General features: G+C 72.1%; 56 protein-coding genes (1 of these 56 only partly in view). 32 read left to right on the forward strand and 24 right to left on the reverse strand.

The features are described from left to right. The first annotated feature begins 402 nt into the window (after positions 1–402). The gene (locus tag AB8735_RS22680; protein WP_344027377.1) at positions 403–1,446 is read left to right on the forward strand and encodes a helix-turn-helix domain-containing protein; all 1,044 of its coding nucleotides are present in this window, start codon (positions 403–405) and stop codon (positions 1,444–1,446) included. 143 nt (positions 1,447–1,589) lie between these two features. Continuing rightward, positions 1,590–2,579 carry a malate dehydrogenase gene (locus AB8735_RS22685; RefSeq protein WP_344027379.1) on the forward strand — a complete coding sequence of 330 codons (990 nt, stop codon included), beginning with the start codon at positions 1,590–1,592 and terminating at the stop codon, positions 2,577–2,579. A 77-nt stretch (positions 2,580–2,656) separates the two neighbouring features. On the opposite strand, the gene AB8735_RS22690 is transcribed toward AB8735_RS22685, so the two are convergent. Continuing rightward, positions 2,657–3,232: a TetR/AcrR family transcriptional regulator gene (locus tag AB8735_RS22690; RefSeq protein ID WP_372408997.1), complete on the reverse strand. Its 576-nt coding sequence runs from the start codon at positions 3,230–3,232 to the stop codon at positions 2,657–2,659. A gap of 102 nt (positions 3,233–3,334) precedes the next feature. Here AB8735_RS22690 and AB8735_RS22695 point away from each other — a divergent pair, with 102 nt between their 5' ends. Further along, entirely contained in the window at positions 3,335–3,748 is a 414-nt protein-coding gene (locus AB8735_RS22695; protein WP_372408999.1) for a DUF6463 family protein, read from the forward strand. Between the two features lie 36 nt (positions 3,749–3,784). On the opposite strand, the gene AB8735_RS22700 is transcribed toward AB8735_RS22695, so the two are convergent. Then, a complete protein-coding gene (locus tag AB8735_RS22700; protein WP_372409001.1) occupies positions 3,785–4,582 on the reverse strand; it encodes an alpha/beta fold hydrolase in 798 nt (265 codons plus the stop codon). Positions 4,583–4,673: 91 nt separating this feature from the next. On the opposite strand from AB8735_RS22700, the gene AB8735_RS22705 reads away from it, so the two are divergent. After that, complete coding sequence (locus AB8735_RS22705) at positions 4,674–5,468, forward strand: helix-turn-helix domain-containing protein (RefSeq protein ID WP_372409003.1); 795 nt, start codon at positions 4,674–4,676, stop codon at positions 5,466–5,468. Here AB8735_RS22705 and AB8735_RS22710 read toward each other — a convergent pair. Together AB8735_RS22710 and AB8735_RS22715 are read right to left on the reverse strand one after the other, a co-directional pair. Continuing rightward, complete coding sequence (locus tag AB8735_RS22710) at positions 5,455–5,730, reverse strand: hypothetical protein (protein WP_344027389.1); 276 nt, start codon at positions 5,728–5,730, stop codon at positions 5,455–5,457. The two genes, AB8735_RS22705 and AB8735_RS22710, sit on opposite strands and share 14 nt — an antisense overlap. A gap of 112 nt (positions 5,731–5,842) precedes the next feature. Beyond that, on the reverse strand, positions 5,843–6,709 hold the full coding sequence (locus AB8735_RS22715) for an NmrA family NAD(P)-binding protein (RefSeq protein WP_372409004.1): 867 nt from the start codon (positions 6,707–6,709) through the stop codon (positions 5,843–5,845). A gap of 287 nt (positions 6,710–6,996) precedes the next feature. Here AB8735_RS22715 and AB8735_RS22720 point away from each other — a divergent pair, with 287 nt between their 5' ends. The 5 genes from AB8735_RS22720 to AB8735_RS22740 all read left to right on the forward strand — a co-directional run bounded on the left by AB8735_RS22720 (position 6,997) and on the right by AB8735_RS22740 (position 14,204). Further along, positions 6,997–8,499: an aldehyde dehydrogenase family protein gene (locus AB8735_RS22720; protein WP_344027393.1), complete on the forward strand. Its 1,503-nt coding sequence runs from the start codon at positions 6,997–6,999 to the stop codon at positions 8,497–8,499. 93 nt (positions 8,500–8,592) lie between these two features. After that, a complete protein-coding gene (locus AB8735_RS22725; RefSeq protein WP_344027395.1) occupies positions 8,593–10,155 on the forward strand; it encodes a GMC oxidoreductase in 1,563 nt (520 codons plus the stop codon). Beyond that, positions 10,152–11,267: a glycine betaine/L-proline ABC transporter ATP-binding protein gene (locus tag AB8735_RS22730; protein ID WP_372409007.1), complete on the forward strand. Its 1,116-nt coding sequence runs from the start codon at positions 10,152–10,154 to the stop codon at positions 11,265–11,267. Before AB8735_RS22725 ends, AB8735_RS22730 begins: the two co-directional genes overlap by 4 nt. After that, positions 11,264–13,246: an ABC transporter permease gene (locus AB8735_RS22735; protein ID WP_372409008.1), complete on the forward strand. Its 1,983-nt coding sequence runs from the start codon at positions 11,264–11,266 to the stop codon at positions 13,244–13,246. The genes AB8735_RS22730 and AB8735_RS22735 overlap by 4 nt, the downstream gene beginning before the upstream one ends. Beyond that, entirely contained in the window at positions 13,236–14,204 is a 969-nt protein-coding gene (locus AB8735_RS22740; protein WP_344027399.1) for an ABC transporter substrate-binding protein, read from the forward strand. Before AB8735_RS22735 ends, AB8735_RS22740 begins: the two co-directional genes overlap by 11 nt. Positions 14,205–14,390: 186 nt before the next feature. On the opposite strand, the gene AB8735_RS22745 is transcribed toward AB8735_RS22740, so the two are convergent. Continuing rightward, positions 14,391–15,116, reverse strand: a complete 726-nt coding sequence (locus AB8735_RS22745; protein ID WP_372409010.1) for an isocitrate lyase/phosphoenolpyruvate mutase family protein — start codon at positions 15,114–15,116, stop codon at positions 14,391–14,393. 47 nt (positions 15,117–15,163) lie between these two features. Between AB8735_RS22745 and AB8735_RS22750 the strand changes: the two genes are divergently transcribed. From AB8735_RS22750 to AB8735_RS22760, 3 genes are all read left to right on the forward strand, one after another. Then, a complete protein-coding gene (locus tag AB8735_RS22750) occupies positions 15,164–16,600 on the forward strand; it encodes a PLP-dependent aminotransferase family protein (protein ID WP_344027403.1) in 1,437 nt (478 codons plus the stop codon). Positions 16,601–16,663: 63 nt separating this feature from the next. Continuing rightward, positions 16,664–16,981, forward strand: a complete 318-nt coding sequence (locus tag AB8735_RS22755; RefSeq protein ID WP_372409012.1) for a hypothetical protein — start codon at positions 16,664–16,666, stop codon at positions 16,979–16,981. 5 nt (positions 16,982–16,986) lie between these two features. Continuing rightward, positions 16,987–18,180 carry a glutathionylspermidine synthase family protein gene (locus tag AB8735_RS22760; protein ID WP_372409015.1) on the forward strand — a complete coding sequence of 398 codons (1,194 nt, stop codon included), beginning with the start codon at positions 16,987–16,989 and terminating at the stop codon, positions 18,178–18,180. A gap of 177 nt (positions 18,181–18,357) precedes the next feature. On the opposite strand, the gene rocD is transcribed toward AB8735_RS22760, so the two are convergent. Then, positions 18,358–19,575 (reverse strand): ornithine--oxo-acid transaminase, encoded by a 1,218-nt coding sequence (rocD, locus tag AB8735_RS22765; protein ID WP_372409017.1) that lies wholly within the window; start codon positions 19,573–19,575, stop codon positions 18,358–18,360. A 129-nt stretch (positions 19,576–19,704) separates the two neighbouring features. On the opposite strand from rocD, the gene trpS reads away from it, so the two are divergent. The 3 genes from trpS to AB8735_RS22780 all read left to right on the forward strand — a co-directional run bounded on the left by trpS (position 19,705) and on the right by AB8735_RS22780 (position 22,608). Continuing rightward, complete coding sequence (gene trpS, locus AB8735_RS22770) at positions 19,705–20,718, forward strand: tryptophan--tRNA ligase (RefSeq protein ID WP_344027411.1); 1,014 nt, start codon at positions 19,705–19,707, stop codon at positions 20,716–20,718. A 165-nt stretch (positions 20,719–20,883) separates the two neighbouring features. Next, on the forward strand, positions 20,884–21,516 hold the full coding sequence (locus AB8735_RS22775; protein ID WP_372409018.1) for a 2'-5' RNA ligase family protein: 633 nt from the start codon (positions 20,884–20,886) through the stop codon (positions 21,514–21,516). A gap of 201 nt (positions 21,517–21,717) precedes the next feature. After that, the gene (locus AB8735_RS22780) at positions 21,718–22,608 is read left to right on the forward strand and encodes a YihY/virulence factor BrkB family protein (RefSeq protein ID WP_372409020.1); all 891 of its coding nucleotides are present in this window, start codon (positions 21,718–21,720) and stop codon (positions 22,606–22,608) included. 22 nt (positions 22,609–22,630) lie between these two features. Here the strand turns inward: AB8735_RS22780 and AB8735_RS22785 are convergent, their stop codons facing one another. Continuing rightward, positions 22,631–23,938 carry a D-alanyl-D-alanine carboxypeptidase gene (locus tag AB8735_RS22785; RefSeq protein WP_344027417.1) on the reverse strand — a complete coding sequence of 436 codons (1,308 nt, stop codon included), beginning with the start codon at positions 23,936–23,938 and terminating at the stop codon, positions 22,631–22,633. Positions 23,939–24,053: 115 nt separating this feature from the next. Between AB8735_RS22785 and AB8735_RS22790 the strand changes: the two genes are divergently transcribed. Together AB8735_RS22790 and AB8735_RS22795 are read left to right on the forward strand one after the other, a co-directional pair. After that, entirely contained in the window at positions 24,054–24,335 is a 282-nt protein-coding gene (locus tag AB8735_RS22790; RefSeq protein WP_344027419.1) for an SCO4848 family membrane protein, read from the forward strand. Positions 24,336–24,462: 127 nt separating this feature from the next. Beyond that, the gene (locus tag AB8735_RS22795; protein WP_372409021.1) at positions 24,463–26,040 is read left to right on the forward strand and encodes an ABC transporter substrate-binding protein; all 1,578 of its coding nucleotides are present in this window, start codon (positions 24,463–24,465) and stop codon (positions 26,038–26,040) included. A gap of 10 nt (positions 26,041–26,050) precedes the next feature. Here the strand turns inward: AB8735_RS22795 and AB8735_RS22800 are convergent, their stop codons facing one another. From AB8735_RS22800 to AB8735_RS22810, 3 genes are all read right to left on the reverse strand, one after another. After that, positions 26,051–26,539 carry a hypothetical protein gene (locus AB8735_RS22800; protein ID WP_372409022.1) on the reverse strand — a complete coding sequence of 163 codons (489 nt, stop codon included), beginning with the start codon at positions 26,537–26,539 and terminating at the stop codon, positions 26,051–26,053. Between the two features lie 149 nt (positions 26,540–26,688). Next, positions 26,689–27,396 (reverse strand): trypsin-like serine protease, encoded by a 708-nt coding sequence (locus tag AB8735_RS22805; protein ID WP_372409024.1) that lies wholly within the window; start codon positions 27,394–27,396, stop codon positions 26,689–26,691. A 46-nt stretch (positions 27,397–27,442) separates the two neighbouring features. Beyond that, entirely contained in the window at positions 27,443–27,991 is a 549-nt protein-coding gene (locus tag AB8735_RS22810; RefSeq protein ID WP_372409026.1) for an RICIN domain-containing protein, read from the reverse strand. A gap of 651 nt (positions 27,992–28,642) precedes the next feature. Here AB8735_RS22810 and AB8735_RS22815 point away from each other — a divergent pair. Continuing rightward, positions 28,643–29,212, forward strand: a complete 570-nt coding sequence (locus tag AB8735_RS22815) for an isochorismatase family protein (protein ID WP_372411893.1) — start codon at positions 28,643–28,645, stop codon at positions 29,210–29,212. A 92-nt stretch (positions 29,213–29,304) separates the two neighbouring features. Then, positions 29,305–30,213: a TNT domain-containing protein gene (locus AB8735_RS22820; RefSeq protein ID WP_344027427.1), complete on the forward strand. Its 909-nt coding sequence runs from the start codon at positions 29,305–29,307 to the stop codon at positions 30,211–30,213. 17 nt (positions 30,214–30,230) lie between these two features. Here AB8735_RS22820 and AB8735_RS22825 read toward each other — a convergent pair whose 3' ends face one another. The 5 genes from AB8735_RS22825 to AB8735_RS22845 form a co-directional block, all read right to left on the reverse strand. Continuing rightward, the gene (locus AB8735_RS22825) at positions 30,231–30,851 is read right to left on the reverse strand and encodes a hypothetical protein (RefSeq protein ID WP_372409028.1); all 621 of its coding nucleotides are present in this window, start codon (positions 30,849–30,851) and stop codon (positions 30,231–30,233) included. Between the two features lie 36 nt (positions 30,852–30,887). Beyond that, positions 30,888–31,550, reverse strand: coding sequence for a hypothetical protein (locus AB8735_RS22830; protein WP_372409029.1), 663 nt, complete (start codon positions 31,548–31,550; stop codon positions 30,888–30,890). Positions 31,551–31,888: 338 nt separating this feature from the next. Then, positions 31,889–32,872 (reverse strand): amidohydrolase family protein, encoded by a 984-nt coding sequence (locus AB8735_RS22835; protein WP_372409030.1) that lies wholly within the window; start codon positions 32,870–32,872, stop codon positions 31,889–31,891. Positions 32,873–32,932: 60 nt separating this feature from the next. Then, entirely contained in the window at positions 32,933–33,124 is a 192-nt protein-coding gene (locus AB8735_RS22840; RefSeq protein ID WP_372409032.1) for a DUF397 domain-containing protein, read from the reverse strand. Next, complete coding sequence (locus tag AB8735_RS22845) at positions 33,121–33,888, reverse strand: helix-turn-helix transcriptional regulator (protein ID WP_372409033.1); 768 nt, start codon at positions 33,886–33,888, stop codon at positions 33,121–33,123. The genes AB8735_RS22840 and AB8735_RS22845 overlap by 4 nt, the downstream gene beginning before the upstream one ends. A 159-nt stretch (positions 33,889–34,047) precedes the next feature. On the opposite strand from AB8735_RS22845, the gene AB8735_RS22850 reads away from it, so the two are divergent. Further along, a complete protein-coding gene (locus AB8735_RS22850) occupies positions 34,048–34,335 on the forward strand; it encodes a hypothetical protein (RefSeq protein ID WP_344027439.1) in 288 nt (95 codons plus the stop codon). Further along, positions 34,332–34,490, forward strand: a complete 159-nt coding sequence (locus AB8735_RS22855) for a hypothetical protein (protein WP_344027441.1) — start codon at positions 34,332–34,334, stop codon at positions 34,488–34,490. The genes AB8735_RS22850 and AB8735_RS22855 overlap by 4 nt, the downstream gene beginning before the upstream one ends. A gap of 38 nt (positions 34,491–34,528) precedes the next feature. Here the strand turns inward: AB8735_RS22855 and AB8735_RS22860 are convergent, their stop codons facing one another. Further along, the gene (locus AB8735_RS22860) at positions 34,529–35,320 is read right to left on the reverse strand and encodes an aminotransferase class IV (RefSeq protein ID WP_372409035.1); all 792 of its coding nucleotides are present in this window, start codon (positions 35,318–35,320) and stop codon (positions 34,529–34,531) included. A gap of 136 nt (positions 35,321–35,456) precedes the next feature. On the opposite strand from AB8735_RS22860, the gene AB8735_RS22865 reads away from it, so the two are divergent. Continuing rightward, entirely contained in the window at positions 35,457–36,449 is a 993-nt protein-coding gene (locus AB8735_RS22865) for an aldo/keto reductase (protein ID WP_372409036.1), read from the forward strand. Here the strand turns inward: AB8735_RS22865 and AB8735_RS22870 are convergent. Together AB8735_RS22870 and AB8735_RS22875 are read right to left on the reverse strand one after the other, a co-directional pair. Next, positions 36,439–36,978, reverse strand: coding sequence for a hypothetical protein (locus tag AB8735_RS22870; RefSeq protein ID WP_372409038.1), 540 nt, complete (start codon positions 36,976–36,978; stop codon positions 36,439–36,441). The two genes, AB8735_RS22865 and AB8735_RS22870, sit on opposite strands and share 11 nt — an antisense overlap. Before the next feature lie 24 nt (positions 36,979–37,002). Next, on the reverse strand, positions 37,003–38,184 hold the full coding sequence (locus tag AB8735_RS22875) for an MFS transporter (RefSeq protein WP_372409040.1): 1,182 nt from the start codon (positions 38,182–38,184) through the stop codon (positions 37,003–37,005). 140 nt (positions 38,185–38,324) lie between these two features. Between AB8735_RS22875 and AB8735_RS22880 the strand changes: the two genes are divergently transcribed. Continuing rightward, a complete protein-coding gene (locus AB8735_RS22880) occupies positions 38,325–38,855 on the forward strand; it encodes a PadR family transcriptional regulator (protein WP_372409042.1) in 531 nt (176 codons plus the stop codon). 63 nt (positions 38,856–38,918) lie between these two features. On the opposite strand, the gene AB8735_RS22885 is transcribed toward AB8735_RS22880, so the two are convergent. From AB8735_RS22885 to sdhC, 4 genes are read right to left on the reverse strand one after another with little or no spacing between them, the layout of a single operon-like run. Then, complete coding sequence (locus AB8735_RS22885) at positions 38,919–39,677, reverse strand: succinate dehydrogenase iron-sulfur subunit (protein ID WP_344027453.1); 759 nt, start codon at positions 39,675–39,677, stop codon at positions 38,919–38,921. Then, a complete protein-coding gene (gene sdhA, locus AB8735_RS22890; protein ID WP_372409043.1) occupies positions 39,677–41,431 on the reverse strand; it encodes a succinate dehydrogenase flavoprotein subunit in 1,755 nt (584 codons plus the stop codon). The genes AB8735_RS22885 and sdhA overlap by 1 nt, the downstream gene beginning before the upstream one ends. 23 nt (positions 41,432–41,454) lie before the next feature. After that, positions 41,455–41,931 (reverse strand): succinate dehydrogenase hydrophobic membrane anchor subunit, encoded by a 477-nt coding sequence (locus AB8735_RS22895; RefSeq protein ID WP_344027457.1) that lies wholly within the window; start codon positions 41,929–41,931, stop codon positions 41,455–41,457. A gap of 8 nt (positions 41,932–41,939) precedes the next feature. Continuing rightward, entirely contained in the window at positions 41,940–42,320 is a 381-nt protein-coding gene (gene sdhC / locus AB8735_RS22900) for a succinate dehydrogenase, cytochrome b556 subunit (protein WP_344027459.1), read from the reverse strand. A gap of 313 nt (positions 42,321–42,633) precedes the next feature. On the opposite strand from sdhC, the gene AB8735_RS22905 reads away from it, so the two are divergent. From AB8735_RS22905 to AB8735_RS22940, 8 genes are all read left to right on the forward strand, one after another. After that, on the forward strand, positions 42,634–44,244 hold the full coding sequence (locus AB8735_RS22905; RefSeq protein WP_372409045.1) for a glycoside hydrolase family 20 protein: 1,611 nt from the start codon (positions 42,634–42,636) through the stop codon (positions 44,242–44,244). Between the two features lie 247 nt (positions 44,245–44,491). Beyond that, a complete protein-coding gene (locus AB8735_RS22910; protein ID WP_372409046.1) occupies positions 44,492–46,558 on the forward strand; it encodes a glycosyltransferase in 2,067 nt (688 codons plus the stop codon). A gap of 586 nt (positions 46,559–47,144) precedes the next feature. Next, positions 47,145–47,729 carry a hypothetical protein gene (locus AB8735_RS22915; RefSeq protein WP_344023779.1) on the forward strand — a complete coding sequence of 195 codons (585 nt, stop codon included), beginning with the start codon at positions 47,145–47,147 and terminating at the stop codon, positions 47,727–47,729. A gap of 111 nt (positions 47,730–47,840) precedes the next feature. Further along, complete coding sequence (locus AB8735_RS22920) at positions 47,841–48,680, forward strand: DUF4328 domain-containing protein (protein ID WP_372409048.1); 840 nt, start codon at positions 47,841–47,843, stop codon at positions 48,678–48,680. A 35-nt stretch (positions 48,681–48,715) separates the two neighbouring features. Continuing rightward, positions 48,716–49,348 carry an RNA polymerase sigma factor gene (locus AB8735_RS22925; protein ID WP_372409050.1) on the forward strand — a complete coding sequence of 211 codons (633 nt, stop codon included), beginning with the start codon at positions 48,716–48,718 and terminating at the stop codon, positions 49,346–49,348. Further along, positions 49,348–50,286, forward strand: coding sequence for a hypothetical protein (locus AB8735_RS22930; protein WP_372409052.1), 939 nt, complete (start codon positions 49,348–49,350; stop codon positions 50,284–50,286). The genes AB8735_RS22925 and AB8735_RS22930 overlap by 1 nt, the downstream gene beginning before the upstream one ends. 207 nt (positions 50,287–50,493) lie before the next feature. After that, positions 50,494–52,110 (forward strand): methylmalonyl-CoA mutase, encoded by a 1,617-nt coding sequence (locus tag AB8735_RS22935; RefSeq protein ID WP_372409054.1) that lies wholly within the window; start codon positions 50,494–50,496, stop codon positions 52,108–52,110. A gap of 20 nt (positions 52,111–52,130) precedes the next feature. Then, complete coding sequence (locus AB8735_RS22940; protein ID WP_344023769.1) at positions 52,131–52,343, forward strand: hypothetical protein; 213 nt, start codon at positions 52,131–52,133, stop codon at positions 52,341–52,343. Between the two features lie 35 nt (positions 52,344–52,378). Here the strand turns inward: AB8735_RS22940 and AB8735_RS22945 are convergent, their stop codons facing one another. Then, positions 52,379–53,893: an alpha/beta hydrolase gene (locus AB8735_RS22945; RefSeq protein WP_344023767.1), complete on the reverse strand. Its 1,515-nt coding sequence runs from the start codon at positions 53,891–53,893 to the stop codon at positions 52,379–52,381. A gap of 65 nt (positions 53,894–53,958) precedes the next feature. Beyond that, positions 53,959–54,759 carry a DUF4239 domain-containing protein gene (locus tag AB8735_RS22950; protein ID WP_372409055.1) on the reverse strand — a complete coding sequence of 267 codons (801 nt, stop codon included), beginning with the start codon at positions 54,757–54,759 and terminating at the stop codon, positions 53,959–53,961. 157 nt (positions 54,760–54,916) lie between these two features. Here AB8735_RS22950 and AB8735_RS22955 point away from each other — a divergent pair, with 157 nt between their 5' ends. Then, positions 54,917–55,009 carry the 5' portion of an amidase gene (locus AB8735_RS22955; protein ID WP_372409056.1) on the forward strand. The gene runs 1,272 nt beyond the window's last position, so the window shows 93 of its 1,365 coding nt (coding positions 1–93); it begins with the start codon at positions 54,917–54,919; the stop codon falls past the right edge of the window.

Here is a 55,009-nt window from a genome sequence, read left to right on the forward strand (position 1 = left end):
ACGGTAAGGGGTGGGAAGGAGCGGGTGGCCTGTCCTCCACCCCCGTGGGGGGACAGGCCGCCCGCTCCCCGAAGAGGATCGTGACCGGCCGCCTCGTGATCAAGGTCGGGGCGGGAGTTGTGACGCGGAACTGACAGTTCCGATACGAGATCACCCGTGGCGTCACGGTCCTGTGCCAGGAGACGGCCGCTGTCAAAGGACGGCGACTGTCGCGATCGGGATCCGCCCCGGCCGGCGGTCGCCACCGGCGCGGACGGGTGACCGAGCGCCGCAGGGGCGTGCGCCCGGCGGCCTTGATCAACCCTGAACGCCCCGATGCGCCCACCGATCGGGAACCGGCGCGCAGATTCGGGGCATCCCCTGGGTAACACCGGTACGCAGGGGGACGATGGGGGAGGGGCCATGCCTCGTTGGAGAGCGTTGCCGGAGGAACTCGATCCGCAGGTGCGGGAGTTCGCCGAACAGTTGCGCAGGATCGTGGAGCGCAGCGGGCTGGGGATCGGCGCGGTCGCGGACCGCACCGGCTACAGCAAGACGTCGTGGGAGCGCTATCTCAACGGCCGGCTGCTGCCGCCGCGCGGCGCCGCCGAGGCGCTCGCCGAGGCGACGGGCACGGACGTGGGGCACCTGGGCACGCTCTGGGAGCTGGCCGAGCGCGCCTGGAGCCGGTCGGAGCTGCGGCACGACGTGACGATGGAGGCCGTCCGGGTCGCCGAGGCGAAGGCCGCGCTGGGCGTCACGGCCGCGCCGGAACCCACCCGGTTGGAGGGGCGGGCCGCGGTCGCGCTCGGGGCGGAGGGGGTCGCCGCACCCCCGTCCCCCTCCCCGTCCCCGCCTCCGCCCGCTCCCGCCCCCGCGCGTACGGACGGCGACGTCGACGTCCGGGCGAAGGCCATCCCGATGGAACGCCCTGCCGCCCGCCGGCCGGCCCGGCGCCGCCACACCGTCCTGCTGTTCACCGCCGGCGTCCTCGGCACCCTGCTCGTCACCGTCTCCGCCGTGCTGCTGCTCGGCAGCGGGCCGACCGGCGCGAGGACGCCCGCGCCGCTGGCCGCCGTGCCCCCGGCGGGCAGCCCGGCGGCGGCCCTGCCGGTGGGGGTCGGCTGCACCGGCGGCGACTGCACCGGCAAGGACCCGGAGATCATGGGGTGCGGCGGACAGCACGCGACGACGGCCGGGTCGGCCACCGTCGGCACCTCCTATCTGGAGGTCCGCTACAGCGACACCTGCAAGGCGGCCTGGGCGCGGATGACCCAGGGCACCCCGGGCGGCATCCTGCGCGTCAGCACCGACCGGCACAGCGGGGCCGGCCGCGTGGAGCGCGGCACGGACGGCCACAGCACCATGGTCGCCGTCTCCGCCCCCGGCGAGGCCACCGCGTGTGCCGTGCTGAGTTCCGGGGAGCAGGGCTGCACCGTCCCGCGGACCTCCGTGGAGGCGCCATAGCCCCAGGTGAGGCGTCCCACATGGGTTCGGTGCCGCGCGACGGGCGCCGTCGGATAGCCTGACGCCCGGATCTCTCGATACCAAGAGAGGTCCGGACAACAGGGGCAGGGACACCCACCGCCAGTTCGCAGCAGGAGATCGCCATGACCCGCACTCCCGTCAATGTCACCGTTACCGGCGCGGCCGGTCAGATCGGCTACGCGCTGCTCTTCCGCATCGCCTCCGGTCACCTCCTCGGCGCCGACGTGCCGGTCAAGCTGCGCCTCCTGGAGATCCCGCAGGGTCTCAAGGCCGCCGAGGGCACGGCGATGGAGCTCGACGACTGCGCGTTCCCGCTGCTGCGCGGCATCGAGATCACCGACGACCCGAACGTGGCCTTCGACGGCGCCAACGTCGCGCTGCTCGTCGGCGCCCGCCCCCGCACCAAGGGCATGGAGCGCGGCGACCTCCTGGAGGCCAACGGCGGCATCTTCAAGCCGCAGGGCAAGGCCATCAACGACCACGCCGCGGACGACATCAAGGTCCTGGTCGTCGGCAACCCGGCCAACACCAACGCCCTGATCGCCCAGGCCGCCGCTCCCGACGTCCCGGCCGAGCGCTTCACCGCGATGACCCGCCTCGACCACAACCGCGCGATCTCGCAGCTCGCGAAGAAGACGGGCGTCGCGGTCTCCGACATCAAGCGTCTGACGATCTGGGGCAACCACTCCGCCACCCAGTACCCGGACATCTTCCACGCCGAGGTCGCCGGCAAGAACGCCGCCGAGGCCGTGAACGACCAGGCCTGGCTGGCCGACGAGTTCATCCCGACCGTCGCCAAGCGCGGTGCCGCCATCATCGAGGCCCGTGGCGCCTCCTCGGCCGCCTCCGCCGCCAACGCCGCCATCGACCACGTCCACACCTGGGTCAACGGCACCGCCGACGGCGACTGGACCTCCATGGGCATCCCCTCGGACGGCTCCTACGGCGTCCCGGCCGGTCTCATCTCGTCCTTCCCCGTCACCGTCAAGGACGGCAAGTACGAGATCGTCCAGGGCCTGGAGATCAACGAGTTCTCCCGCGCCCGCATCGACGCCTCCGTCCAGGAGCTGTCGGAGGAGCGCGACGCGGTCCGCGCCCTCGGCCTTCTCTGAGCCTTCCGCTCACGGGCAGCGGCCCCGCCCCGGCGCGACAAGCGCCGGGGCGGGGCCGTTTTTCATGCCTTGGCCTTTCATGCCTTGACGGGGCCGCCGTGGTGCCGGGCGGCCAGGGCGGTGATTCCTGCTGCCGCTGCGGCGGCGAGGTCGGTGACCATCGCGTCGTCCACGGGCAGGTCGAGGATGTACAGGGCGGACGCCAGGGAGCCGAGCAGCAGCAGGTGGGCCATGGCGGGATCGACCGGCCCGTCCAACTCTCCGCGAACCACTGCCCGTTCGATGATTTCGGCGAAGGCGGCCTGCTCGGTGGCCAGGAAGGTGTCCTGGAAGCGGGTCTTCAGTTCGGGGTTGACGGAGAGTTCGCCGATCAGGGCCGGTGCCAGCTGGCGGGCCGCCGGGGCGGCCATGCGGACGTGGAACGCGCGGACCAGTGCCAGCAGGTCCCCGGGCAGGGAGCCGGTGTCGACCATCGGGGCCAGCTGCTGCTCGTGCACGGTGGCGACGAACGCCATCTCGGCCTTGGAGGCGTAGCGGCGGTAGATCGCCGCCTTGCCGACCCCGGCGCGCGCGGCGACCCGGTCGACGGTCAGTGCCGGGTAGCCGACTTCGTCGATCAACTCACGCGTGCTCCGCAGGATGTTGTGATCCACGCGACTGTCCCGGGGGCGTCCGCCCCGTTGCCTTCCCGCTGTCATGCCCTCAGTATACGGAACTGGAGTATCGAAACGACGGTATCGGAACGGAGAGCTCGGATGCTCAAGTGGGCCGGCTGGATCATCACCTTGTGCGGAACCGCGCACACGATCGGCGCCCTGACGGTGCAGAAGGCCGCGCGCCACGCCGGGACATGGTTCAGCGGCGGACTGTGGAGCGAGGACCTCGCCGACATGAGCGCGGCGGGCAGCGCGTACTGGCTGAGCCTGGCCAGCTTCGGCATTCCGCTCATCCTGGTCGGCCTGACGGTGCTGTGGCTGGACCGCCGCGGCATCACCCCTCCGGCATTCATCGCCTGGACACTGACGGGCTGGACCGTCGTCGACGCCGTGGTTCTCCCGTTCACGCCCTGGCCGCTCTTCGCGCTCGCGTGCGCCCTGTTGCTGATCGGAATCCGTCGCGCCCGCCGCGGCGACCCCGTTCCCAGGGGGGCCGGGCTTCCGCAGGCGTGAACACGGGGCTTCGGTGGTGAAAGGGCGCGCGCGGCCTCACGTCCCCCCGCCGAGCCCGGCGACGAAGCCCTCCACGGCCTCCGCGACCGCCCCCGGCGCCTCCAGCGGCAGCAAGTGCCCGCTGCCGGGAACGACATCGAGCCGCGCATGCGGGATGTACGGCAGCAGGCACTGCCGCAGCACCGACTCCGGCTCCACCGCGTCGTGTTCGCCCGCCAGGACCAGGACCGGTACGTCGATCCGGCCGGCCACGGTCGTGATGTCCGCCGCGATGCCGCGCAGCGGCCACTCCCGGCGGGCCGCCTCGTCGGCGGCCAGGCTGTCGCGTACCGCCGTCTCCCTGACGGCCCCCTCCAACGGGGCGGCGGTCAGCGCCCGGTCGAGCGCCTGCTCCACGGACTGCCGTGAGTCGTAGGCGTGCGAGAGGAAGCGCTGGTACTCGGCGGTCACGGCCGGAGCGGGGCGCGGCGGTGCGGGGGCGAGCAGCAGCAGGCCCGCCAGGCCCTCGGGGCGGCGGGCGGCGGCGAGTTGGCTCACCTTTCCGCCCATGGAGTGTCCTACGAGGACGAAGCTGTCGAGGCCGAGCCCCCGGACGACGCCGAGGAGGTCGTCCGCGAGCCGGTCGAGGCCGTAGGGCCCCGGCAGCGTCCGCGAGGCGCCCCAGCCGCGCTGGTCGAAGCGGACCGTGTCGCGCCCGTCCGGCAGCCGGCCGACGACCGCGTCCCAGGTGTGCGCCGACCCTCCCCAGTAGTGCGCGAACACCAGGGCCGGGCCGCGTCGCCCCCGGCCCCGATGGACAGTCGGCCTTGTGCATTCCTTCGTCGTCCTCGTCATGGCGCAGACGCTACGGTCGTGGACCGGGGGAAACCCGGTCGAAAGGTGGGGAGTTCTTGTGGAAAACGGACAGCTTCCGGGAGTCCGGCAGGTGCGCTACGCGCCGGCCCCCGGGGCGGGGGCCGGTATCGAGGTGCTCTCCTTCGAGGAGCTGCGGCGGATGGACCGCGCCCGCCGCCGGACGAGGCCGCAGCGTCCCGACTTCCACGTCCTGGCCCTGGTGCGGTCGGGCACCGGGCGGCACACGGCCGACTTCGTCGATCACGAGCTGGGGGAGCGGAGCGTCGTCTGGATCCGCCCCGGTGTCGTCCACCGGTGGACGGACGTCGACCGGCTCGACGGGCCGCTGGTGCTGTTCGAGGACGAGTTCCTCCCCGCGGCCGACTCCTTCGCCCCCGTCTGCCGGCAACTCGACGAAAAGTCATGGTCGTTGGCCGTTCGTACGGCGGACCTGCTGGCCGATTCCCGTTCCGCGCCCGCTCCCGTCCGCGCCCACCTGCTCTCGGCGCTCGTGCTGTGCGTGCTCCCGGGCGAGCCGGCTCCGCCCGGCGGCGCCGGGGAGCACGCGGTCTTCCGCCGCTACCGGGAAGCGGTGGAGGCCCGGTTCGCCCAGCGGCACCATGTCACCGACTACGCCGGCGAACTCGGCTACGACGTCCGCACCTTGACCCGGGCGACGCGCGCCGCCACCGGCCTCGGCGCCAAGCAGTTCCTCGACGGGCGGATAGCCCTGGAGGCCAAGCGGCTGCTCGCGCACACCGAACTGCCCGTAGCCCGCTGCGCGGAGCGCGTCGGTTTCGATGACGCCGCGAACTTCACCACGTTCTTCCGGCGGCAGACGGGGCTGACCCCCAGCCGCTGGCGGGCGACGCTCAGCGGTCGTTGAGAATCGTCGTGCTGGTGAAGCAGACGTCCATCGTCCGCACCCCGCCCTCCCGGCGCATCCTGACGCCCACGCCGGTGTCCCCGTCGTGGAAGGTGGCGACGAAGGACTTGTCGGGGCCGCGCCACACGCTGATCGTCGTGGTGGGCGCACAGGGCGCCGAGGAATCCTCGTCCGGCGCCGCCGCGGCCGCCCCGGCCACCGTGCCCGCGGTGAGCAGTGCGAGGGCGGTCAGGGCTGCGATACGGCTGCGGCGGCGCTTCATCCGGTCTCCCTTGCGGTAAGCCCCCCTGATCCAGGCTGGCAGGGCCGACCGCGTCGCGCACAGGCCCAATCGGCTGAATCGCGCACCGCGCAGCGCGCGTCGGGGGCCGGGGTCAGACCGCCCACACGCCCGTCGCCGCCTCCTCCCGTGCGAAGTCCGCGAAGTCGCGCGGGGCGCGGCCCAGGACCTCCCGCACGCCGTCGACGAGGTGGGCGTTGCGGCCGTCGGCGACCAGGGCCAGCAGGTCGGCGAGTTCGGCGGGCTGGTCGTGCTCCGCGAGATACGCGCGGTACTCCTCGTCCGTCACCGGGGTGAAGCGGATCTCCCGGCCGGTCGCCCGCGACAGCTCGGCGGCCACGTCGTGGAAGCTCAGCAGGCGCGGGCCGCCGAGTTCGTGGACGCGTCCCGCGTGCCGGGCGTCCGTGAGGGCGGCGACCGCGACCTCGGCGATGTCGCGGGTGTCGACGAACGGCTCGGTCGCGTCGCCGGTGGGCAGCACCAGCTCGCCCGAGAGCACCGGGTCCAGGAAGAACGCCTCGCTGAAGTTCTGGAAGAACCAACTCGCGCGCAGGATCGTCCAGTCCGCGCCGGAGTCCTGGAGCGCGCGCTCCGTGATCCGGGCGCCCTCCTCGCCCCGTGAGGACAGCAGCACCAGCCGGCGCGCCCCCTTCCCGACCGCGAAGTGGGCGAACTCGCCGACCGCCTCGGCGGCGCCGGGCATTCCGAGGTCCGGGTAGTACGCGACGTAGACGGCCCCGACGCCGTCCAGTGCGGCGTCCCACGTCGCCGGGTCGTCCCAGACGAACGGTGGCGTCGCGGAGCGCGAGCCGACGCGGACCGGCAGGCCCCGCGCGGTGAGGAGTTCGGCAACTCTGCGGCCGGTCTTGCCGGTTCCGCCGATGACGAGGACGGGCTTCGCGGATTCGACGGTTCCGGCGGTTTCGGCAGCTCCGACAGCTTTGGCGGCTTCGACAGTCATGATCGGTGAATGCCGTGAGGTGCCCGGGCATTCCCGGCCGTGCGTGACGCGTCCGCTGTCCCCGCCGTCCGTTCGGTACGGGGCGCGGGATTGTCAACGGCCCGGACGGGTCATCGTGCGCCGGTCCCTGTCCGGCCCGTCCCGGCATGTCACAGAAGAGGAGGACGTGATTCAGGTCACTTTCCGCAACCAATGAGGCATACGTCGTTCGAATGCGGTTAGGCGCGGCCCGTTGACGGCCGAGCGCTGGGCGCCCGGCCATTCGCGCATGGCAGGAAAGGCAGACGATGTCGGCAGTCGAGACGATCCACGTGGACGGGGTGTGGCGGGCCGCCGCCTCCGGTGACCGGCGGGAGGTGCTCGACCCCGCCGATGCCAAGGTCCTCGCCGTGGTCGCCGAGGGCGGCGCCGCGGACGCCGACGCGGCGGTGGAGGCCGCGCGCAGGGCGTTCCGCGAGGGCCCCTGGCCGCACACCCCCGTCGCCGAGCGGGCCGCGCTGCTGCGCCGCGTCGCGGACCTGCTCCAGCGCGACCGCGAGGAGATCGCGCTCGTCGAGAGCCGCGACACCGGCAAGACGCTGGAGGAGGGGCGGGTCGACGTCGACGACGTCACCAACGCCTTCCGGTACTTCGCCGATCTCGTCGTCAACGAGGGCGGCGGGCGCGTCGTCGACGCGGGCAGCAGCGACGTCCACAGCGTCGTCGTGCACGAGCCCGTCGGCGTCTGCGCGCTGATCACGCCGTGGAACTACCCGCTCCTCCAGGCCAGCTGGAAGATCGCCCCGGCGCTCGCCGCGGGCAACACCTTCGTCATCAAGCCCAGTGAGGTCACCCCGCTGTCGACGGTCCGGCTGATCCGGCTGCTCGTCGAGGCCGGGCTGCCCGCCGGCGTGGCCAACATCGTCACCGGTGCCGGCGACCCCGTCGGCGCCCGGCTCTCCGAGCACCCGCACGTCGACCTCGTCTCCTTCACCGGCGGGTTCACCAGCGGCACCCGGGTGATGGCCGCCGCCGCGCCGACCGTCAAGAAGGTCGCGCTCGAACTCGGCGGCAAGAACCCCAACGTCGTCTTCGCCGACGCCTGCGCCACCGACGAGGGCTTCGACACCGCCGTGGACCAGGCGCTCAACGCCGCGTTCATCCACAGCGGCCAGGTCTGCTCGGCCGGTTCGCGCCTCATCGTCGAGGAGTCGGTGCGCGAGCGCTTCGTCGCCGAACTCGCCCGCCGGGCCGAGCGGATCCGGCTCGGCCGCGGCACGGAGGACGGCGTCGAGTGCGGCCCGCTCGTCTCCGCCGCGCAGCTGGAGAAGACGGAGGCGTACGTCGCCTCCGCGCTCGCCGAGGGCGCGGTGCTGCGCTGCGGCGGCGCCCGCCCCGAGCCGAGCGAAGTCCGGCCCGCCACCGGCTACTTCTACGAGCCGACCGTCCTGGACCGGTGCAACCGCGGCATGAAGGTCGTCCGGGAGGAGACCTTCGGGCCGATCCTCACCGTCGAGACGTTCCGCACCGAGGACGAGGCCGTCGCCCTCGCCAACGACACCGAGTACGGGCTCGCGGGCGCCGTGTGGACCCGCGACGCGGGCCGCGCCCGCCGCGTGGCCGGCCGGCTGCGGCACGGCACCGTGTGGATCAACGACTTCCACCCCTACCTGCCGCAGGCGGAGTGGGGCGGCTTCGGCAAGTCCGGCGTGGGCCGTGAGCTCGGGCCCTCGGGTCTCGCCGAGTACCGCGAGAGCAAGCACGTCTACCAGAACCTCGCCCCGGCCCCCGTCCGCTGGTTCGCCGGCTGACAGCACCCGTAACGGCTGATGCATCCGTAACGGCTGACGCACCCGTAACGCCCCTTCAGCGCAGCACCTTTCACAGCAGAGGAGTACCCCCGCATGCCCCCCGCAGTTGAGAAGATCACCGCTGACTACGTCGTCGTCGGCGGCGGCACCGCCGGTTCGGTGATCGCCTCGCGCCTCGCCGAGGACCCCGGCACCAGTGTCGTCGTCATCGAGGGCGGCCCCACCGACATCGACCGCCCCGAAGTCCTCACACTGCGCCGCTGGCTCGGCCTGCTCGGCGGGGAGCTCGACTACGACTACCCCACCACCGAGCAGCCGCGCGGCAATTCGCACATCCGGCACAGCCGCGCCAAGGTGCTCGGCGGGTGCTCCTCGCACAACACCCTGATCTCCTTCAAGCCGCTGCCGGGCGACTGGGACGAGTGGGCCGCCGCCGGGGCCGAGGGCTGGGACGCGGCCTCCATGGACCCGTACTTCGCCCGGCTGCGGAACAACATCGTCCCGGTGGACGAGAAGGACCGCAACGCCATCGCCCGCGACTTCGTCGAGGCCGCGCGGAAGACGGCGGACGTGCCGCGCGTCACCAGCTTCAACGCCGAGCCCTTCCACGACGGCGTCGGCTTCTTCGACCTCGCCTACCACCCGGAGAACAACAAGCGGTCCTCCGCCTCCGTCGCCTACCTCCACCCGCACATCGAGGCAGGCGACCGCCCCAACCTCCGCATCCTGCTGGAGACCTGGGTGCACAAGCTGGAGCTGGAGGGGACGAGGGCGACCGGCGTCCGCGCCCGCACCAAGGACGGGCAGGAGCTGTTCGTCGAGGCGGGACGCGAGGTGCTGCTGTGCGCGGGCGCGGTCGACACGCCGCGGCTGCTGATGCACTCCGGCATCGGGCCCAAGGCCGACCTCGACGCCCTCGGCATCCCCGCCGTCCACGACCTGCCGGGCGTCGGCGAGAACCTGCTCGACCACCCCGAGTCGGTGATCGTCTGGGAGACGGACGGACCGATCCCCGAGAACTCGGCGATGGACTCCGACGCGGGTCTCTTCGTCCGGCGGGACCCGGAGGCGGGCGGCCCGGACCTGATGTTCCACTTCTACCAGATCCCCTTCACCGACAACCCCGAGCGCCTGGGCTACGAGAAGCCCGAGCACGGCGTGTCGATGACCCCCAACATCCCCAAGCCGCGCAGCCGCGGCCGGCTCTACCTCACCAGCGCCGACCCGGCCGTCAAGCCCGCCCTCGACTTCCGCTACTTCACGGACGAGGAGGACTACGACGCGCGCACCCTCGTCGACGGCATCAAGCTCGCCCGCGAGATAGCCAAGGCCGAGCCGCTGGCCGGCTGGCTCAAGCGCGAGGTCTGCCCCGGCCCGGAGATCACCACGGACGAGGAGATCAGCGAGTACGCCCGCAAGGTCGCCCACACCGTCTACCACCCGGCCGGCACCTGCCGCATGGGCGCCGCCGACGACGAACTCGCCGTCGTGGACCCGCAGCTGCGCATCCGCGGTCTGGACGGGGTGCGCATCGCGGACGCGTCCGTCTTCCCGACGATGACGGCCGTCAACCCGATGATCGGCGTGCTGATGGTGGGGGAGAAGTGCGCGGAACTGCTTGTCGACAGCCCGGCCGAAGGGGGGAATGGCCAGTGACCGCTGCCGATACCGTCGTTCTGGACGAGCCGCAGGCGGCTGCGCCCGCCGACCAGGCCCCCGTCTTCTCCGTCCGCAACCTGTGGAAGGTGTTCGGGCCCAAGCCCGAACGCGTGCCCGCCGCCCCGGAGCTGGCCGGGCTCTCCCCCGAGGCCCTGCGCGAGCGGACCGGCTGCACCGTCGGCGTCCGCGACGTCTCCTTCGACGTCCGCCCCGGCGAGGTCTTCGTCGTCATGGGCCTGTCCGGCTCCGGCAAGTCCACGCTGGTGCGCTGCCTCACCCGGCTCATCGAGCCCACCAGCGGCAGCATCGCCATCGACGGCGAGGACGTGTGCGCGATGGACAAGAACGCGCTGCGCGAACTGCGCCGCCGCCGTGCCGCCATGGTCTTCCAGCACTTCGGCCTGCTCCCGCACCGCACCGTGCTCGACAACGTCGCCTACGGCCTGGAGATCCAGGGCGTGCCCAAGCTCCAACGCCGTTCCAAGGCCGCCGAGATGATCGAGAAGGTCGGGCTGTCCGGCATGGAGGGACGGCGCCCCGCGCAGCTCTCCGGCGGACAGCAGCAGCGCGTCGGCCTCGCCCGCGCGCTCGCCGCCGACCCCGAAGTGCTGCTGTTCGACGAGCCGTTCAGCGCCCTCGACCCGCTGATCCGCCGCGACATGCAGGAGGAGGTCGTCCGCCTGCACCGCGACGAGGGCCGCACCATGGTCTTCATCACCCACGACCTCGCCGAGGCGCTGCACATCGGCGACCGCATCGCGCTGATGCGCGGCGGCCGCGTCGTGCAGTGCGGCACCCCCGAGGAGATCGTCGGCTCCCCGGCCGACGACTACGTCCGCGACTTCGTCCGCGACGTGCCCCGGGAACAGGTGATCACCGTGCGCCGGGCCATGCGCCCGGCCACCCTCGCCGAGGCCCGCGGCGGCTCCGGTCCCACCGTCGCGGCGGGCACCACCGTCGCCGAGGCCATCGACGTCGTCGCCCGCGACGGCAGCCCCGCCCGCGTCCTCGACGACGGCCGGTGCGTCGGCATCGTCGACTTCAAGTGCCTGCTGCGGGTCGTCGCGGGCCTGGAGGGCCACGGCCGCCTGGAGAAAGCCGCCGCATGAGCACCACCGGTACCACCACCCCCCGTTCCGCGGCCGTGGCCCCGATGGCGCTGCTGCGCCACCGGACCGTCCGCAGGCTCCTGCCGCTGGCCGTGGCCGGGGCGGTGCTCGCCCCGCTCGCCCACGTCCTGTGGGGGAGCGGCGGCTGGCCCGGAGCGCTCTCCGTCTCCCTCGACGAACCGCTCCGCTCGGCCGGCGACTGGATCGTGGACAACCGCGACAGCCACTGGCTCTTCCTGTACTTCTTCGGCTGGATCAGCGCGGGCCTCATCGCCGCCGTGCACGCCGTGTACGTCGTGCTCCTCGCCCTCGGCTGGGCGGGCGTGACGGCCGGTGCGGCCCTGGTCGCCTGGCGGGCGGCCGGGGTACGGGCCGCGGTCACCGCCCTCGCGTCGTTCGCGGCCTGCGGGCTGCTGGACATGTGGGTGCCCACCATGCGCACCCTCGCGCTGATGGTCGTCGCCGTCGCCGCGTCCGTCCTCGTCGGCGCGCTGCTCGGCCTCGCGGCCGGGCTGTCGGAGCGCGCGTTCCGCGTGCTGCGGCCCGTCCTGGACACGATGCAGGCGCTGCCCGCGTTCGCCTATCTGCTCCCCGTCGTCCTGGTCTTCGGCATCGGCGTCGCCCCCGCCGTCCTGGCGACGGTCGTCTACGCGGCCCCGCCGATGGCCCGGCTGACCGCGCTCGGCCTGCGCTCCACGGACCCCGGGGTCCTGGAGGCGGTCGACTCCCTCGGCGCCACGCCCCGCCAGCGCCTGCTGACCGCCCGCCTCCCGATGGCCCGGAAGCAGCTGCTCCTCGGCGTCAACCAGGCGATCATGATGGCCCTTTCGATGGCGGTGATCGCCTCGGTCATCGGCGCGGACGGCCTGGGCGACCGGGTCTACCAGGCCCTGTCGACGGTGGACGTGGGCGCGGCGCTTGCGGCGGGTATCCCGATCGTCCTCCTGGCGATCGTCCTGGACCGCACGACATCCGGGCGGTCCCGCCCGCTGTGGGCAGTCGTTCCGCAGGGCGGAACGGGTGGGCACAGCGGAACGACGGCCCGCACCCGAACCGCAACCACCTGGGCCCTCGGCCTGGCCGCCGTAGCCGCACTGGCACTGACCGTCCCCACGACCTGGCCGAAAAGCTGGACGCTCCAGATAGCAAGGCCGGTCAACCAGGCCAAGGACTGGCTCGTAGACCACCTCTACACCGGCATCCCCGGCATCGGCGGCACCGCCGACTGGGCCGCCCACTACACGGGCTGGATCCTGGACCCGCTCAGGGACACGCTGCAAGGAATCCCCTGGTGGGGAGCCCTCCTCCTCGTAGCCGCCCTGGCGAGGGCGATCGGCACCTGGCGCACCACCGCGACCGCGACCGCGGCCCTCGCCGCGATCGGCGTCATGGGCCGCTGGGACGGCGCCATGGACACCCTCTCCCAGGTGCTCGCGGCCGTCGCCGCCACGCTCGTGCTCGGCTTCGCCGTGGCCGTGGCCACGGCCCGCAGCCCCCGCACGGAGCGGCTGCTCCGCCCGGTGCTGGACGTCTTCCAGACCATGCCGCAGTTCGTCTACCTCATCCCCGTGGTCGCCCTGTTCGGCGTGGGCCGGGCCCCGGCCGCCGCGGCGGCCGTCGTCTACGCGCTGCCGGCCGTCGTCCGCATCGCGGGCGAGGGGCTGCGGCAGGTCAGCCCGGCGGCCATGGAGTCCTCGCGCTCCCTCGGCGCGACGGGCCGCCAGCAGCTGTTCCAGGTCCAGTTCCCGCTGGCACGGCCCGCGTTGCTGCTCGCGGTGAACCAGGCCGTGGTCCTCGTCCTCTCCGTCGTCATCATCGGCGCGCTCGTGGGCGGCGGCGGGCTCGGCTACGACGTGGTCTTCGGCCTGGCGCGCGGCGATCTCGCGGTCGGGCTGGTCGCGGGCGCCTCGATCGCCTGCCTGGGGCTGATGCTCGACCGGGTCACCCAGCCGACGAAGGGAGCGCACGATGCGCGCTAGGCACCTGACCGCCGCGGCGGCCGCGTTCGGCCTCCTGGCCCTCACCGGCTGCGGCGCCGCCGACATGACCAAGCAGGGCTCGCCCTACGCCAACGCGGCGGGCGCGAAGTCCGTGACGCTCTCCGTCCAGTCCTGGGTCGGCGCCCGCGCCAACGCGGCCGTCGCGCAGTACCTGTTGGAGCACGAGCTCGGCTACCGCGTCGACACCGTCCAGGTGGACGAGGTGCCCGCCTGGGACGCGCTCAGCCAGGGCCGGGTGGACGCCATCCTGGAGGACTGGGGCCACCCCGAGCAGGAACAGCGCTACGTCCGCGACAAGAAGACCGTCGCGGACGCCGGCCCGCTGGGCGTCTCCGGCCACATCGGCTGGTGGGTCCCCAAGTACTTCGCGGACGCGCACCCGGACGTCCTCGACTGGAAGAACCTCAACAAGTACGCGGCGCAGCTGCGCACTCCCGAGAGCGGCGGCAAGGGCCAGCTCCTCGACGGCTCCCCGTCGTACGTCACGCACGACAAGGCGCTCGTGAAGAACCTGAACCTGGACTACCAGGTGGTCTTCGCGGGCTCCGAGGCGGCGCAGATCACCCAGATCAAGCAGTTCGCCAAGGACCGCAAGCCGTTCCTGACCTACTGGTACGAGCCGCAGTGGCTCTTCAACGAGGTCCCGATGGTCGAGGTCAAACTGCCCCCGTACAGCGACGCGTGCGCGGCGAAGGGCGACAAGGACCCGGACTCGGTCGACTGTGCCTATCCGACGTCCGAGTTGAAGAAGTACCTCAACGCCGACTTCTCCCGGAAGGGCGGCGACGCGGCCGCCTTCCTGAAGAAGTTCCGCTGGACGAAGCAGGACCAGAACGAGGTCGCCCAGCTGATGGCGGAGGACAAGCTGTCCGCCGACGACGCCGCCGAGCGGTGGGTGAAGCGGCACCCGGACGTGTGGAAGGCGTGGGTGGGGTAGCGGAAGCGGTCGCTGGGCGGATTGGTCCGGGCGCGCAGCCGACGCGTGACCTGGGCGACGCCAACGGCCCCCGAGGCGGCCTCCCGGACGAGCGCGACGGCGTCCTTCGGCCGGTACTCCAGCGGTAGTGCCTACCATCCCCCGCAGGGGTGACGCGCTTCCCTGGAGGCCGGAGGAGCCGGAACCTCACGCGCCCCGCAGTTCCTCCGCGATCGGCCCCAGCGCGGCCATGGTCCGCTTGTACAGGCCCGGGCCGAACGTGATGCGCGTCGCGCCCAGCCGCCCCAGTTCCGCGGGCGTGAACTCGGTACCCCGGCAAAGGGCGTTCACCGGGAGGCCCGCCGCCTCGCCGATCCCCGCCAGCCACTCCACCGGCGCGAGGATCGGGAAGACGCAGTCCGCGCCCGCCTCCGCGTACAGCCGGGCCCGTTCGAGCGCGTCCTCCTCCGGCGCGCCGCGCAGGTGGCTGTCGATGCGGGCGTTGACGAAGAGCGCGTCGCCGGCGGCGGCGCGGACGGCCGCGAGGCGGTCGGCCTGTTCGCGGGCGTCCACCAGACGGCCCGTACGCCGGTCGGTGTCCTCCAGGTTGCAGCCGACGGCCCCGGTCTCCAGGAGGCGTTCGACGAACTCCGCGGCCGGGAGGCCGTAGCCGTCCTCCAGGTCGGCCGAGACGGGGACGGGGACCGCGCGCGCGATCCGCGCGACCGCCGCGAACATCTCGTCCGCCGGCACCTCGCCGTCCGCCACCCCCAGGGACGCGGCGACGCCCGCGCTCGGCGTGGCCAGCGCCGGGAAACCGGCGTCGGCGAGCGCACGGGCCGAACCCGCGTCCCAGGGGCCGGGCAGGACCAGCGGATCGTCCGGGTGCCGTCCGTGGTGCAGGGCGCGCAGCGTGGCGGTGAGGTCGCTCATGACCTCGACGCTAGGGGCTCAACCGGCCGCATGTATGGTCCACTTACATGACGGGATCATGGGCAACTCCACACCATCAGGCCGGCCCGGATCTCCACCTCGACCTCGAACCGGCCGGTCCGCGCGGCGGGGTGCGCGCGGGGCTGATCCGCGCGCTGCGCGACGCCGTGCGCTCCGGGCGGCTGGCCCCCGGCACCCGCCTGCCCTCCTCCCGCGCCCTCGCCGCCGACCTCGGCATGGCCCGCAACACCGTCGCCGAGGCGTACGGCCAGCTGGTCGCCGAAGGCTGGCTCACCGCCCGCCGGGGCTCGTCGACCCGGGTGGCCCCCAGCCCCGTACCGCCGCGCCCCGCCGCCCGCCCGGCGCCTCCCGTCCGCCCCGCCGAACGGCTCCCGTACGACCTGCGCACCGGGACGGCGGACGTCGCCACCTTTCCGCGCACCGCCTGGGCGGCCGCCGCCCGCCGCGCCCTCGCCGCCGCCCCCAACGACGCCTTCGGCTATGGCGACGGCCACGGCCGCCCCGAGCTCCGCACGGCCCTGGCCGACTATCTGGCACGGGTCCGCGGAGTGCGGACGGACCCCGAACGGATCGTCGTCTGCTCGGGGTTCATGCAGGGCGTGGCCCTGCTGGGCCGGGTGCTGCGCCGCCGCGGCGTGCGCGCGGTCGGCGTCGAGGGCCGCGGCTTCTGGGGCCACCACGAGTCCGTGGACCGCGCGGGGCTGCGCGGCGTCCCGCTGCCGGTCGACGCGCTGGGCGCGGACGTCGCCGAGCTGGACCGGCACCCGGACGTCGGCGCCGTACTCCTCACCCCCGCCCACCAGTTCCCCACCGGCGTCAGCCTGCACCCCGACCGCCGCACCGCCGTCGTCGACTGGGCCGTGCGCACCGGCGGGCTGGTCCTGGAGGACGACTACGACGGCGAGTTCCGCTACGACGGACGGAAGGTCGGCGCGCTGCAGAGCCTGGCCCCCGACCACGTCGTCCACTGCGGGACGGTGAGCAAGTCCCTCGCGCCCGGGCTGCGCCTGGCCTGGATGGCGCTGCCCGGGGAACTGGCCCGCGAGGTGGCGGAGCTCAAGGCGACGGGGGAGTGGGGCACCGGCGTCCTCGACCAGCTCACCTTCGCCGAGTTCATCGCCTCCGGCGCCTACGACCGCCACGTCCGCTCCGTCCGGCTGCGCTACCGGCGCCGCCGCGACCAGCTCGTCGCCGCGCTCGCCGCGCACGCGCCGCACATCGCCGTCACGGGCATCGCCGCCGGGCTCCACGTCGTCCTGCGGCTCCCGCCCGGGACGGAGGCGGCGACCGTCCGGGCCGCGCGCGAGCGGGGCGTGGCCCTGGAGGGCCTCGGCCGCTTCCGGCACCCGCTGGCCGGTGCCTCCGCGGGCGACGGCATCGTCGTCGCCTACGGCACCCCGCCCGACCACGCCTTCTCCACCGCCCTGGCGGCCCTGCTGGAGGCGCTGCCGCCGGCGGGCTGAAAAGAGTGCTGTCAGTGGCCGGGTTTATCGTGTCCGGACGTTGTGTACGACGGGGGACGAGAAATGGCAGGCAACAGAAGACTGCGCTCCAGCACGGTGATACTCGGCGGGATGGGCCTGCTCGCCACGGCCCTCACCTCCTGCGGGTCCGAGCCGGACAAGCGGTGCGTCGACCCCAAGAGCTATGACGCGGCGCGGGGTTATCGCGTGCTCGACGCGAAGGCGTGCAAGGACACCAGGCCGGGATCCCCGGCCGGCCAGTGGTACTACGGCGCCGGCCGCACCTCCGGCGGCTACGCCGGCAGCGGCACGTTCGTCAAGAGCCAGGCCGTGGACCGGGGCGGCTTCGGCTGCTCCTCGTCCGGCTCGGGCGGTGGGTGAGCGGCGTGCGGCGCCATCGCACCACCCCGCGCCCCGGCTGGCAGGAGACCGTCGAGGAACAGGGGGTGATCTACCCCCTCACCCGCCACCCCGACGGCCAACTGCGCCCGTACTGGGACGAGAGTGCCTACTACTCCTTCTCCCTGCCCGAGATCGAGGCCCTGGAGGAGGTCGTCGCCGAGCTCCACGAGATGTGCCTGGAGGCGGCGGACCACATCGTGACGGCCGGCCGCTTCGCCGAACTCGGCATCGAGGACGGACGACTGGCCGCGCTCGTCGCCGAGTCCTGGCGGCGGAGGGACGAACTCCCCTCGCTCTACGGCCGGTTCGACCTGCGGTACGACGGGCGGGAGGACGGCGGCCCGGCCAAGCTGCTGGAGTACAACGCGGACACGCCCACGTCGCTGGTGGAGGCCGCGAGCGCCCAGTGGTTCTGGATGGAGGACCGCTTCGCCGACCGCGAAGGGGCCGACCAGTGGAACTCCCTGCACGAGCGGCTCGTCGCCGCGTGGCGGCGGCAGGCACCGCTGCTGCCGCCGGGCGCGCCCGTGCACTTCGCGCACTCGGCCGGTGACGAGATCGGCGAGGACCTGATGACCGTCGCCTACCTCCGCGAGACGGCCGCCCAGGCCGGTCTCGACACGCGGGCCGTCTCCATGGAGGACATCGGCTGGGACCGGATATCCGGGCGCTTCGTGGACGAGCGGTACGGGTTCGTACGGGCCTGTTTCAAGCTGTACCCGTGGGAGTGGATGACCGAGGACCGCTTCGGCCCGCGGGTGCTGGACACGCTGGACAACGGGGGTGGGACGGGGTCCACGCTGTGGATCGAGCCGGCGTGGAAGATGCTGCTGTCCAACAAGGCGTTGCTGGCGGTGCTGTGGGAGCTGTTCCCCGGGCACCCGAATCTGCTGCCGGCGTATGTGGACGGGCCGCGGGATCTCACGTCGTACGTCTCGAAGCCGCTGCTGGGGCGGGAGGGGGTGGGGGTCGTACTGCACCCCGCGGGTGATGCGTCCTCTGTGCGGGACGAACCCTGCTGCTACCAGGAGTTGGCCCCGCTGCCGGAGTTCGACGGGAACCGGGTGGTGCTTGGGGCGTGGGTGGTGGACGGGGAGCCGGCGGGGATGGGGATACGGGAGTCGGAGGGGTTGGTGACGGACGGGTACGCGCGGTTTGTGCCGCACGTGATTTTGTGATGCCCCTGGCCCGCCCTTTCACCGTTTCTTTGCGCTCCGCGCGGGTGTCCTCAAGCGCCGGACGGGCTGATTTCAGCCCGTCCGGCGCTTGAGGACTTCGCCCGAAGGGCGAATGGGGTCCGGGGTCTCCCCGGAAGAAACGGTGAAAGGGCGGGACAGGGGCAAAGCCCCCCGGCCTCAGCCCGCGAGCACCGCCCTCAACTGGTCCAACCCCCAGTCGAGATCCTCCTTGGAGATCACCAGCGGCGGCGCGATCCGGATCGTCGACCCATGCGTGTCCTTGACCAGAACACCGCGTTCCAGAAGGCGTTCGGAGACATCACGGCCCGTCCCCCGGGACGGCGCGATGTCCACCCCGGCCCACAGCCCCCGCCCCCGTACCGCGTCCACCGCACCCTCGCCCACCAGCAGCCCCAGCTCCCGGTGCAGATGCTCGCCCAGCTCCGCCGCCCGCTCCTGGTATTCACCCGTTCTGAGGATCGCGATCACCTCCAGGGCCACTGCGCAGGCCAGCGGATTTCCCCCGAACGTGGACCCGTGCTCGCCGGGCCGGAACACCCCGAGCACCTCGCTCGACGCGACGACGGCGGACACCGGCACCACCCCGCCGCCCAGCGCCTTGCCCAGGACGTACATGTCGGGCACCACGTCCTCGTGCTCACAGGCGAACGTCCGCCCCGTACGCCCCAGCCCGGACTGGATCTCGTCCGCGATGAAGAGGACGTTCCGCTCGGCGGTCAGCCGCCGGACGCCCGCCAGGTAGCCGGCCGGCGGGACGAGGACGCCGGCCTCGCCCTGGATCGGCTCCAGGAGCACCGCCACCGTGTGCTCGTCGACGGCCGCGGACAGGGCGGCGAGGTCGCCGTAGGGCACGATCTCGAAGCCGGGGGTGTAGGGACCGTAGTCCGCCCGCGCCTCGGGATCGGTGGAGAAGCTGATGATCGTGGTCGTCCGGCCGTGGAAGTTGTTGTCGGCGACGACGATCTTCGCCTTGCCGTCCGGGACCCCCTTGATCCGGTAGCCCCACTTCCGCGCCGTCTTGACGGCGGTCTCGATCGCCTCGGCGCCGGTGTTCATCGGCAGCACCATGTCCTTGCCGCACAGCGCGGCCAGTTCGGTGCAGAACTCGGCGAACCGGTCGTGGTGGAAGGCGCGGGAGGTGAGGGTCACCCGCTCCAGCTGCGCCTTGGCCGCGTCGATCAGACGCCGGTTGCCGTGGCCGAAATTGAGCGCCGAGTAGCCGGCGAGCAGATCGAGGTAGCGGCGGCCCTCGACATCGGTCATCCACGCGCCCTCGGCGCTGGTGATCACGACGGGCAAGGGGTGGTAGTTGTGCGCGCTGTGGGCCTCGGCGGCGGAGATGGCGGCGGTGCTGCGTTCCGTGGAGATCAACATGTGCTCCGTTCAGACCGGGTCGGATCCGGGGATCCGGGCATGCGGCGATGCCGCCCTTTTTAACACCCCTCTGACGTCCGGGACCCACCGTCGGACCGACCCGGTGGCCGTACCTGAGAGAATGTGGGCATGGCCCTTGATCGTTCGCGTGTGCTCTCCGGAATCCAGCCCACTGCCGGTTCGTTCCACCTCGGCAACTACCTCGGTGCCGTCCGCCAGTGGGTGGCCCTGCAGGACTCCCACGACGCCTTCTACATGGTCGTCGACCTGCATGCGATCACGGTTCCGCAGGACCCGGCCGAGCTGCGCGCCAACACCCGCCTCGCCGCGGCCCAGCTGCTCGCCGCCGGTCTCGACCCGGACCGCTGCACCCTCTTCGTGCAGAGCCACGTCCCCGAGCACGCCCAGCTCGGCTGGGTGATGAACTGCCTGACCGGCTTCGGCGAGGCGTCGCGCATGACGCAGTTCAAGGACAAGTCGGCCAAGCAGGGCGCCGACCGGACCACGGTCGGCCTCTTCACGTACCCGATCCTCCAGGTCGCCGACATCCTGCTCTACCAGGCCAACGCCGTCCCCGTCGGCGAGGACCAGCGCCAGCACATCGAGCTCACCCGGGACCTCGCCGAGCGCTTCAACGGCCGCTACGGCGACACCTTCACCGTCCCGGCGCCGTACATCCTCAAGGAGACGGCGAAGATCTACGACCTCCAGGACCCGGCGGTCAAGATGAGCAAGTCGGCCTCGACGCCGAAGGGTCTGATCAACCTGCTCGACGAGCCCAAGGTCTCCGCGAAGAAGATCAAGAGCGCCGTCACCGACACCGACACCGTGATCCGCTTCGACGCCGAGAAGAAGCCGGGCGTCAGCAACCTGCTGACGATCTACTCCACGCTCACCGGCACGGGAATCGCGGAACTGGAGCAGAAGTACGAGGGCAAGGGCTACGGTGCGCTCAAGACCGACCTCGCCGAGGTGATGGTGGAGTGGGTGACGCCGTTCCGTGCCCGTACGCAGGAGTACCTGGACGACCCGGCCGCGCTCGACGCCGTGCTGGCCAAGGGCGCGGAGAAGGCGCGCGCCGTGGCCGCCGAGACCCTGGCACAGGCGTACGCGAAGGTGGGCTTCCTGCCCGCCGCACGCTGACCGCACCGCTGAGAATTCCGTCACAGCGGACGAGCCGGTACGGCCCGACGGTGCAGGGAGGAGCGGCTTCCGCCCCGCACCCGGGACCGGCACACCTGGCAGTGGACGCGGCGCAGCCGCCACACTGACCACGGGGACCTACAGGCGCACAGGAGGGAGAACTCGATGGGGACCGTAACGCTCGGCGTTTCGATCGCGGTCCCGGAGCCGTACGGCAGCTTCCTCCAGAAGCGCCGCGAGGGCTTCGGCGATCCCCACGCCCACGGCATCCCCACGCATGTGACCCTGCTGCCGCCCACCGAGGTGGACGACGCGTCACTGTCCGTGATCGAGCAGCACCTCGCCGAGGTCGCCGCGCTCGGCCGCCCGTTCCCGATGCGCCTGTCGGGCACGGGCACCTTCCGGCCGCTGTCGCCGGTGGTCTTCGTCAACGTGGTGGAGGGCTCCGCCTCCTGCTCGTGGCTCCAGAAGCGGATCCGGGACGCGTCGGGCCCGCTCGCCCGCGAGCTCCAGTTCCCGTACCACCCGCACGTGACGATCGCCCACGGCATCCCCGAGGAGGCCATGGACCGGGCCTTCGAGGAGCTCGCGGAGTACGAGGCGGCCTGGACCGTCGCCGGTTTCGCGCTCTACGAGCAGGGGGCCGACGGCGTCTGGCGGCTGGACCGCGAGTACCGCTTCGGAGCGGACGCGGACGCGGATCCGGGGACGGAAGCCGGGGTACCGGCCCAGGACCCTCTCCAGACCGCGGTACCCCACCGGACCGGGGCCTCGCGGCCACCCGCGACCTCCCGCTGACCCCTCGGCCTCCCGGCCGGGACGACGGATCTGCGGGCTGACCGGAACCGCGGGTCCACGGACTGGGCCGCCCCCGCAGAGGAACCCCGATCCGGGGGCTGTGTTCTCCCGGGGGCAACCCCCGGACCCCCGGCCGGAACCACGGGTCCACGGACTGGGCCGCCCCCGCAGCGAGACGCCGATCCGGGGTAAACGTGGATCATGGACTGGTTGACCCGGCTGCCCGTGATCGGCCCCGTGGCGACGCGGCTGTTCCGCACCCACGCATGGCACTCCTACGAGACGCTGGAGCGGGTGAAGTGGACCCGGCTCGCCGCCGCGATCACCTTCACCAGCTTCGTCGCCCTCTTCCCCCTGCTCACCGTCGGCGCCGCCGTCACCGCCGCCGTCCTCGGCGCCTCGAAGGTGCACGAGCTGGAGGGGAAGCTCGCCGAGCAGGTGCCCGGCATCTCCAAGTCCCTCGATCTGCGCGCCCTGGTGGACAACGCGGGCACGGTCGGCCTCGTCGCCGGCGCCCTGCTGCTCGTCACCGGCATCGGCTGGGTCGGCTCCCTGCGCGAGTGCCTGCGCGCCGTGTGGGAGCTGGAGGAGAGCCCCGGCAACCCCTTCCTGCTGCGGCTGAAGGACGCGGGCGTGCTGCTGGGCCTGGGCGCGGTGGTGCTGCTCTCCCTCGGCTGCTCGGGCTTCGCCTCCGCCGCGGTGAGCTGGGCCGCGGGCCGGGCCGGGCTGCCGTCCGGCGGGGCGGGCGGTGCGCTGCTGTCGGCCGCCGGCTTCTGCGTCGCCGTCCTCGCCGACCTCCTGCTGCTGCTCTACGTCCTGACCCGGCTGCCCCGCGTCCAGCCCGAACCGCGCGCCCTGCTGACCGCCGCGCTGATCGGCGCGGTCGGGCTGGAGGTGCTCAAGCTGGTGCTCGGCGGCTATCTGAGCGGGGTGGCGGCCAAGAGCATGTACGGGGCGTTCGGCACGCCCGTGGCCCTGCTGCTGTGGATCAACTTCACCGCGAAACTGCTGCTGTTCTGTGCCGCGTGGACCGCCACCACGCGGCACGACGCCTCCGCCGACCTGCTCAGGACCGAGCCTGCCCAGGACTGAAACCGCCCAGGACTGAACCCGCCTAGGGCTGCGGCGGACGCCTGAGCGGCCACCGGCGGTGCACCACGTACGCGGCCCCGGCCAGGACCGCGAGCGCACCGCCGGTGATCCCGACGGCCGTCCAGAGCCCTCCGCCGCCCGAGCCCGTGCCGGAATCGGCGACCGACGCCTGGGCCTTGTCCCCCGCCTTGCCGCCGGACTTCCCGGCGTCCTTGCCGCCCGACGCGCCCAGCGGGGGCACCAGCACGCCGACCGGCTTGACGTGCCCGACCGCCTCGAAGCCCCAGTCCAGCAGGGCGGCGGACTCCTTGTAGACCTCGCCGGTCTCCTTGGTCTCCGGGTTCATCACGGTCACCAGCAGCTTGCGGCTGCCGTGCTGGGCCACGCCCGTGAAGGTGTTCCCGGCGTTGGTCGTGGAGCCGTTCTTCACCCCCGCGATGCCCTTGTAGACGGGCATGCCCTGGCCGGTCAGCAGCCGGTTGGTGTTCTGGATGCCGAAGGACTCGCGCTTCTTGCCCTTCTTCTCCTCGCCGGGGAACTGCGCGGTGGCGGTCGCGCAGTAGTCCCGGAAGTCCTTCTTCTGCAGCCCCGAGCGGGCGAAGAGGGTCAGGTCGTAGGCGCTGGAGACCTGGCCGTCCGCGTCGTAGCCGTCGGGGGTGACCACGTGCGTGTCGTTGGCCTGGAGCTCCTCGGCGTGCGCCTGCATGTCCCGGACGGTCTGCCCGACGCCGCCGTTCATCGCGGAGAGGACATGGACGGCGTCGTTGCCCGACCGCAGGAAGACCCCCAGCCACAGGTCCTGCACGGAGTACGTCGAGTCCTCCTTGAGCCCCACCTGGCTGCTGCCCTCGCCCATGCCCTCCAGATCCGAGGGCGCGACCTTGTGCTGTGCCGTCCTGGGGAACTTCGGCAGGACGGTGTCCGCGAAGAGCATCTTCAGCGTGGACGCCGGCGCCAGCCGCCAGTGGGCGTTCTTCGCCGCCAGCACCTCGCCCGACTCGGCGTCCGCGACCAGCCACGCGTCACCGCTGAGCCCCTTCGGCAGCGCCGGGGCCCCCGCCTCCGGCTGCACCTGCACGCCCGGCCTGCCCAGCAGTTCGCCGCCGACCTCGGACATCTTCGCCGGGGGCTGCTTGGGCGGCTTGCCCTTGTTGTCGGACGGGCTGCCGGACGGGCTCTTGCTCGCCGAAGGCGAGGGGGAGTGCGTGGCCGGCGGGGCGGTCGGGGCGGCGACCGCGGGCGAGACGGCCGCCAGGGGGAGCAGCAGCGAGGCCGAGGCGGCCACCAGGGCCGCGCCGCGCCGCCGGACTGTCTGTGATGTCGTCGTCATCGGCACGCCGGTGAACGTACCCCTCTGCCGCGGCTCCGAGGCCGTGCCGGCGGCGCGGTCCCCCGCCGAGGACCCGATAGGACCAGTGCCGGTGCCGGATCGCATACTGAAACCCATGGTGAATCCCTCCGGGGCGTCGGCCCCTCGCACCCCCGCTGTCCTCTCCCGCCCCGTGTCCTGGTTCCTGCTCGCCTTCGGCGTCTGGAGCTGGTTCATCTGGATCACTTTCGCAAAGAATCTCTGGAAGGACGGGAGCGGGCTCGCCTTCGACGACGCGGGTGAGCCGACCGCGTACTTCTGGGTCCACCTGGCGCTCGCTATTACCTCTTTTCTTCTGGGGACGGCCGTCGGCCTCATCGGGTTGCGTGGGGTCAGGGCGTTGCGGCGCACTTCATAGCGTTTCCCCGCCGTACTGCGGGGACAGCAGCCCGCCCCCGGATGGCCGCCGATCACTTGGCCGATTCCCCGGACGTACGCCCGTTCGTGTGTTTAGGTGAGGCGCGTCACTGGAAAAGGGGGCGCGCATGCGTGGGATCCGGAGACGCACCCGGGGCGGGGCGGCCGTCGTCGCGACGGCACTGATCTGGGCGGGACTGAGCGGGTGTTCGCTCGTCTCCTCCGACGACGGGGAGGCCCGGCCGGTCACGGTGGGGACGACCGACACGGTCACCACCCTCGATCCGGCGGGCGCGTACGACGCCGGATCCTGGGCGCTCTTCGGCAATCTCTATCAGTCGCTGCTCACCTTCGCCCCCGGCACCACCACCCCCGTCCCGGACGCGGCCGACAACTGCCGCTTCACGGACGAGGCGTTGCGCACCTACACCTGCCGGTTGCGCGAGGGGCTGACGTTCGCCAACGGCCATGATCTGACGGCCCGTGACGTCAAGTTCTCCTTCGACCGGATCCTGCGCATCAGGTCAGACCAGGGACCGGGACCCCTGCTGTCCACCCTGAAGTCGGTCGCGGCGGACGGCCCCGGCACGGTGACCTTCCGGCTGCGCTCGCCGGACGCCACCTTCCCGTTCAAGATAGCCACCGGCGCGGGCTCCATCGTGGACAGCAGCCTCTATCCGGCGGACCGGCTGCGCTCCGGGGACGCGGCGGACGGCTCCGGCCCGTACCGGCTGAAGTCCTACGCGGCGGGGGCGACGGCGGAGCTGACGCCCAACGGCCGCTACCGGGGCGCGGTCGGGAAGGCCGGACTCCCGGTCACCGTCCGGTACTTCGGCGATCCGGCGAAGATGAGCGCGGTCTGGAAGCGGCGTGACGTCGACGTCGTCTCGCGCCAGCTCCCGCCCGCCGACACGGCCCGTCTCTCGTCCGGCTCGCGCGCCGAGCACGGGCTCCGCGTCGCCGAGAACGCGTCCGCCAACATCCGCATCCTCGCCTTCGGCCTGCACGACGGCTCCCCGGTGAAGAACGTCGCGGTGCGCCGTGCGGTCGCCGCCGCGATCGACCGCACGGGCCTCACCCGTGATGTCCACCTCCGCACGGTCGAACCGCTCTACTCCCTGATCCCGCAAGGGGTTTCCGGCCACACCACCTCCTTCTACGACCGCTATCCGAAGCCCGACCCGGAGATCTCCCGCGATCTCCTGCGCGCCGCGGGCATCACCGCTCCGGTCCGCTTCCGGCTCGCCTACTCCAAGGGCGCGGCGACGGGCGAGGAAGCGGCCATGCTGAAGCGGCAGTTGGAGGCGACGGGGCTGTTCGAGGTCGAGACCCGGTACGTGGAGTGGAAGGAGTTCCAGAAGGGGTACGCCCAGGGCGCCTACGACGCGTTCTGTCTGAGCTGGATCGCCGACTACCCCGACGCGGACACCTTCGTCAGCCCCCTGGTCGGCCCCGGCAACACCCTCCACTCCGGCTACGCCGACGACCGCGTCACCCGGCTGATCCGCGAAGCGCAGCGCAGCAACCGGCGCGAGGGCGGTACGGAGCTCTACCGCACCATCCAGAAGATCGTGGCGGACGAGGTGCCCCTGGTGCCGCTGTGGCAGAAGAAGGAGTACGTGATCAGCAAGGACTCGGTCTCGGGTACGCAGTATCTGTCGGACGGGACAGGGCTGTGGCGGTTGTGGAGGCTGGGGCGGATCTAGGAGGGCTTGGTCAGGTTCGGTTGCCGGTGGCGTGCCTTGGTGATCGGTTGTTCCGTCGACCGGTTGTGACGCCTGAGGAGTTGGCTGGGGTCCGGTGTGATCCGGAGGTCTTCGCGGCGGACGTGTTCGAGCCGTCCGCACCCGCCCCCGTGCACCGCGCATCCACCCCGGGGACCTTCCCGTCCACCGGATACGCCACCACCGTGTCGTCCACGTGCGTGTTGCCACGGCTCGCGAAGACGCCGAGGAAGCCGAGGCGCTCCTCGCCGAGCGCGACGCGAAGGTCGTCCATGGCGTGGGCGGTGGCCTCGGTGGACAGCTGGGGGAGCGCGGCGCCGGCGCCGGTCGGCCAGGGCGCGTTCGGCGGTGCGGGTGCGGGTGCGGGTGCGGGTGCGGGCGCCGGGGAGCGGAAGAAGCCGCCCGTCGCACCGCAGCCGACGGGTGCGCTGCGGCCGACGCCGCGCGGGTCGAAGCCGACGAGGTCGTAGGCGCGGCGCACCCGCTCGGGGAGCTTGGCGCGCTTGGTCGCGGCGTAGTCGAGCCCGGCGCCGCCCGGCCCGCCCGGGATTGACGAGCCGGGCGCCCCGGTGCTCGACGGGGGTGCCGACCGGACCTGGCCGCCACGCTCGCCGCCCTATGTGCCGGGGATCAGATGCCCGTCTTCGCCTTGATCCAGTCGCGTGTCTCGGATACGCCGCCGGCGTTCTCGGTGCAGTGGACTCGGTCATCGTAGGGGTACGAAGGCTGCCAGGTGACGGCCGCCACTTTCAGCTTTCCGTCGTAATTGTGAACTACTGGCCCACCCCAGTCGTCCGACCCCATACACCCTCCGTTTTTGCAGCCGCTTGCCGTAGCGAAGACGGTTTGGGACGAATAATCCGTCACCCTTACGTTGATCTTGTTCAGCGCGTTGCCGTCCCAGCCGTAGGTGGTGTCCACGTCCCCGACCTTGGGGAGTGGGTCGGACTTGTCGGCCAGCACCATGTAGCCGTTTGTCGCGGGGTCGGATGTTGATCCGTTGGGAGCGGGGATCGCTTGGGGGATGTGAACCGCCGCCACGAGGACGTTCTGTTCCCAGTAGGTTGCGTCGGCCTTGTAGGTGATGCCGTCGCCACGGTCGACCGTAGTGGTGTCCGTATAGCTGACGCAGTCCCGTGAGCTCAATACCCAGTTCGGGCTGATGAGCGCGCCACTGCAATAGTAGTCTCCGCCCCCTGTAGCGGTGAAGTGGAGGCGGACCGCCGCGGAGGGAGTCGGGACGGGGGTTCCGCCGATGATTGCGTGAGCGTCGGTGATTCCGGCGCACAGTGCGACGGCGGTGCCCACTGCTACGGAGGCGTTTCGGATCTTGTGCATGGCATTTCCTCCCGGATTCGGAGAGCTTTCGGTGGCTTCAGCGGGCTCACGCGAGCACGGTCCACCTCTGGGTGGTGTGCTGACGGTCCGGGTCCACCACGACCGTGGACCCCGCGGCCCAGGTGCCGCAGCTGTCCAGCACGCTGCCGGTGGCCGCGCTGGCGATGGTCAGCACGCCGTTCGCGTCCTGGGTGACCTGCCATTTCTGCTGGGGGGTGATGTTGTTCGTGTCCCTGTGGGTCAGGGTCACCGCGTTCCCGGACTCGGTGGGGGCGGTCAGGGCCATGGACGGGTCGCAGCTGTCCTGGATGTTCGCGGTGCCGTCCGGGTTCAGGAAGAACTTCCACTTCTCCGAAGCGTGGCTCGGGTCGTAGGTGTTGATGTCGGCGTAGCCGGTCTGGGCGGAACACTGACCCTCCACCTCGAGCGCCAGACGGCTGCCGCTGCTCGTGGTGCCGCCATTGGTAATGCTGTGGTACTGGTTGTCGCCGACAATGGACGCCGGGGAGGCTGCGGGGCGGTCGGCAGCCTGAGCGCTTTGAGCGGCCACCAGCAAACCGGCCGCGAACACCGCCGCCAGGATACGAAGTTGCATGACATGCCCTTCCAAGAGGTGGGTGGGAGACCGGGCGCAGCCCGCTCGGCAAGCGGTGTCTCCGAACCACCAGTCCATGGAGTGGCAACGGAGCGCTGCGCCAGGGGAAAGGTGAAGCCTGTGGAATTTCGCAGCGCAATGGCGTCGGGAACGGCCACTGCGGCGGGTTTCGGGGTCTACCCCGCGCTTGTGACGAGGCACATAACTGGCCCCTTCCGTCGAGCAGTTCACCTGTTCAGGGAAGTAACGCAAGAACAGCACAACTCATCGAATCCCGGATAGAGGGTCCACACGCACTTCACCCGGACGGGCGCTAAGTGTGATGTAGCCGAATTCGGCCCCCGTCGCGGGCGGGAGGTGTCCCAGAGGTGTACGGGGATACCGGGCATCCGCTCAGGGGCGGGTCAGGGTCCGGTCGGGGGGCGCCCATGGGCAACAGCGTCCGCTCCCCGAAGCGTTGATCTTGCCGTCAAGATACGTCAGCGTCGCTCTGAAGGAACCTTGATGCGCAAACGCCTCGCTCTCACCGCCCTCTCCCTGGCCACCGAAGTCCTCCGGATCGCACCGGACCGCAGCCAACTCCTCAGGCGTCACAACCGGTCAACGGAACAAGTGAGAAGTGAGTTGATCAAGGCGGGCGCCTCGGGCACGATGCGATGCATGGTGCCTCCCGTCGAAGCTCTCGTCGTCGTCGATGTGCAGTCCGCTTTCGTCAGCGGTGACGAGGCGGTGCCCGCCGCCGTGGAACTGCTCGCGCAGGTCGGCCCGTTGATCGAGCGGGCCCGGGCCGCCGGGGCGTTCGTCGTCCACCTCCAGAACGACGGCGAGCCCGGCGCCTCGGACGAGCCCGGAGCGCCCGGCTGGCCGCTGCACCTGCCCGTCGCGCCCGGGCCCCGGGAGGTCGTGCGCCGCAAGACGGTGGACGACGGCTTCGAGGAGACCGGCCTGGAGGAGCTGCTGAGGGGCGCGGGGGTCGGTTCGCTGGCCGTCTGCGGCGTGATGTCGGAGATGTGCGTCATGGCCACCGCCCGCGCCGCCCTCGAACGCGGCTTCCGCACGGTCCTGCCGCACGACGCCCACGCCACGTACTACATACCGGCGGCCCCCGGGATCGCCGACGAGGTACCCGCCGCGATGGCCTCGCGGGTGGCCGAGTGGGCGCTGGGCGACGAGATCGAGATCGTCGCTCGGGCGGCGGACGTCCTCTTCACCGCGCCCTGAGAGGGCCCCTGATGGCTGGTTTCCCCCTCTCCTCCCAGTGATCAATGCGCTGCTAAGTTCCGTGCATTGACCACTGATGTTCAGGAGGACCGGTGAGAATCACCGTTGGTATAGCCATGGCCGTCGCGGCGTGCGGCACGTTACTCGGCCCCGCTGTCCCGATGGCCACGGCGCAGACCCCCGCCGCCCCGCAGCCCACGGAGTGCCTGGACCCCTACCAGGGCGACTGGTCGCTCGGCCCCAAGGCGGTCCCCGCCAAGCAGCCGGTCGCGGAACTGGTGAAGGACTGGAAGAGGTTCGGGATCTACCCGACGGCCCGGTCGTTCCTCAACGACTGGAAGACGAACGACTGGCAGTGGGCCTACCCGGGGAACGACGGCTTCGCCGGGAAGCCGGTCGCGACGACGGTCGGGCCGGGCGCGGTGCTCGACCGCTTCGGCGGCACGGGCGGTACGTTCGTGTCCCCGGCGGACTCCAAGAAGCCGGTGTCGTACGGCGAGCGCTCCATCCCGCCGTCCAACCTCCAGACGTACCGGCAGGGCACGGCGTACGACGCCGAGTGCAACTACCACCTCTACAAGGTGAAGAAGAACGTCACGGGACAGCGCGGCGCCATAGCCCCGGCCTTCGGCCAGCCCGGCGGCGGTACGCAGATCAAGCTGGACAAGGACATCAAGTCCCTGCTGGCGGCGGGCGCCCTGGAGGACGTCACCCCCGGGCGCACGCACGCTCCCCGGCGCGCGGCGGCGACCGCGGCGTCGGTGACGCCCGCCACCCTTCGCGCGGAGCTGCGCCGGGCGGGCGTGCCCGACGCGCTGTTCCGGCTGCCGGGCATCCACGAACCCCGGCTTCCCGCCACGGAGTTCCACGTCCTGCGCCGGGCCGCCGACGGCCGGTGGGAGGTCGCGCTGAACGAGCGCGGCAAGGAGCGGGTGCTGGCGCGCTACGACGACGGGTCCCGGGCGGCCGGCCACCTGTACCGCGAGGTCACCGGGCGCTGATCACCGCCCGCGTCGCGTCATTCGGGCAGCCGGAGCGGGAGCGCGTACACCGCCCGCCCCTCCCGCGAACCCACCGGCCGCAGGCCCTCCGTCGCCGCGTCCGCCGTCTGGGCCGCGAGCGCGTAGGAGATGCCCAGCGCGTCCGCGCAGTCGCGGTCGTCCAGGCGGAAGGCGAAGCGCAGTTCGTCCCCGCGGGCCGGGCGGGACGTCCCGACCGTGAGGGTGCCGCTGCTCTCCAGGCGGACGGAGAGCAGGGCGACGGGCTCGCGGGTGTACGCGAACCACGCGTCGCTGTGGTTGCCCAACTCCTCCAGCAGCCAGGCGTACTTCAGCCGCGGCGGGTCGTCCCGCCCGGGCGCCCGCCACGGCGCGACGGCGGGCGGCGCGACCGGGCCCGGACCGGCCAGGGCCGCCCGCAGGGTCTCCGGGCCCGGCTCGGGGCCGGGCGTGACGGTGAGGTGCGCCCCGCCGGGCCAGCGGGCCGTGACCGACGGGGCCGGGCCCGTCAGGTCGACGGACTCCAGCACCGGGCCGGTGCGGACGTTGGCCCGCTGGAGCGCGGCCACGTCGAGGAGCAGGGGCGCCCACCACTCCGCTCCAGGCCAGCGGACGGACGGGCGTACCGGACGAGCACTCATGCCCCTGCTCCTCTCCACGCGCTTCCTCGCGCTTCCTCAGATGTTGATGGCCTGGCGCACCCAGTCCGGGCAGCGACCCGGAGTGTTCTCGCAGAAGGCGGTCACCACACCGAACGGCTTCCCGTCCGGCAGGCCACGGAAGTTCACCACGGCCTTCACGGACTTGACCTCCACGACACGGCAGGTGCGGAAGATCCACCAGCCGCTGCACTTCACATGCAGGACGTCGGTGACGTAGTTGTACGTCGTCCCGCTCTGCTGCCACTTGCCCCCGTTGGGGCGCGGGTACTTGGTGGTGGCCCGGACGGCGGCCAGGCTCAGATTGTGCTTCTGCTCGACCTTCGTCAGGCCGAACCCGTAGTCACCGCCCGGCCATTTTCCCTGGCGCATGGTGGTGGTGACGTTGTCCTTGTCCTTCCACTCGCCGACGATCCGGTAGGCCGGGTCGCCCGGAGCCTTGACGTCCGCCCGGCCGATTCGGTCGACGGCCTTGCGTTCGACCCCGTACCGGGGCAGGTCCTGGAGCCGGAACGTTCCGGCGCGCGGTATGGAGGACTTCGCGTCCAGGACCGAGAAGGTCAGGGTGTCGTCGGTGCGCGGCGGACCCTGCGGGGCGGCCTGGGCCGCGGTGGGTGCGAGGACGAGTGCGCAGGCCGTCACGGCCAGGGCGGACAGGGCCGCGGTTCTGAGTGGCGTCATTTGGTCTTCCCCTTGTGGTCGGAACCGTCTCGGGACGGGCTCCGGAGCACAGGAGACGGTACGAGTGGACAGGGGGCCTGACCAGACCTGGCCAGCCGCACAGGCTTGAAATGGACGCTTCCGCAACTTCCGTACGAAGAGCGCGATTTAGCCCCGTGGCGCCGGGTGTCAGCAGGGTGTTCCGGCCGCGCCGGACCATCCGTTTCCGGATGGGGGCGGGGTCTGGAGGTACGGGGGAGGGGCGGGGAAACCGCACGTGCCGACCGTGCGGGGGTGTTCCGGGCGCCGGTCCAGTGGCCGGGAAGGTGTGTCCGGAACGGCGTGTCCGGGAGGCGCTGTCAACGGCCGAGCCGCGGGAACAGGGCCTCCGCGCCGTCCCGGTCGACCGCGTCCAGCTCGCCGTCGGCCCACCCCTCGAAGCCGTCCAACAGCCCGGTGAAGTACGCCCCTTGCTCGGCCGGCAGGAACGGCCAGTCGCTGCCGTAGTGGAGGTGGCCGGACGCTGCGAAGGCGCGCAAGGCGGGCAGCGATGTGGGCCCGCCGGCCATCGCAGTGTCGAAGTGGAAACGCCGCAGGTCTTCCAGGATTCCGTCCCGGGTGAGCTCCGGCCGGGCCAGGGGGCCGGTGGCGGCGATCCGGTGGGCCAGGTACGGCAAGGCGCCGCCGCCGTGGGACAGGATCACCCTGACCCGTGGGTGGCGGCGCAGCGCGCCGTTGTACGTCAGGTGCACACCGGTGCGCGTGGTGTCGCAGGGGAAGTCGGCGACCGGCGGGGGCAGTCCGGGCACCAGGGGTGCGGGGAGGAACGTGGGGTGGATGTGCACCACGGCGGCCCGTGCGTCGAGTTCGGCCCACAGCGGCTCGAACTCCGGGTCCCCGAGGTAGCGTCCACCGGCGTTGGAGAGCAACTCCACGCCATCGGCGCCCAGGTCGTCGTACGCGCGGGCCGCCTCGGTGAGGGCGCCGTCCACGTCCGGCAGCGGCAGGCTCGCGAACTGGCCGAAGCGGTCGGGGCGGTCCTTGACCACCTCGGCCGTGTAATCGTTGACGGCCCGGGCCAGCTCGCGGGCGGCTGCGTCGTCGCCGAAGTGCACCCCGGGGGCGCTCACCGAGAGTATGCCGACGCCGATGCAGCGGTCGTCCATCATCGCCAGCGCCCCGTCCCGGCTCCACTCGGGCACCGGCCAGTCGCCGCTCCCGGCGAAGTTTCCGCGCCGGATCAGCTGCTCGCGGTAGCCGGGCGGCAGGATGTGCTGATGGACGTCGATCCGGCCCGCGGAGGGCGAGCCCGCCGAGGGTGAGGACGAAGGCGTGGTCGTCATTGCATGGCCTCCGCCTTCCAGGGTGGCACCGGGGGCGGTGCTTCGCCCATCGTGAGGTGGTCATTCACCTCGGATGACGGTGAGGAAGGCGTTCCAGGCGGGGGGTGTGACGCTCAGGGGCGCGGCCCCTCTGTTCTTGCTGTCCCGTATCAGTACGCCGCTGAGCGGGCAGTCGGATATCTCGACACAGTCGGTTCCGCCCGGGCTGCTATACGTCGACTTGCGCCAACCCGCACGGTTCAGGGACTTCATGCGCTGAATTCCTTCATGGTTCGTTCCAGCAGGGCGATGGAGTCGTCCGGTGGCAACGCCGCAGCGTGCACGTGATCGTAGCGATGGGAGTACCGGAGGACTGAGGCCCGGTCCCTTACGAGGCTGCCAGTGTCGCTGCCTTCGAGGTAGGCGACATCAGGACCGCGTTCGAAGGCCAGTAGCGTCAACGAACAGCCAAGCGCGGCATGGACGCCGACTGCGAACGGGAGCACTTGGACTTTGACGTTCGGCGCTTGGGCCGAATTCACAAGGCGCGCCAACTGTTCGTACATGACGGCCGGTCCACCGACAGGACGGCGCAGGATCGCCTCGTCCAGCACCATCCACAGAAAGGGAGGCTCCGGCCTGGTGAGAATGCTTTGTCGGGCGAGCCGTCGTTCGACTTGCTTCTGGATCTCGTCGGGGGAGTACCACGGGTAGTAGGCGCTCATGAGCTCGCGCGCATACGCCTCGGTCTGCAACAGCCCGGGAAGCCAATAAGCCAGGTACTTGTGCATGGCCACGGCCCTGGCCTCGCAATCGATGTAGTTCTGCATCCAGCCCTTGAGTGGGATGCGCTCCACATGCATCCACAGCTCGTGAAGCTCCCCCTCCGCCCCCAGCACCTCGTCCAACCGCTTGGACACGTCCTCGGCCGGAACCTCGTTCCCGAGCTCGATCTGGGCGATCCGCCCATGACTCAGATGCACCTTCTCGCCCAGCTCCCGCTGTGTCCACCCGGCCCGCAAGCGCCGCTTGCGCACCCTCGACCCGTACAGGGCGGCCAATGACGCGGACGGGTCAAGCTCCTTCGCTGCGGGCACAGTTGCCCCCGTTTTCTCGATCCGGCTCCGAAAACAAAATCCCTGGTGAGCGTAGCGTCACGGCCCGATGCTGGTGGACCGAAACGGAGGTACCCGCTCATGTCCAAGAGCCCCCAGCAACGCAGCCTCGCCCTCCTCCGGGAGACGTCCGCCCGCCTCGCGGTCGAACTGCACGACGCCTTCCGCGCGCACGGCATCGCCGTCCGGGTCGTACCGGAACCGCCGAACCACGGCCAGGCGTACGTATCCGTCCTCGACCCGCTCCGCGAGGAGGAGGCGCGCCTGGTCGCCGCCGCGCTGCGCGCCTACCGCGCCGTCCGCCGCGAACCGATGAGCCACGACGTGGCGGCCGCCAACGCCCGCAGCCGCCGGGGCGGCCTGGCGTGAACGAATCCGTTGCCGACGCGCAGCCGCTACAGGGCCACTGTGCCGAGTGCCGGCGCATCAAGGCGGAGTACTACCGGGCCTGGCGGGCCGGTGACCGCGTCGCCGCAGAGGCGTGGTGCGTCACCATGGGCCGCCATCAGCGCGTGGCTCATTGAGGGGCCAGGGCAACAGCCCCATGACGCTCCGGAGCTCGTCAGACGACATCCCACGGCACGCGTGCGTAAAGCCGCTTCAGCTGCCCCAGCAGTTCCGTTCCGGTGGCGAAGCGCACGTCGTCGATCCGGGAAACCGGGGCGATGCCGAGGGAGTTGGAGACGAACGCCGCGTCGAAGCGGGCCACTTCATCCAGTGCCACCGGCTGCTGCCGCCACCGCAGGCCCGTCCGGTCCAGTTCCCGCCGGAGCAGCAGCATGGTGATCCCGTCCAGGGCAGGGGCGTCGGGCCAGACCACAGTGTCGCCGTCCAGGAACCCCACATTGGTGATGGCTCCTTCGGCCACCGCGCCGTCCGGCCCGACCAGCAGCGCCTCGTCGAACCCTCGGGCGGCCACCCGCCTGAGGTGGTACGCCTGCCCGAACACCCCCACGTGCTTGAGGTGGGCCTGGGGTCGCAGGTAGGGGACGCTGAGCAGGCTCTGAGGAGCGGACGGTTCGGGTGCGGGGGGCCGGACCACCACCGTGGTCTCCGGTCCGGCGCCGGGGTCGGGGGCGTAGACGTACACCCGGAGCGAGGCGTCGCCCGCCCCCGCCCCGGCGAGTCCCTGCCGGATGCGTTCCCGGACGAGCGCGCCGTCCAGCCCTTCGCCGAACAACTCCCGCGTGGCCGTGTCCAGCCGGGTCACATGGAGATCGAGTCCCCGCACCCGGCCGTCCCGGATCTGCATGGCGGTCATGTGCCCGTAGCCGCCCATCAAGGTCGTGAACATCGGGTCGGTGTCGGCGGCACGGCCGTTGACCTGCACATAGGGGGTGGAAAGATCAGCCATGGTGGCCACCCTAATGCGGCGGCCCGCTCGACGGTCCGTCGCCGCGGAGTCACGGCGCGGGGGCTTGCGTTGGAGTGCGCTCCAACTCCTAGTGTCATGGACGTCCCCGGAACACAGCGATCCCAGGAGGCCCACCATGCCCACTCTCCCCACCCGCCACCTCGGCGCACTCACCGTCGGCGCCCAGGGCCTCGGCTGCATGGGCATGAGCCACGCCTACGGCGCATCGGACGACGAGCAGTCGGTCGCGACGATCCACCACGCCCTCGACCTGGGCGTCACCCTCCTCGACAGCTCCGACTTCTACGGGCACGGGCACAACGAGGAGCTCATCGGGCGGGCCCTCACCGACTCCCGCCGCCGCGAACAGGCCGTCGTCGCCACCAAGTTCGGCTTCGCCAACAAGCTCGGCGAGCCCATACAGATCCGGGGCGACGCCGCGTACGTCCGGCAGGCCGCCGAGGCGTCCCTGCGCCGGCTCGGGCTCGACCACATCGACCTCTACTACGTCCACCGGATCGACCGGGAGGTGCCCATCGAGGAGACCGTGGGCGCGATGGCCGAGCTGGTGAAGGAGGGCAAGGTGCGTCACCTGGGGCTCTCCGAGGCCGGCGCGGAGACGATCCGGCGGGCGCACGCCGTCCACCCGATCGCCGCGCTGCAGAGCGAGTGGTCGCTGTGGACGCGGGACATCGAGGCCGAGGTCCTGCCGACCTGCCGTGAACTGGGCATCGGCGTCGTCCCGTTCTCGCCGCTCGGGCGCGGCTTCCTCACCGGCCGCTACACCTCCCTCGACAGCCTGCCCGAGTCGGACATCCGCCGCACCCAGCCCCGTTTCGCCGACGGCAACCTGGAGCGGAACCTCGCCATCGTCGAGCGGCTGGAGGCGCTGGCCGCCGAGCGCGGCGTCACGGCCGGGCAGCTGGCGCTGGCGTGGGTGCAGCACCGGGGCGAGAACGTCGTCCCGATCCCGGGTACGCGCCGCCAGAAGTACCTGGAGGAGAACGCCGCGGCGGCGACGCTGACCCTGTCCGCGGACGAGCTGGCGGCGATCGACGCGGCGGCCCCGGCCGGGGAGGTCGCGGGGACGCGGTACGACCAGGCGTCGATGGGGTTCGTCAACGGCTGAGGCCGGGGGCTCCTCGACGGCGGCGTACGTAGTAGGCGACGGTCAGCGCGGTCACGATCGGGGCCCACGACAGGACGAACAGTCCGCTGACCGTCGTCGCCAGCGCCCTCCACCACCCGTTGGTGTAGCCGACGCCGGGGTCGATCACCCTGAATTCCGTCAGCACCCAGTCGGCCGCCAGCCCCAGCAGGCCCAGGCTGAAGAGGGCGGCGGGGACCAGGACCACGGCCGGGGGGACGCGCCGGCCGCCGACGCGGGGGAGGCGGGCCGAGAACGTCTCGCCCCAGGGGCGTACCAGCGCCAGCGTGGCGAGCGCCGCCAGTTCGGTCAGCACGCTGAGGCCGAAGACGTAAGGGACGCCCAGCCAGGGGCCGTTGTCGGTCTGCTCCCGCCAGCCCATCGTGTAGTTGAAGGCGTAGGGCAGGCGCCACAGACAGACGGGCAGGGCCAGCAGCGGCAGCGCGCGGGCCAGCCGCAACGCCCAGCGGGGGACGGGCCGTTCGGTCGGGGAAGGGGCGGTCGTCGTCATGCCCCCAGCCTTCCGTCGCCACGGTCACCGGAGATCGTACGGAGGGAGGAACCGGCTCCGCCGCCCGGCGGAACCCCGGCGCAGCGCCACCAATGTCACTACGAGTGCCACGGCCACCACCACTGCACCGGCCCAGCCCAGCGCCGTGATGTCCGTCCCGGCGTCCAGCAGTCGTGAACCACCCCAGGAACCGGCCGCGTTGCCGAGGTTGAAGGCCGAGGTGTTGGCGGCGACTGCCAGGGCCGAGCTGCCGCCCGCAGCGCTGAGCACCCATGCCTGGAGCGGCGGCACCAGTGCGCCGGAGGCGAAGCCGATCAGCAGGATCGCGACGGGCACGGCGGGACGGACGTGGGTGACGGTGCTGGTCAGGAGCAGCGCGGCGGCGAGCAGGGCCAGCATGGTGATCAGGGTGCCGCGCAGGGTGCGGTCCGCGAGCCGGCCGCCGACGGCGTTCCCCGCGAAGCCGCCGAGGCCGAAGACGAAGAGCAGGACGGTCGTCGCGGTCGTGCCGAAGCCGGTGGCCTGGCGCAGCAAGGGGGAGATGAAGCTGTAGAGCAGGAACCAGCCTGCTTGCGAGACGGTGGTGACGGTCAGGGCGCAGAGCACCTGGGGGCGCTTGAGAGCACCGGTCTCGCCGCGTACCGTCCCGCCCGTCTCCCTGGTGACCGAGCCGGGCACCAGGGAGAGGATGGCCAGGAAACCGAGGGTCGCCGCCCCCGTCACGCACCAGAACGTCGCCCGCCAGCCCCACTGTTGGCCGATCGCGGTGCCGATCGGCCCGCCCAGCACGGTGGCCAGGCCGAGCCCGCCGGAGACCCAGGCGATGGCCGAGGCGCGGCGCGCGGGCGGCGCGAGGCGGACGGCGATCACGATGCAGATCGCGGCGAATGCGCTGTGCGTCAGGGCCCCCAGCGTCCGGGCGGCCATGAGCAGGGGGAACGACGGGGCGAGGGCGCCCAGGACGTTGGCGGCGGCGAAGACCGCCAGCAGGGCCAGGGCCAGCCGCCTCGGGGCCACGCGGGCGGTGAGGACGGTGACGACGGGGCCGCCGACGGCGACCGTGACCGCGTACGAGCTGAGCAACTGTCCGGCGTCGGCCACGGAGACGCGCAGGTCCCGCGAGACGTCGAGCAGCAGCCCGATGAGGGCGAACTCGGCCGAGCAGAGCGCGAAGACGGAGAGCGCCAGCGCGGCGAGGGCTGCCACCGGGATCCTCGCCGGGGGTGCGGTGGCGGATGGGGGTGTTCAGCGTCGTGGACGACAAAGATGTGCTCCCTCCCTGAGAGTGTCGAAACGTCGTATGTCGTTTCGACACGTCAGGGAGCTTAGGCTTAAACTGTCTGTCCATGTCAAGCCTGTTGGATCTCGCCGTACTCGGCTTCCTCCACGAAGAACCTCTGCACGGCTACGAGTTGCGCACCCGCATCGCCCGGCTGACCGGACACGTCAAGGCGATCAGCCACGGCACGCTCTACCCGGCGATCAAGCGGATGGAGGGTGCCGGGCTGCTCGTCCGGGAGCAGCAACAGGGCACGGCGGCGGCGCCGCGGCACATGCTCAGCCTGACCGACGACGGGCGGCGGGAGTTCCTGGAGCGGCTGTGCCGGCCCGCCGAGCCGTTCATCACGGACGAGAACCGCTGGTTCGTCCTGCTCGCCTTCCTCCGCCACCTGCCCGAGGGGCAGGCGCAGACCGAAGTGCTGCGTCGGCGGCTGGCGTTCCTCAGCGAGCCGAGCAGCTTCTTCTACGACGGGGACCGGCCGCTGTCCGCCGACGACGTGGACGACCCGTTCCGCCGCGGCGTGCTCACCATCGCCCGCGCGACCTCGAAGGCCGAACTGGCCTGGCTGGAGGAGACGATCGCGGAGCTGGGATGACATGCGCGAGGGCCCGCCCCACGTCAAGTGGAGCGGGCCCTCGTCCCGTTGAACGGGAAGAGATCAGAAGCGACGCGTGATCAGCGCGCGCTTGACCTCCTGGATCGCCTTCGTCACCTCGATGCCGCGCGGGCAGGCATCGGTGCAGTTGAAGGTGGTGCGGCAGCGCCAGACGCCGTCCTTGTCGTTCAGGATCTCCAGGCGCTGCTCACCCGCCTCGTCGCGGGAGTCGAAGATGAAGCGGTGCGCGTTGACGATCGCCGCCGGGCCGAAGTACTGGCCGTCGTTCCAGAACACCGGGCACGAGGAGGTGCACGCGGCGCACAGGATGCACTTGGTGGTGTCGTCGAAGCGCTCGCGGTCCTCGGCGGACTGCAGGCGCTCGCGCGTCGGCTCGTTGCCCTTGGTGATCAGGAAGGGCATGACATCGCGGTAGGCCTGGAAGAACGGCTCCATGTCGACCACGAGGTCCTTGAGGACCGTGAGGCCCTTGATGGGCTCCACAGTGATCGGCTTGGCCGGGTTGATGTCCTTGATCAGGGTCTTGCAGGCCAGGCGGTTGCGGCCGTTGATGCGCATGGCGTCCGAGCCGCAGATGCCGTGGGCGCAGGAGCGGCGGAAGGTCAGCGTGCCGTCCAGGTCCCACTTGATCTTGTGGAGACCGTCGAGCACACGCTCCTTCGGGTCGATCTCGACCTCGAAGTCCTGCCAGTTCGCCTCGTCCGAGACCTCGGGGTTGAAGCGGCGGATGCGGAAGGTGACCTTGATGTAGGGGGAGGACGCGGCCTCCGCCTCCACCTTGTCGAGAGTCGCGGTGCTCATCAGTACTTACGCTCCATGGGCTGGTAGCGGGTCTGCACGACCGGCTTGTAGTCGAGGCGGATCGAGTCCTTGCCGTCCGCGTCGACCTCGCGGTACGCCATGGTGTGGCGCATGAAGTTGACGTCGTCGCGGGTGGGGAAGTCCTCGCGGTAGTGACCGCCGCGGGACTCCTTGCGCGCCAGCGCGGACACGGCCATGACCTCGGCCAGGTCGAGCAGGTTGCCCAGCTCGATGGCCTCCAGCAGGTCGGTGTTGAAACGCTTGCCCTTGTCCTGGACGGAAACGTTCTTGTACCGCTCGCGCAGCTCGGCGATCTTCTCGACGGCCGTCTTGATGGTCTGCTCGGTGCGGAAGACCATGACGTTGGCGTCCATGGTCTCCTGGAGCTCGCGGCGCAGCTCGGCCACCCGCTCCTTGCCGGTGGACTCGCGCAGCTTCTCGACCTGGTCGACGACGAGCTGGGCCGGGTTCTCCGGCAGCTCGACGTAGTCGGCCTTGGCGGAGTACTCGGCGGCGGCGATGCCCGCGCGGCGGCCGAACACGTTGATGTCCAGCAGCGAGTTGGTGCCGAGGCGGTTGGCGCCGTGCACCGAGACGCAGGCGACCTCGCCGGCGGCGTAGAGGCCGGGGACGACGGTGTCGTTGTCGGCCAGCACCTCGCCCTCGACGTTGGTCGGGATGCCGCCCATCGCGTAGTGCGCGGTCGGCTGGATCGGGATCGGGTCCGTGTAGGGCTCGATGCCGAGGTAGGTGCGCGCGAACTCGGTGATGTCCGGCAGCTTGGCGTCCAGCTGCTCCGGCGGCAGGTGGGTGAGGTCCAGGTAGACGTGGTCGCCCTCGGGACCGCAGCCGCGGCCCTCGCGGATCTCCGTGTAGATGGAGCGCGAGACGACGTCACGGGACGCGAGGTCCTTCATGACCGGCGCGTACTTCTCCATGAAGCGCTCGCCGTCCTTGTTGCGGAGGATGCCGCCCTCACCGCGGGCGCCCTCCGTCAGCAGGATGCCCATGCGCCAGATGCCGGTCGGGTGGAACTGGAAGAACTCCATGTCCTCCAGCGGCAGTCCGCGCCGGTAGCAGGCCGCCTGGCCGTCGCCGGTGAGGGTGTGCGCGTTGGAGGTCACCTTGAAGAACTTGCCGGTGCCGCCGGAGGCGTAGATGACCGACTTCGCCTGGAAGACGTGGATCTCGCCGGTGGCCAGCTCGTAGGCGACCACACCGGCGGACTTCTTGACGCCGTCCACCTCGGTGATCAGCTGGTCGAGGACGTAGAACTCGTTGAAGAACTCCACGCCCTCCTTGACGCAGTTCTGGTACAGCGTCTGGAGGATCATGTGGCCGGTGCGGTCCGCGGCGTAGCAGGACCGGCGGACCGGGGCCTCGCCGTGGTTGCGCGAGTGACCGCCGAAGCGGCGCTGGTCGATGGTGCCGTCCGGGGTGCGGTTGAACGGCAGGCCCATCTTCTCCAGGTCGAGGACCGCGTCGATGGCCTCCTTCGCCAGGATCTCCGCGGCGTCCTGGTCGACCAGGTAGTCACCGCCCTTGACCGTGTCGAAGGTGTGCCACTCCCAGTTGTCCTCCTCGACGTTGGCGAGGGCGGCGGCCATGCCGCCCTGCGCGGCGCCGGTGTGGGACCGGGTCGGGTAGAGCTTCGTCAGGACCGCGGTGCGGCTGCGCTTCGTCGCCTCGATGGCGGCGCGCATGCCCGCGCCGCCGGCGCCGACGATGACGGTGTCGTACTTGTGGATCTTCATGAGAAAGCGCCTCAGCCCCGGCTCTAGCGGATGTTCGGGTCGAAGGTGAAGATCACCAGGGAACCCAGCAGGACGGTGAACACCGTGGCGGTGTACAGCAGCATCTTCAGCCAGAAGCGGGTGGTGTCCCGCTCCGCGTAGTCGTTGATGACCGTGCGCAGGCCGTTGGCGCCGTGCAGCATCGCGAGCCACAGCATGATCAGGTCCCATGCCTGCCAGAACGGCGAGGCCCAGCGGCCGGCGACGAAGGCGAAGCCGACCTTGGTGACGCCGCCGTCCAGCACTAGCTGGATCAGCAGGTGGCCCAGGACCAGGACCACGAGGACGATGCCGGACAGCCGCATGAAGAGCCAGCCGTACAGCTCGAAGTTGGTGCGCGTCGACTTCGGCGTCTTCTTGGTGCGCTTGCGGGGCGCCTCGATGACCGGGGCCGGGTTGTCGGCGTCGTAGAGCGGGACGTCGTCCACGGCGGCGGCAGCGGGGGTGGTTTCAGCGGACATGTCTGGCGTCAGCTCCCGAACAGGGTGTGCAGCGTGTGGCTGAGCACGGGGTAGAAGGCGCCGGCCATCAGCACGACCCAGACGCCGACAACGGTCCACAGCATCTGCTTCTGGTACCGCGGGCCCTTGGACCAGAAGTCCACCGCGATGACGCGGAGGCCGTTGAGCGCGTGGAAGAGGATGGCGGCGACGAGGCCGTACTCCATCACGTTGACGACGGGTGTCTTGTACGTCGCGACCACGGTGTCGTACGCCTCGGGGGAGACGCGGACGAGAGCGGTGTCGAGTACGTGCACGAACAGGAAGAAGAAAATGAGGACGCCGGTGACTCGGTGAGCCACCCAGGACCACATGCCTTCCCGGCCGCGGTAAAGCGTTCCAGCCGGCACGGAAAACCCTCCGGGAGCGGATCGGGGCCTGCCGGCTTCGCTGTCGGTCGGGCCCGGCCGGGTACGGTCCACCGGCCCTGGCCATCGTAGCGACGCCTTGTCGGTTCGGTCGCGTGGGGTATGGCAGGTGTGATCAAACTGGCATGTACGGGTCGGTGCCGGTGGCCATGTGCCGCACGGTGTCCGGGTGGTGGCCGAACGGCCCCTGTTTGGATGTCGGAAATTCACCCATAAGGGGCATGTTTCGGGCGTGCATTCGATGGAATTGGTGACAGAAAGAGCTATCTTCCTCGTAATTGGGAGGTTTTGCTCCATGGGTCTGCCCGTCCATGTCACCCGCGCCGCGCTGCTGAGGACCTCGGCCGTCCTCGTCGCCCTCGTCGTCGCCGGAGTCGCCCCCGGCTGCTCCCACGACGGCCCCGCCCGCAGCACTCCGGACGACGCCCGCTCCAGCCAGGCCGCGCCGTCCTCCTCGTCCCCCTCCGTCGCACCCGTCACCGGCCCGCCGAAGGTCGTCCCCGCCGTCCGCTCCTTCACCGCCCGCTCCGGCCCGGGCTGGCGGCCCGCGCCCGGGGCCAGGGTCGTCACCGACCCCCACGGCCCGCTCGCCGACGAGGCGCGCCTCCTCGCCGGCGAGCTGGGACTCACCGCCGCGGCCGGGCCCGCCCGCACCGGCGACGTCGAGCTGGCGCTCCGGCCCGGCGAGGCCGGCGGCCCCGAGGGCTACCGGCTGACCACCCGGTCGGGGAAGGTGCTGGTCACCGCGCCCGCCGAGGCCGGCGCCTTCTACGGCACCCGCACCGTCCGCCAGGCCGTCCGCTCCGGCGGCGGGCTCCCCGAGGGCGACATCGAGGACGCCCCGGACCGCGCCCAGCGCGGGCTGCACCTGGACACCGCCCGCAAGCACTTCGACGCCGCCTGGATCGAGGCCCGGCTGCGCGAGCTGGCCGACCTCAAGCTCAACCAGCTCGCCCTGCACTTCTCCGACGACCAGGGCTTCCGCATCGAGAGCAGCACCCACCCCGAGATCGTCTCCCCGGCACACCTCACCAAGGCCGAGGTCCGCCGGATCGTCGCCCTCGCCGGCTCCCTCCACATCACCGTGATCCCCGAACTCGACTCGCCCGGCCACCTGGGCGCCGTCCTCGCGGCCCACCCCGACCTCCAGCTGCGCGACGCCGCAGGCAGGAGCACCCGGGGCGCCGTCGACATCTCCGCGCCCGGCGCCGCCCGCATCGTGGACGACCTGATGCGCGAGTTCGCCCCGCTCTTCCCCGGGCCGTACTGGCACCTCGGCGGCGACGAGTACCACGCGCTGATGGCCCCCGACCCGCAGGCCGCGTACCCGCAGCTGGCCCGGCTCGCACGCGAGCGCTTCGGCCCCCAGGGGCGCGTCCAGGACCTGGCCACCGCCTGGCTCGACGACCGGGCCGGCGTCGCCCGCTCCCTCGGCAGGACGCCCAAGGCCTGGAACGACGGCTTCTTCCGCGGCGGGACCGTCACCCCCGACCCGGCCATCGAGGTCGAGTACTGGACCGGCCGCGAGCTCGGCGCCCGGGACCCGCAGGAATACCTGAACGAGGGACGCACGGTCGTCAACCTCAACGACCGCTACCTCTACTACGTGCTCGGCGAGCCCAACGACTTCCGCTACCCCACGGGAGAACTCATCTACAAGGAGTGGTCGCCCGCCGTCCTGCGCGGCACCGCCGCCGTCGCCGCCGGTACGGCGGGCCCCGGGCGGGTGCCGGGCGGCCGGTTCGCCGTGTGGTGCGACCACGCGGACGCCCAGACCCCCGAGCAGGTCGCAAACGGAATCCGGCTGCCGCTGGCCGCCACGGCCCAGCGGCTGTGGGACCCCCGCCCGCCCCAGCTGTCCTGGCAGGACTTCACCGCCCTGTACGCGCGGGTGCGCGGCGGCTGAACACCCTTACGGCGCCTGGCCAATGGACCACATAACGGGACGGCCCGGGCGGTCGTCGGCACGCGCCGCCAAAGCGGGCTAGCCTCCGGGGTTGAACCATGCGCGGCACCCGGTCGTTGACCAAACGGAAGGTACAGGCACCGGTACGCGGCGCAGCCGTCCACGGCGGAAGCGCGCGAGCGCGCCCCACGCACCATCGCCAACATCGCACGCCAACATCGCACCATCGCACCTGAACGAGGGCCCGATGAAGATCGAATTTCTGCTGCACAACGCGTACGGGATCGGCGGGACCATCCGCTCGACCGTCAACCTCGCCACCGCCCTCGCCGACCGGCACGAGGTCCGCATCATCAGCGTCAACCGCCCCGTGGACGAGCCCGAGCTCACGATCGACCCGCGCGTGCGCCTCACCCCCCTCGTCGACCTGCGCGAAGGCACCGAGACCGACGAACACGCCGCACCGCTCAACCAGAAGCCCAGCGAGATCTTCCGCGACGAGCGCATCGACAACGGCCGCATGGCCGCCACCGCCCTGACCGACGAGCGCGTCCGCGCCCACCTCGCGGCCACCGACGCCGACGTCGTCATCGCCACCCGCCCCAAGCTCATCGGCTACCTCGCGCAGTACGGCGACGACCGCTACCTGCGCATCGGCCAGGAGCACCTCACCCACGAGGCACATGTCCCCGAGCTGCACGCCGTCATGGACCCGGCGATCAACGCGCTCGACGCCTTCGCCACCGTCTCCGAGGCCGACGCCGGGCACTACCGCGACCGGCTCCCCGGCGGCGGCCGCGCCAAGGTCCTCGGCATTCCCAACGCCGTCCCCGCGCCCGCCGCCGAGCCCTCCGACGGCAACTCGAAGGTCATCGTCTCGGCGGGCCGGCTCGTCTCCGTCAAGCGCTACGACCGCCTCATCGACGCCTTCGCCCGCATCGCCGACGAGCGCCCCGACTGGCAGCTGCGCATCTACGGGCGCGGCACCAGCAAGGCCAAGCTGCGCGCCCGCATCGAGAAGCTGGGCCTCTACGAGCGCATCACGCTCATGGGCGCCCGCTCGCCCATCGAGACCGAGTGGTCCAAGGGCGCCGTCGCCGCCGTCGCCTCCGACGCCGAGTCCTTCGGCATGACCATCGTCGAGGCCATGCACGCCGGGCTGCCCGTCGTCGCCACCGACTGCCCGCACGGCCCGCGCGAGATCCTCACCGACGGCACGGACGGCATCCTCGTCCCGCTCTCCCCCTCCGGCGACGAGGACGCGAACGTCGAGGCGTACGCCGAGGCGCTCCTCAAGCTCACCGGCGACGCGGGCGCCCGTGCGCGGCTCGGCGCCGCCGCGCGGGGCGCCGCCAAGCGGTACGAGCCCGACGCCATCGCCCGCCGCTACGAGCGGCTCTTCGAGGAACTGCGCCCCGGCTGCACCGCCGCCCCCAAGAAGGGCCTGCTGCGCGGCCTGTTCGGCGGCGGCGGGCGCGGCAAGCCGGCCGCCGCGGCCCCGGCGGCCCCCGAGGCCGCCAACCCGGCCGCCCGCTGCGCCGTCACCTCCGACGGCTCCCTCCTCTTCCGCGTCCGCGCCGACGAGCTCACCGCCGCCGACACCCATCTGCTGCTGCGGCACCGCGGCAGCAAGGGCAAGGAGTCCGTGCGCGTCCCCCTGGAGCGGCGCGCCGGCACCTGGGCCGAGGCCCGCGTCGACCGCGCGGCACACGCCGCGCTGCCCGAGGGCCGCTGGGACACGTACGCGGAGCGGCCCGGCGACAAGACCCGGCGCCGGCTCCGCGCCGTCCTCGTCGAACAGAAGGCCCTGCTGAGGGTGGAGCTCTCCGCCTCGGTGTGGATCCCCTACGAGACCAGCGACGGCTTCCTCGCCGTCCGCACCTGGCTGCGTCCCTCGCACGCGGAGGCCACGGCGGTGCGCGTCGAGGACGAAGCGGTCACGGTCACGGTCCGGCCCTACGGGGTGGCGCTCGGGGAAGGCGCGGAACTCGTCGCCCGCCTGCGCGGCGGCGACGGCTCCGTCGGCGACGTCCGCGCGCCGCTGTCCGCCGTGGACGGTGTCGCGCGCCTTCCGTACGGCGTGATGTGGCAGCGGCGCGGGGAGGAGCAGGACCTGTGGGACCTCTCCATCCGCCCCGCGGCGGGGGCGCCGCTTCTCCGGGTGGGGCGTCTTGCCGGGGATTTCGCGGATCGCAAGGGGGTCGATACGTTTCCGGGGGCGGAGAGGGGTGGGGTGCGGGTGCGGCCGTTCTTCACGGTGACGAATGACTTGACGCTGTCGGTGAAGGATGTGGAGGGGGAGGGGGAGGCGTAGGGGGTTTGCTCCCCGCCCCGCCCTAAACCGTTTTCGCAGGGGCTGCCGCCCCTGCGGGACCCCGCTGCGCGCTGCCGCGCGCGGGGGCCCGCGCTTCGCGCGGGTGGGCGGGGCGGGGCTTCGCCCCTGCGCCCTACCGGGGGCTCCGCCCCCTGGCCCCGAAGCGCCCTGCGGGCGCTGTCCTCAAACGCCGGACAGGCTTGGGTGTGTGCCCCTGCCCCGCCCTTTCACCGTTTCTTCCGGGGAAACCCCGGACCCCGTCCGCCCTTCGGGCGGAGTCCTCAAGCGCCGGACGGGCTGAAGTGGCGCGCCGATCCAGCCCGTCCGGCGTTTGAGGACGAGCGGCGAAGCCGCGACAAACGGGGGCCAGGGGCGGAGCCCCGGAAGCAGGGGTGCAGGGGGCGCAGCCCCCGCCCCACCGCGGCGGAGCCGCGGTGCCGGGCCCCGGGGCGGAGCCCCGGAAGAAACGGTGAAAGGGCGGGACCGGGGCACAACCAGCCCGCCCCACCCCCCACCCGTGTGACACAACCCGCACCCCCCGCGCAGTACCTCCCGAAGACCCCCACACCAACCGGGAGGAAAAACAATGCACTTCTGGGGCTATCTCCTCCTCGCCCGCCCCGGCCGCTCCCTCCCCGAGAGCCCGGCCCTCCGGACGAACCGTCACCATCTCCTCCCCACCGCCTCCTTCGACGACGGCTGGCAGCTCTGGCACCACCCCCACCAGCCCGAACTCGGCGACCTCGACGCCCTCGTGAGGGCCCTCGCCGACGAGACCGGGGCGCCGGCCCTGGCCGCTTACGTGATGGAGAGCGACTGTGCCGTGGTCAGCGGGGCCGGTCCGGGCGGTGCGCCGTGGTCCGCCTGTCTGGGCCGCCGGGCGCTCGCGGGCTACATGGCCGATACGGGTCTGGCCCTCGACGAACTCTTCCCCGATCCCCGCGCCGCCGCCGCGCACTGCTCGGCCTGGGCCGCCGCCGCGGGCCACACCGCGGACCCGGACGGACTCGCGGCCGTCCTCGCCGCGGAGCCCGAGCCGCGCGTGGAGAACCTCTTCGAGGACCTGCTCGCGCACCTCGGGATAGAGGCGGGGGCGGAGGACGGACGACGGCCGGTGCCGCTACCCCCCACAGGAGAGGCCCCGGCCGCCGCCCACTGCGAACCTCGGTGAGGCTCGCACTCCCTTCAGCGCCGGACGGCGGTTTTCCGTCACACCGGGACCGCGCCGGGACCGTACCGGTAACGTGCGGGCCGCGCGTGTCCTGTGGGGGGGAGCCGAAGAATGCAGCAGCAGTACCGGCACGACGGCGTGGACCTCCGCCGCGGTCTGCGTCTTTCGCTCACCGCGCTGCTCACCCTCTTCCTGCTCGCCCTGCTGCTGCTCGCCGCCGCGCGGTTCCAGCAGCGCGGCGCGCTCGCGGACGTCCTGGCCGAGGGAGCGGACCTGACGGAGGCGACGGCGCGACGGGCCGACGCCGCGGACGCCTTCCACGCCTCGATGGCGCTCGTCGCCGGGGTGCTCGGGCTCGGCGCCCTCGCCCTGTGGACGGCGTGGTTCCGTCGCGTCCGGCTCAACGCTGAGGCGCTGGCGCCCGGTTCGCACCGCTTCGGCAGCGGGTGGGCGGTCGGCGCGTGGTTCACGCCGGTGGTCAACCTCTGGTTCCCCAAGCAGATCGCCGACGACATCTGGCGGGCCAGTGCCCCCGCGGGACCGCAGGGCCCGCCGAGGGGTCTGCTCGACTCCTGGTGGGTGTGCGGCGTTCTGGCCGGTGCGGTCAACGCCGTGACGACCGTGGCGTATGCGCTGGCCGAGGCGCGGACCCACCGCCACGGCCACCTCCAGGAGGACGTGCGCCGGCTGCGGACGCTGGCCGGTGCCGGCGCCTTCGGATACCTGCTCTGTGCGGTCGCCGGGGTGCTCGCCCTGCTCGTCATACGGCAGTTGACGGGGATGCAGGAGCAACGGGCCCTGGAGTCACTGCCGTACGGGTCGCTTCCGTACGAGGCGCAGGTGTACGGGCCGGCGCCGACGTTGCCGCCGGGCCCGTACGGCAACCCGTACAACAACCCGTACGCCGGTCCACCGGGGAACCCCTACGGTGGCGGACCTCCGGGTTACTGATCCATCAGTTCTGCAAGTGGTGCAGGATGTTGGGTGTGCAGGGGGATGACGCTGAACTGAGCGCCGCCGTACGCGCGGCACAGGGCGGTGACGAGACGGCGTTCCGCACCGTCTACCGGTCCGTGCAGCCCCGCCTGCTGGGATATGTGCGCACGCTCGTCGGCGAGTCCGACGCGGAGGACGTGGCGTCCGAGGCCTGGCTCCAAATCGCCCGTGACCTGGGCCGGTTCACCGGCGACGCGGACCGTTTCCGCGGCTGGGCGGCCAGGATCGCCCGCAACCGTGCCCTCGACCACATACGGATGCGCGGCCGGCGCCCCGCCGTCGGCGGTGACGACAGCGAACTCGCGGGCCGCGCGGGGAACGCGGACACGGCGGGGGAGGCTCTGGAGGCCCTGGGCACCGGCCGCGCCCTCGCCCTCATCGCCAGGCTCCCGCAGGACCAGGCCGAGGCCGTCGTCCTGCGTGTGGTCGTCGGCCTCGACGCCGCGACCGCCGCGGAGGTGCTGGGCAAACGCCCCGGCGCGGTCCGCACCGCCGCCCACCGGGGCCTGCGCAGACTGGCCGAACTGATGACGACGAACGTGACGGAGCACCGGTCACCCGGTGGAGCGGGGCCCTCTCGCGGTGTGACGCGCTTGCGGGCGCGGACGCAGAAGGACATGTGATGGCGGACGAGCATGACGAGACACCCGCGTCGGAGACACCCGCGCCGGAGGTCCTGCGCGCCCTCGTCGCCCCCCTGCCCGAGCCGGGCACCCCGCTCCCCGGCGAGGAGGCCGCGCTGGCCGCGTTCCGCGCGGCGCGCGCGGCGGCGCCCGCCGGGCGGCCCGTCCTGCGGCGGCCCGTACGCGCCGCGCTCGTACTCGCCGCCGCCGGCTGCGCGTTGAGCGGCGCCGCCGTGGCCGCCGGCCTCGTCGGCCTCCCCGCGCCGTTCGGGACGGGGACCGGGACCAGGGCCGGGGCCCCGGCGGGCGGGGAGGAGCAGGTGGCCGCGAGCGCCGGCCCCGGGGCGCGGACCGGCGGCCCCGCCGACGTGCCCGGCCCGTCCCCGTACCGCACCCCGCGGGCGGAGGACGGCGGGCCGTTCCCGCCCCCGTCCGTCCACCCCGGCGGCCGCCGCGGCGCACCGCCCGGCACCCGTACGGCCACGCCCGGCGCACCGCCCGGCGGCAGTCCCGCCGCGTCCGCGTCGCCGGACGAGCGGCCGGGGAAGGGGGAGGAGAAGGGCGAGGACCCGCCGTCCCGGGACCGGAACCGGGACCGGAACGAGGAGCGGGGGCAGCGCCGCTGGGCCGCCCGTCTCTGCCGGGACTACCTCCTTGAGGGGAAATGGCGGGAAAAAGCCGATGAGGGCGCAGTACGCACCCTCGAAAACGAGGCCGGAGGCCCGTCCGGGGTCCGTGACTACTGCGAGCAGCTGCTGCGCGGCGGGGAACATGGCGGAGAACACGGCCGCGACCCGGACGAGGAGGGGGACGACGAGCACCGCGGCGGGCGGCACCCGTCCGCCCCTAAGCCGACCGTGGCGAAACCGTCGGCGCCGGATCCGTCCGGATCGTCACCCGCCCCCTCCGTGACGTTTTCCGGCCGCCCGGCGCTGTAGGGAGTGGGCCGACTGGTCATCGGCCGCGCAGGAGCCTCGGTTCCCCCCTTATTGCAGGCTCCGCGCACGGCGCGGGCGGGGCACGACCCCCGGCCCTGCCCGCGCTCCTCCGTGCGGGCGCGCGCGTCCCCTGACACCCTGCTCCGCCCGCCGCTACAGTCCGTTGCCCGGGGCGGGGCGGCGTTCGCACGGCGGGAGGCGTCACTCATGGAAGAACGGGAACACAAGCCCCGGACCACCGAGTCCGGGCTCGGCATCCGGCCCGTCTACGGGCCCGCCGACCTCGACGGATGGGACCCCGCGGAGCGGCTCGGCGAGCCCGGCTCGTACCCGTACACCCGCGGCATCCACCCCACGATGTACACCGGCCGCCCCTGGACGATGCGCCAGTACGCCGGGTTCGGCACCGCGGCCGAGTCCAACGCCCGCTACCGCCAGCTGATCGCGCACGGCGGGCACGGCCTCTCCGTCGCCTTCGACCTGCCCACCCAGATGGGCCACGACTCCGACGCGCCCCTCGCGCACGGCGAGGTCGGCAAAGTCGGCGTCGCCGTCGACTCCGTCGAGGACATGCGGTTGCTCTTCGACGGCATCCCGCTCGACCGCGTCTCCACCTCGATGACCATCAACGCCCCGGCCGCGCTGCTGCTGCTCATGTACGAGCTCGTCGGCGAGGAACAGGGCGTGGTAGCAGGGCAGTTGACCGGTACGATCCAGAACGACGTGCTCAAGGAGTACATCGCCCGAGGCACGTACATCTTCCCGCCCGGCCCGTCGCTGCGCCTCACCTCGGACATCTTCCGCTACTGCCGCACCGCGATCCCCCGCTGGAACACCATCTCCATCTCCGGCTACCACATGGCCGAGGCGGGCGCCTCGCCCGCGCAGGAGGTCGCCTTCACGCTCTCCAACGGGATCGCGTATGTGCGCGCGGCCGTCGCCGCCGGGATGGCCGTGGACGACTTCGCCCCCCGGCTCTCGTTCTTCTTCGTCGCCCGCACGACCCTGCTGGAGGAGGTGGCCAAGTTCCGCGCCGCGCGCCGGATCTGGGCGCGGGTGATGCGCGACGACTTCGGCGCCCGGAACCCGAAGTCGCTGATGCTGCGCTTCCACACCCAGACCGCAGGCGTCCAGCTCACCGCCCAGCAGCCGGAGGTGAACCTGGCGCGGGTCACGGTGCAGGGGCTGGCCGCCGTCCTCGGCGGCACTCAGTCCCTGCACACCAACTCCTACGACGAGGCCATCGCCCTCCCCGGCGCGAAGGCCGCCCGCCTCGCCCTGCGCACCCAGCAGGTCCTCGCCCACGAGACGGACGTCACCGCGACCGTCGACCCGTTCGCCGGCTCGTACGTCGTCGAGTCCCTCACCGACGGACTGGAGGAGGCGGCCGTGGCGCTGATGGGCCGGGTCGAGGACCTCGGCGGGGCCGTGGCCGCGATCGAGCGCGGCTTCCAGAAGGGCGAGATCGAACGCAACGCGTACCGCATCGCGCAGGAGACCGAGAGCGGCGAGCGCGTCGTCGTCGGCGTCAACCGCTACCGCCTGGCCGAGGAGGAACTGGCCGAGGAGGAGCCCTACGTCCCCCTGCGGGTGGATCCCGCCATCGAGACCCTCCAGCGCGAACGCCTCGCGGCCCTGCGCGCCCACCGGTCCGCGCGGGACGTGGACTCCGCCCTGACCGCGCTGCGGGCGGCCGCCGCCACCCCCACGGCCAACGTCCTCCCCCCGATGAAGGAGGCGCTGCGCGCCCGCGCCACGGTCGGCGAGGTCTGCGGGGCCCTCCGGGAGGTGTGGGGTTCCCACGTTCCGACGGAGACGTTCTGAACATTTGCGACACTTAAGGGATGTCCGCACCCCGCCGCACCTGCCCCGTCTGTTCCCGGGAGATCGCCGTCGTCGGCGGCCGCTACGCCCGCCACGACCCGCCCGGCCGCCGTGTCTCCTACGACCTCGTCTCCTGCCCCGGCTCCCGCCGCTCGGCGCCCCTCCTGGCGACCGAGCCGCGGCTCTTCGACCCGGAGGAACCGCCGATGGACGGCCAGGGGCAGTTGTTCTAGCGGGCCGTTCCAGCGGGCTGTTCTGGTGGGCCGTTCTAGGGGGCGGGGCAGTACGCGTCCGCGTCCGGCCGCTTCCCGTCCACGAGGTAGCCGGTGACGGCCCGGTCGCCGCAGGCGTTGCCGTTGCCGAGGTAGACGCCGTGGCCGCCGCCGTCCACCGTGACGAGCCGGGCGCGCTGCCCCAGCGCCTCGCGCATCTTCAGGGCGCCGAAGTACGGGGTCGAGGGGTCGCGCAGATTCTGGATCATCAGGACGTTCGACGGGCCGTCCGGGGTGAGGCGGACAGGCTTCCCGGCCGCGTCGTTCTTCCAGAACGCGCACGGGAAGACGCCCACCGGCATCCCCGCCGTCAGCGGGTACCGGGCCCGGTCAGCGGCCACGTCCCGGGCGTACGAGCGGACGGAGCGCGGCCAGCGGACGTCGTTGCAGATCGTGGCGACGGTGACCGCCGCGTCCTCGTCGGGCAGCGGCCGCGCGAGGTAGGGCGGCAGCACGGGGGTCCTCCGCGGGTCCCGGGCGTCCCTGATCAGCTCGGCGAGCGGGGTGAAGTCGTTGCCGTAGAGGGTCTGCTGGAGGGCCTGCCGCAGCCGGTTGCCGTCCAGCCGTACCTTGCCCGGCTTCCGCCGGCCGTCGGGGTCCTGCTCGGCCGTCGGCTTCGGCTGCCGGTCGAGCCGCTCGGCGAGCGCGAGGAACATCGGCCGGACGTCCTCGGGCCGTTGTGCCAGGCGCAGTTCTTTCTGCTCCGGGGCGGCGGCCCAGCGGGCGAAGTCCGGGAAGCGGTCCTCCATGGCCTGCGACATGTTCGCCGCCCAGCCGCGCGCGACGCGCGAGGGGTCGGGGTCGCCACTGCTGTCGAGCACGACGCGGTCGGTGTGCTCCTGGTACTTCTGCGCGTACTGTGCCGCCACATACGTCCCGTACGACACGCCCCACGCGGAGATCTTCTCCTCTCCCAGCGCCTGCCGGAACTGTTCGATGTCCTGCACCTCGTTGGCCGTCGTCATGCTTCCGACGAGCGGTCCGCCGTTGCGGGAGCAGGCGTCGGCGATCCGCCGTGCGCGGGCGACGTTGCCGGAGATGTCCCCGTTCCGCCCGGGCCAGGGCCGCAGGTTGACCAGGTCCCGGTCCTCCGGCGCGAGCCCGCACCCGGCCCGGGCACTCCCGCGGACTCCGCGCGGGTCGAGTGCGACGAGGTCGTACGCCCCCTTCAACTCCTTCGCCAGCGCCTTCCCCTTGTCGGTCAGCCGCTGCACTCCCGACCCTCCGGGCCCGCCCGGGACGACGAGCAGCGTCCCGCGCCGCGCCTCGGGCCTCTCGCTCCTGATGCGTGAGACGGCGAGCGTCGTCCGTTCCCCGTCCGGCTGCCGGTAGTCGACGGGCACGGTCAGCTCGGCGCACTCCTGCCCGCTGGGCCCCTTCTCCTGGACGCAGGGCCTCCACTTGAGCGTGGTGGCCGCCTGGGCCTGGGTCGTCGGGACCCCGGCCAGGCCGGCGGCGACGGCGGCGGTGGAGACGGTGAGGAGGAGGGCGTTGCGGCGCTGGGTCTTCATGGGGGCAATTCTTGTGACGGCGTGGCCCGTTGCCCATGCGGTCAGCAGGCGGCCGGGGGGTGGGGCTAACCCCCGGCGGCCCCCCAGTAGACCGCCAGCGCCCCCGCCTTGTACGGCTCCGGGCCCACGCTGAGGTCGCCGCTGAAGGGCCGGTCGAGCACGAGCACCAGGAGCAGGCTGAAGCCGATCAGCACCGAGACGGAGGCGACGAAGAGGATCTGGACGCTCTTCCTGCGGTTGCCGAAGAGGCAGATGACGGCGAGGACGACCAGCGCCCCGCCGAAGACCAGGGCCCTGATGAGCAGGGGGAGTTGCTCGGAGCTCTGCTCCAGCCGGGCGCGGCGCTGGGCGACCACGTCGTTCAGCCGGTCGAGGGTCTGCTCGTAGAAGGCCCGCTGGGTGGACGTCCGCGGTTCGTACGCCTGGAGGTCGGTGTAGATCCGGTCCAGCTTGGCCGCCGTCGCAGTGTAGTCGGCCCGGCCCTCCCGCATCAGCGGCCACTGGACGTTCACCACGCCGTGCACATAGGCGTCGATGTCCTTCGTGATGCCGTCGCGCTGCTCGGCAGGGAAGGAGCGGACGTCGCGGACCATCTGCGCCAGGTCCGTGGCCTCGGTGGCGACGACGGACTGGGTGGTCTCCAACTGCGTCCAGAGGGTGACGATGACGAAGGCCAGGATGATGCCGTAGATGGCGCCGAACATGCCGAGGAGCACCTCGACGACGTTGTTGTACTTGCCCGTCGAGAGGGCCGGGTACCGACGGTGCAGCAGGAGGGCCCCGGCGACGGTCAGCAGCGTCGGGACGCCGACGACGAGCAGGACCAGGGCGGGAGTGGAGAAGGAGTTCAGGAGCCACAACTGCACACGGTGAGACGTTACCCGGGCCGGTGGCGCCGGAGTCGCCCGTGGTGCGGCGCGAAGGGGGTCCCGGGGGCGTACGGGAGCGTGGCCGGATCCCGATGCGCTCCGGACTGGTGTGCCCTTACCGTGAGTCCGTCCGTGCGGCGAGGGGAGTGGACCGGTGACAGGGCTCGTTGAGCAGGTGCGGCTGGTGGCCGAAGGGGCGGTGTCCTCACGGGAGTTGACCGAGGCGGCGCTCCGCCGGATCGAGGGG

The sequence above is a fragment of the Streptomyces luteireticuli genome (assembly GCF_041519305.1).
Taxonomy (GTDB): domain Bacteria; phylum Actinomycetota; class Actinomycetes; order Streptomycetales; family Streptomycetaceae; genus Streptomyces; species Streptomyces luteireticuli.

Bases quoted from the DNA above. Each gene is read 5' to 3' on its own strand.
- AB8735_RS22940 (WP_344023769.1), top strand. From the start codon at position 52,131: ATGTCCGCACCCCGCCGCACCTGCCCCGTCTGTTCCCGGGAGATCGCC.
- AB8735_RS22860 (WP_372409035.1), bottom strand. From the start codon at position 35,320: ATGGCTGATCTTTCCACCCCCTATGTGCAGGTCAACGGCCGTGCCGCC.
- AB8735_RS22945 (WP_344023767.1), bottom strand. From the start codon at position 53,893: ATGAAGACCCAGCGCCGCAACGCCCTCCTCCTCACCGTCTCCACCGCC.
- AB8735_RS22840 (WP_372409032.1), bottom strand. From the start codon at position 33,124: ATGAAGTCCCTGAACCGTGCGGGTTGGCGCAAGTCGACGTATAGCAGC.
- AB8735_RS22825 (WP_372409028.1), bottom strand. From the start codon at position 30,851: ATGAGTGCTCGTCCGGTACGCCCGTCCGTCCGCTGGCCTGGAGCGGAG.
- AB8735_RS22885 (WP_344027453.1), bottom strand. From the start codon at position 39,677: ATGAGCACCGCGACTCTCGACAAGGTGGAGGCGGAGGCCGCGTCCTCC.
- AB8735_RS22735 (WP_372409008.1), top strand. From the start codon at position 11,264: ATGAGCACCACCGGTACCACCACCCCCCGTTCCGCGGCCGTGGCCCCG.
- AB8735_RS22725 (WP_344027395.1), top strand. From the start codon at position 8,593: ATGCCCCCCGCAGTTGAGAAGATCACCGCTGACTACGTCGTCGTCGGC.
- AB8735_RS22910 (WP_372409046.1), top strand. From the start codon at position 44,492: ATGAAGATCGAATTTCTGCTGCACAACGCGTACGGGATCGGCGGGACC.
- AB8735_RS22830 (WP_372409029.1), bottom strand. From the start codon at position 31,550: ATGACGCCACTCAGAACCGCGGCCCTGTCCGCCCTGGCCGTGACGGCC.
- AB8735_RS22685 (WP_344027379.1), top strand. From the start codon at position 1,590: ATGACCCGCACTCCCGTCAATGTCACCGTTACCGGCGCGGCCGGTCAG.
- AB8735_RS22795 (WP_372409021.1), top strand. From the start codon at position 24,463: ATGCGTGGGATCCGGAGACGCACCCGGGGCGGGGCGGCCGTCGTCGCG.
- AB8735_RS22720 (WP_344027393.1), top strand. From the start codon at position 6,997: ATGTCGGCAGTCGAGACGATCCACGTGGACGGGGTGTGGCGGGCCGCC.
- AB8735_RS22850 (WP_344027439.1), top strand. From the start codon at position 34,048: ATGTCCAAGAGCCCCCAGCAACGCAGCCTCGCCCTCCTCCGGGAGACG.
- AB8735_RS22745 (WP_372409010.1), bottom strand. From the start codon at position 15,116: ATGAGCGACCTCACCGCCACGCTGCGCGCCCTGCACCACGGACGGCAC.
- AB8735_RS22680 (WP_344027377.1), top strand. From the start codon at position 403: ATGCCTCGTTGGAGAGCGTTGCCGGAGGAACTCGATCCGCAGGTGCGG.
- AB8735_RS22715 (WP_372409004.1), bottom strand. From the start codon at position 6,709: ATGACTGTCGAAGCCGCCAAAGCTGTCGGAGCTGCCGAAACCGCCGGA.
- sdhA (WP_372409043.1), bottom strand. From the start codon at position 41,431: ATGAAGATCCACAAGTACGACACCGTCATCGTCGGCGCCGGCGGCGCG.
- AB8735_RS22930 (WP_372409052.1), top strand. From the start codon at position 49,348: ATGGCGGACGAGCATGACGAGACACCCGCGTCGGAGACACCCGCGCCG.
- rocD (WP_372409017.1), bottom strand. From the start codon at position 19,575: ATGTTGATCTCCACGGAACGCAGCACCGCCGCCATCTCCGCCGCCGAG.
- AB8735_RS22835 (WP_372409030.1), bottom strand. From the start codon at position 32,872: ATGACGACCACGCCTTCGTCCTCACCCTCGGCGGGCTCGCCCTCCGCG.
- AB8735_RS22695 (WP_372408999.1), top strand. From the start codon at position 3,335: ATGCTCAAGTGGGCCGGCTGGATCATCACCTTGTGCGGAACCGCGCAC.
- AB8735_RS22780 (WP_372409020.1), top strand. From the start codon at position 21,718: ATGGACTGGTTGACCCGGCTGCCCGTGATCGGCCCCGTGGCGACGCGG.
- AB8735_RS22905 (WP_372409045.1), top strand. From the start codon at position 42,634: ATGGGTCTGCCCGTCCATGTCACCCGCGCCGCGCTGCTGAGGACCTCG.
- AB8735_RS22920 (WP_372409048.1), top strand. From the start codon at position 47,841: ATGCAGCAGCAGTACCGGCACGACGGCGTGGACCTCCGCCGCGGTCTG.
- AB8735_RS22710 (WP_344027389.1), bottom strand. From the start codon at position 5,730: ATGAAGCGCCGCCGCAGCCGTATCGCAGCCCTGACCGCCCTCGCACTG.
- AB8735_RS22880 (WP_372409042.1), top strand. From the start codon at position 38,325: ATGTCAAGCCTGTTGGATCTCGCCGTACTCGGCTTCCTCCACGAAGAA.
- AB8735_RS22755 (WP_372409012.1), top strand. From the start codon at position 16,664: ATGGCAGGCAACAGAAGACTGCGCTCCAGCACGGTGATACTCGGCGGG.
- AB8735_RS22865 (WP_372409036.1), top strand. From the start codon at position 35,457: ATGCCCACTCTCCCCACCCGCCACCTCGGCGCACTCACCGTCGGCGCC.
- AB8735_RS22935 (WP_372409054.1), top strand. From the start codon at position 50,494: ATGGAAGAACGGGAACACAAGCCCCGGACCACCGAGTCCGGGCTCGGC.
- AB8735_RS22700 (WP_372409001.1), bottom strand. From the start codon at position 4,582: ATGACGAGGACGACGAAGGAATGCACAAGGCCGACTGTCCATCGGGGC.
- AB8735_RS22915 (WP_344023779.1), top strand. From the start codon at position 47,145: ATGCACTTCTGGGGCTATCTCCTCCTCGCCCGCCCCGGCCGCTCCCTC.
- trpS (WP_344027411.1), top strand. From the start codon at position 19,705: ATGGCCCTTGATCGTTCGCGTGTGCTCTCCGGAATCCAGCCCACTGCC.
- AB8735_RS22810 (WP_372409026.1), bottom strand. From the start codon at position 27,991: ATGCAACTTCGTATCCTGGCGGCGGTGTTCGCGGCCGGTTTGCTGGTG.
- AB8735_RS22785 (WP_344027417.1), bottom strand. From the start codon at position 23,938: ATGACGACGACATCACAGACAGTCCGGCGGCGCGGCGCGGCCCTGGTG.
- AB8735_RS22740 (WP_344027399.1), top strand. From the start codon at position 13,236: ATGCGCGCTAGGCACCTGACCGCCGCGGCGGCCGCGTTCGGCCTCCTG.
- AB8735_RS22790 (WP_344027419.1), top strand. From the start codon at position 24,054: ATGGTGAATCCCTCCGGGGCGTCGGCCCCTCGCACCCCCGCTGTCCTC.
- AB8735_RS22895 (WP_344027457.1), bottom strand. From the start codon at position 41,931: ATGTCCGCTGAAACCACCCCCGCTGCCGCCGCCGTGGACGACGTCCCG.
- AB8735_RS22805 (WP_372409024.1), bottom strand. From the start codon at position 27,396: ATGCACAAGATCCGAAACGCCTCCGTAGCAGTGGGCACCGCCGTCGCA.
- AB8735_RS22870 (WP_372409038.1), bottom strand. From the start codon at position 36,978: ATGACGACGACCGCCCCTTCCCCGACCGAACGGCCCGTCCCCCGCTGG.
- AB8735_RS22815 (WP_372411893.1), top strand. From the start codon at position 28,643: ATGCGATGCATGGTGCCTCCCGTCGAAGCTCTCGTCGTCGTCGATGTG.
- AB8735_RS22775 (WP_372409018.1), top strand. From the start codon at position 20,884: ATGGGGACCGTAACGCTCGGCGTTTCGATCGCGGTCCCGGAGCCGTAC.
- AB8735_RS22750 (WP_344027403.1), top strand. From the start codon at position 15,164: ATGACGGGATCATGGGCAACTCCACACCATCAGGCCGGCCCGGATCTC.